The organism is Maribacter sp. (genome assembly GCF_039974175.1).
Lineage (GTDB): Bacteria > Bacteroidota > Bacteroidia > Flavobacteriales > Flavobacteriaceae > Maribacter_C.
The window spans coordinates 403,701-461,371 of the sequence record NZ_JBDWJN010000003.1 but is presented as its reverse complement, the minus strand read 5'-3'; the positions used below and the strand labels follow the sequence as shown (position 1 = coordinate 461,371).

The following is a 57,671-nucleotide window of genomic DNA, read 5'->3' as shown; positions in this document are numbered from 1 at the left end:
TCCGGTTTTGGCTGTCGATAAACCCTTTGGTGAAATAGCAGCTCTGAAACCTAATGCTAAAAACTTAGTGGAAGGCTGCGAATTATTATTACGAAGAAATGGCAACGGTTTTTTGGCCAAAACAGTGGATAAAAACTGTAATAATAGAGCAGATGGTACGGGGAGTATTGATTATCAATTTAGCATTACAGAAAATACGTTTAGATTTCAAGAAATTAAATATAGATCAGGGCAACGTTTGGCTGATGAGAATCAAGTAAGTGCTTACGAATTGGAAAAAGCAAGATGCTTTAGCTGTATGTTAGATTTTCCAAATGACACCAATGGTAGACCAACAGTAACCAAATACTACATTGATATTTTAGACCAAGGCGGCAGCTTTAACTTCACCTATCCAGACGGTCGCAATATGACTTTCGGCATGCGGAACACCTGGTCTTTCGGCATGCACAGAGAAACCTTTGTTATCTATCTCGTTGACGATGTCACTATGAAAACGCTCATCTATTCATGGGGAAATCCTGGAGCTGACCGCATCGGTTTTAACCCAGGTTGGATTCGCGCGCAATGTGATTTGAAGACCCCTAGGAATGTAAAGCTGCAAAAAGAACTAAGGCCGGGTTCGTAATGTAAATTCACAAGAAGATTAATTAAATTAATAGTTAACATAGTTAACTATTTTTTGTATCTTTTCAATCGTAAAAGAAAACAAAACTTTTGTATCAATTAAAAACCATCTTGGAAGTCATTTACAGCGTCGGTGACATGGAAAAGGTAAAAAACTTCTTCTGTGACTACGGAGGGCTATCGGTGGTTGGCGACTATCAGTCTGACAGAACGGTTCTCGATTTTTGGAACTTAGATGCCTCTGCTACGGCAGACGAAAAGCTAATTCGCTTTGAGAATCATGTTGCAGGTTCCCTGCGATTAGTGAAGTATCATGGGGTACAACAATGTCACATTCGTTCTTCACAAAATCCTTGGGATATCGGTGGTATCATGGATATCAATCTGCGTGTTCCTGAAGTGGCTCAGACCTTTGATGAAATACGCGATTTGGGTTGGCATGGCCTCAGCGACCCACTTTTGCAAAAAATGGGTCCGTTCGAATTGTATGACATCTTAATGAAGGGCTATGACGATATCATTATTGCATTTACGCATCGGGTACAACCTCCTTTGGAACTTCCCGAAGGTTATAAAATCCCTTCACATGTATATAATTCCTCGCTTACGGTTAAGAGCTTAGAAGAAACACAAGATTTTTATGTAAACAAATTGGGTTTTTCACTTTTAAACGCATACGAAGTGAAGAAGAATGCTCCGATAGAGAATATGTTTAACATTCCTATGAACATGATTGAAGATGTGACCTGCAAAGCCAATATTTTCTCTTTAGATGGTACGCGTGATGTCATGTTTCAAGCTTGCGAGTTTGAAGGGGTAACCGGCAAAGACTTTTCAAACCTTTCCGTACCCCCGAATAGAGGACTTTTATTGTATCGTTGCGAAGTAGAAAATGTAAAGGTGTATTATGATTCTCTTTTGGAAAAAGGCATTGAAATGCATCAACCCTTACAAGAAATTTTTATTGAACCATATGGCAAAGTAAACTGCTTTGCACTACGAAGCCCCGATGGGGTTTGGTGGGAATTTTTAGAAATAAATACTTAATACTAGAACAATGAAAACAAGAATTACATTACTCTTTAGCTTGGTATGCGCAATTTCTTTGCAAGCCCAAGAAATGAAATTCGAAGGCGAAAAGGCCTTGGAAATCAGGCAAAAAACTACCTGCAATACCCTTGAAGAAGGGAAACCTGTTTACGGGATGTGGGAAGGTAGAATTTACAGCCGTGTACAGGGAGAAAAAGACCGTCACCTATTTAATGTTGTTGGTATCAATGTACGTCAGTGTGATTGTATTGAAGACCCAGTAAGAGGAAAAGGTTTTAGAAGTGTTGGCCGTGAAATCATGATGTATTTGGACCCAGAAACCAATGAAATTATGGACAAGTGGGAAAACCCATGGACAGGCCAGACCGTAGACGTCGTTCATGTTGCCAATGACCCCGTGAGTATGAGAGGATATGTTTATGAAAAGGATGAAGATGGTAAGGTAATTGCCAAAACAAGTTTTCGACAGTATGGCGATGTTGCCGTTACCTCGTATGAAATACCCCTTTTTTACAATAATCCCCTTTCTGGAGATTATCAGAAATACGTTGGGGGTACATATCATGCCATGGAAATCTTCAATACCTACTACAGAGCAGAGGAACTTACAAACTCTAAAATTAGAGATCTTAGCCAATCAAATATCTCATGGCAACGTATGTCACAATGGTTGCCATGGATGGAAATGGGCAGCAGACCAGGATGGATTATTGCCAATGCCACCGGGGAAAGTATTCTAGATAAAGATGGTATTTGGAATAGACTTGAAGTTATTTTGAATGACCGTTATCCGATTTACTTTAATCCTCCAGAAACAGATGACAAAAGACCAAACGAAACATCATGGACGGTGTTCAAAAAGTTTTTAGCAGATAAAGAAGAATCATCCAAAGAAGGAAAAAAATAATTATCGTAGTGGCTATGGCAGCATTAGTAGTTGGGCAGAAGGCTCCTGATTTTAAATTAACGGGTACTGATTTAGAACCCATTACATTAGACAAGTATAAAGGGAGAAATTTAATTTTACACTTCTTCCCCTTAGCATTCACCAGTGTTTGTACAGAGCAATTATGTACGGCAAATGGAGAAGAAAATGACTATGCTTCTTTGAATGCCGAAGTAGTTGGTGTATCAGTTGATTCTCCTTTTGTTTTGGACAAATTTTCGAAGGAGAACAATTTGAATTTCCCACTTGGTTCTGATTTTAATCGAAAGGTGAGTGAAGACTATGGTGTTTTATTCGATGGTGATTTTGCCGGAATGACAGGTTTTTCAATGCGTTCGGCCTTTGTTATCGATAGTGAAGGTGTTATTCGTTATGCGGAAACTACAGATGGAAAATCGTTACCGAGTTTTGAGAACATTAAGAAAACCCTCAATAGTTTAAAAGGATAGTATGTCATGAAAAAAGCGATTAAATTTCTAGTACTGGTACTCTTTTTTGTCATAGCTCTTGGAAACAAACCCGATACCCAAGAAGAGATTAAAACATTTGTTGATTGCGAGGGTTGTCCAGAAATGGTGGTTATCCCATCCGGTTCGGTATATATTGGGTCTTATAAAGAAGAAATAGGAAGAAAAAAGGGAGAACGTGACCGAGTAAAAGCCACCATAGAAAAGCCCTTCGCTATGGCTAAGAACGAAGTGACATTAGCGCAATACCGCACTTTTATGGAAGCGACCAAGTACAAGTCTCACCAGGCTTTCTATAAGGGAGAACCTTTGGTTGGATGTAATTATTTCGACGGAAAAAGTTATGGGTACGTAGCTGAGCATAACTGGAAAAATCCAGGATATCCGCAACGAGATACCGACCCTGTTGTCTGCGTGAGTTGGACAGACGCCGATGCCTATGCCCAATGGTTGAGTAAAAAGACAGGACGCACCTATCGTGTCCCTTCGGCGGTTGAATTTGAATATGCTTCTCGGGCCGGAAGCTCCGCACCTTGGTACTGGGGTACGAATCCTGAGGAAGCTTGTGAATATGCGAATATTGGAGATACCGCATTCGCGGATAAATTTCCAACTAGAGCGTCTTTTCCTTGCACAGATGGATACGTGTTTACCACACGAGTTGGGAGGTTTAAACCAAATAAATTCGGTCTGTATGATATGGTTGGCAATGCTTGGGAATGGACCAGCGATTGTTTTCAAAATGATTTGACCAATGCCCCCATCGATGGTTCTGCCTGGATGAATAATGAGCATAATGCATGTGATGCCAGAACACCAAAAGGCGGAAGCTGGATAAGTGGCGTTGCGTGGAGCAGGGCGGCGGTGCGTTCTCGTGATGGTGCCGACTACAAAAGCTTTATGTTAGGTTTTCGTGTTGCGGCAGAAGTTGAAAAAAACTAGTTTCTGATGAAGTTCATGCTCAATTTTCTCATATTGCTTTTTGCTTCTTCCTATGGTCAAGAGCAACAGCATGAAAGTAATGTGAGTTCGCTTGAGGTAAAGGAAGAAATTTCCGCTGATGTTGATGTACTTTTTAAAAGAAATACATTGTTAGTTGCTGATTTAGAACGTTCGTTAAAAGTGTACAAAGACATATTAGGATTTTCCTTTTCCGGTGAGATTAGTGCTTTGGAAGAGGACTCATACGCTTACGGAATGTTCAAAATTCCAATGGAGGGAAAAATTCGATTTATTGCTTTGAACTCCCCCTCTCAAGAACGCACGATAGCATTAACAGAAGTTACCAATGTGACATGGTCAAAACCGATAAATACCATGCTGTCAAGTTGTATGGTTCTACGCGTAAACGATTTTGAAACTGTGATGCAAAAAATCGAAGGGTTAGGACTAGAAACTAGCGAATTACAAGTGGTAGAAAAGGAAAATTACACGGTTTTAGAGCAAGCTTTTTACGACTTCGACGGTCATTTGGTGGATCTCTATTCAATTAAAACTAAAAAACAATGAAAAATTTAAATCAAAAACTAATGTATGCTTTGGGGCTTTTGGTCCTATTGGCCGCTTGTAAAGAGGAGAAGAAAACAGAAGCTCCTGCAGTGGCGGAAGAAGTAGTAAAAGTAGCTACTACTACAAAAGAACAATTGGCAGAAATCATGGAGTTTTGGCCTGGTAAATTTAACAATGACAACCAGATTGCCAAAGCAAAAGAAGACGGGGAAGCGGTTTGGATGTTTGACGATACGGGCGAAGGTGGTTGGTTACAAGTAGAGTCGCATTATATCAAAGTTGATAACCCAGCAATAGGTGATAACGTTTTGTATGTTGAAGAGTATCGTAACCACGAGCCCGACAGTATTTATCGACAACGTATTTATACCTTAGATATCGATTCTACAGAAACTATTCGCGTTAAAATGTGGCCTTTTAAGGATAAGAAAAAGTACGTTGGCGCATGGCGTAACCCAGCCGTATTGAAAAATATTACTGTAGATGAAATTAATGCTTATCCTGATAAATGTGATTTAATTGTGAAGAAAGATGGCGATGCATATGATATGAATATGAACGGTAAAGATTGCGCTTTTGGTAATAAAGTATTCAATTACCAAGTACGGTTAACCAAAGATGTATTTGCCTATCGTGATAAAATTACCTTGCTAGATACGGGTGAACTGGTAACAACGGCAGCAGATTATGCCTATCACAATCTTGACCGAATAGATTAAAAAGCAATCATGAATAAAACACAATTAAATATTCCAAGTGGAATCGGCCAAGGTGCCTTAACGGGTTACATTCATACCGCAACCCTTTGTACGGTCAATTTAGATCAGTATAAGCACTTTTATGGGGAGGTTATGAAGATGCAAGTAGATGCAGTGCCCTTAACAGATGAAGAAAAGGAAAAGCAGAAAACGTTCTGGAATATTCCTTCTGATATCGATTATGACTTGTACCATTGTTATCGGTCGACCGTACCAAGTTTAATTCAGTTGCGAATTTTACATCTAAAAACGCCAACGCCGCAGATTCACAATAGCTATAGCTCTTATGAACTGGGTTCTTTTTCTTTAGGCTTTCCAACGTCTGATGCCAAGGGAATGGATAAGCGGATGCAAGAATACGGTGTTAAAGCAATGGCACCTATGCAATTGGGTGATATCGTTCGCGCCAATGGTGATGTGGGTCAGTATCTAGAAACCATTTATCAAGGGCCTGATTATCTGCATTGCGTGGGAATTGAGCGTGTAAACTATCCTCAATTAGCACCTTGTGACCCTGATGATGGTTTTGGAGGTCCTGGGTACTCCGCTTTTGTTGCCAAAGATTCTGATGCGGAAGTAACTTTCTTTACCGATGTTTTGGAACATTATATTTTATTTGATTCGGTTTGGGAAGCTGCTGAAGATGGTGCTTTGGGTGTGAATACAGGTACTCCGTTTCGTTTCTGTGGTATTTATGCGAAAGAAGCACAACAAAACCACTACTTGCTCTTAGATTTTAAAGACGGTAATATGATAGATACAGGCGTACAAAGTTGTGTGCCAAATCAAGGTTTGGGAATGTATACTTTTCGTACCAGAGACATCGAAAAAGTAATGGCAAACGCCACAGCCAAGAATATCAAAGTGATTTCCGAAATACAGCAAGTAACCGACTATATTCACGGCGTCGGCAAAGCTTGTCTCTTGGAAACGCCCAACGGACTTTATGTAGAAATTTTTCAAGCGAACTAATGGATAAAATACTAAAACGATTTACCGATATCTTATGCGGCACATTAGATAATGAAGAACAGGTAGATAACGAGCGTGCCGAAGGCAATCAGGTACATCCGTATGCGAAACATGTGACCGATATCTGTGACTCCAAAGTGATTAATCGCCCTGAAGTCCACGAAGGTATTTATGTGCTTGAGGAGAGCTACTACACCTATCCAGGTAAAGAGATGGATATCAAACCACTTATTTTTTATCTGCGCTCTGATGGTAAAAACAAAGTCTTTTTACAATCGATAAAGGCACCTCATTTAGATCCAGCAACAATTACCAATGACAATGACGATTTGGTATTAGACTATAACAAGCTGGAGGTTGGTCCTTTTGGTACTGCTGAATATACACTACAGGTAACCGACCAATTCACAGTAAATCATATTGGTGACATAGGAAACGGAATGACTTTTCAACTTACGGAAACGCTGTCTGACGGGCACTTATCCGTTATGGAAATTGTCCGAAAAGATGGGGTTAAGCTAACACCTTATGACACGCCAATAGATTATGTAAAGATTGAATAACCTTTTTAAAACCGAGCGATTTTGGATACAAAGCAAACAGACGAAACCTTTTTAAAAGTACTTGGAATCGCCATTTTAGGTACTATTCTTTTAATCGTAACCAATGGTATGACCTTTTCGGGTATTACCATTTTTGATGAAGCAATATTAAACGAATTTGGATGGACAAAATCTGAGTTGAAGTTTCGAGATTTGGTGAATTTGGTAGCAGCTTCATTCATAATGCCTTTTGTTGGAGCTATCATTGACAAGTATGGTGTAAAAAAGATGATGATAATTGGTCTGGCCATGATTGCGATCTTATACTACCTATATTCAATGATTCAGACCACCTTTCACATGTATGCCATTCACTTTGCCTTTGCCTTCGCTGTTTCAGGTGCTGGCACTTTGGCTACTATAATAATGGTATCGCAACGGGTAACCAAAAGAAGAGGTACGGCCATAGGTATTGCATTGGCGGGCACTTCTGCAGGTGGTATTATCATTCCCCAAATAGGGAAGCCGTTGTTAGAATCGGTTGGATGGCGCTCTGCTTTTCAATACGAGGCAATTATTCCGATAATTATATTGGTGCTCTTGGCCATTTTTATTAAACCTATCAAGTACAAAAAGGAGGCAAGCTATACGACTGAGAAAGATGAGGAAACGGGCTTGGTAGAATTAAATTTGAAACAAGCATTAAAAACACCAGTTTTCTGGGCGATTTGTTTTGCTGGCATCTGTTGTTTCTACAGTATTATGGGTGTTATCAGTAACCTCTTTTTGCACCTTCGGGAACTCAATTTTTCAGTAGGAGGAGCGGCAAACGCTTTTAGTATTTTCTTTGCAATCATATTAATAGCGAAATTGTCCTCTGGTATAGTAGCAGAATTTATCAACGAGCACAAACTTTTTAAATTACAGGTAGCCATTATGGCTATAGGTACCGTTGGGCTTGCCATGAATACGGAGTCGTTGGTTTGGCCGGCCTTGGTTGCTATAGGTATTGGTTGGGGCGGCCTGTATACACTCCTAAACTATATTATAATCACCACTTTTGGAGTAAAGTCAGCAGGAAAAATCGGTGGAATCATATCTGTTTTTGAAGGTATCGGTTCTGGCGTTGGTGCCTGGTTAACAGGTGTAATTTCAGACCAAACGGGAGATTACAGCACTAGTTTTTGGGTAGTAGTTGTACTGTTGAGTATTGCTTTTGTCATATCTTTCTTTATCAAACCAATAGCTAAAACTACTGAGACAACCCTAGAAGTTTAAAGTCTACTAGCGAGTCTCTGTAGTGGTTTTAAAAGCATAGGTGCTATTTATATAAGCTCATAGAGTAAAATCAAATGCCCATCGAAATCTACAAAGGCCTGTTCGTAGTAAGACTTGCCATCTGTTGTGTCTTTACGAATTTCTAAAGTCTCTAAGCCCAGAGCTTGCAGTTTAGTAATGGTATTTTTTAGGTCTTCCACTTTAATAACGGTGACTGATAGGCGTGGACCGGTGTGCTTAGGGAGGGTAATCCCTTTTATTTCTGTAAGGGCAAAAGTGCGTTCTTGTGTTGGACTGTCTAATGCTACAAAGGTGGCAACCGCCTCTGGGGGGATATTAAAAACAGGGTAGGAATACGAATCGACAGCGGATGTATTGATATAGTTTACCGAAAAGCCTAAAATATCGCGATAGATTTTCAGTGACTTTTTATAGTCTGCGACCACCAAGGTGTTGCGTTTGTATTCAAGCGGCATGAAATGCGACTACTTTTCCATTAGTTGGTAGAGCACAATCAAATGGCCATCAAAATCTACAAAGGCCTGTTCTATAAATGTGGAATACTCATTTTCGTCGGTTTTCACATCCGTAGTTTGAAGTCCTAATGCTCTTATTTTAGCAATTACATCGGCCAAATCATCTACTTTGATAACCGAGGCAGCCATATGTATTCCTTTCTGTTTCGGTAAGGGTACCCCTTTAATTTCCGTGAGGGCGAAGGTGCGTTCTTGTGTTGGGCTATCCAGAGTAGCGAAATTCAAATCTGCCTCTTTAGGAATATTAAATACCGGATAGGAGAATGAATCTTTTTCTGAAGGTTGAATATAATTTATTGTGAATCCTAAAATATCGCGATACACTTGAAGTGAACGGTCTAAATCGGCGACACACAGCGTAATTCTTTTGTATAATAGTGACATAGTTCGAATTTAATGTTTTACCAAGTTGCCTTTTTAGGCGGATTGTATCTACTAATACTATCTATGAGTAGTTTCATTTCTTGACCTGTTTTTGGCAGTTTTTCTTTTTCCAGATCCAAATGATTGATGGGAATTTCTTGAAGGTACTGTTCAAATACTGGATTGGTCATTTTTAAGGCATAGTTGGGAATGGTTCTGTCTTTGCGGAAGGATGCTATAGGTATTTTAGCCTCCACAATACCATCATCTTCTTTGCTGGGATGCTTGGCTAGTATATCCCCATTTGGTCCTACAATGACCGATTCACCCGCATCATAACCCGTACTAGCAGGGAGAGTGAAATTAGCCATAGCCGAATAAAAATCATTGCTCCAAGCTGTAAATACAACATCTTCTTCAGCGAAAAGGGTGGCGGTGCGTAGCATGATTTCCGTTCCACGCATTGCAAAGGCAGCATAGATAAAAGGGTCGAACTGTACAGTACTCACGGCAATGTTTCCAAACTCCGTTTGCAGTACTGGAAACTCTTCTTCTATTCCATACTTTTCGCGGTAGGCGTCGCGTACCCCTTCAATAGTAGTAGTGGTGATTTCGCGATCTTTGTAAATACGTTTGATATTTCGCGATTTCCAAAAGGTCTTGGCAATTTTTCCATCCCGACCCAAGACGGTATTAATACTGAGTATGTGGTCAGGCCATTCTTTATCACGTACGTAGCTTCCGAAAATGACATAGCAATCACAAGCTTTCGCTATTTTTCCAATACGTTCAGTTTCAGGACCGGGAACCTCAATGGTAAAGGGTAGCTTTTCTTGTCGGGTACCAGAAGAATATCCGGTAAGGGGAAATTCATGGAACAGCATGAAATCTGGTTTTTCACCTTCGTTCATGGCTTGCGCTGCCATTTTTTCCATGTAAGACATGTTTTCCTCCAAACCTTCTGTGATGGAAGGAAAACTGGAGAGAGATTTTACACGGGTTTGCATCACTTTGATAACGACCGAATCTTTTTCCAATGGAACTTTGGGATAAGTACCATCAGCTTGTACCAAAACAGTTATTGGTTTTATTGAAGAAGTATCAATTTGTGTTTCGACTGTATTCTCTTTACATGCAGTTGTAAAAAGAAGTAGTTGAGCTATTATGAACAAAAATGTTTTTGTTTTCATGCTAAAGATTAATCAATAAGTTCTATAAATTCAATCCAGACACCATCTGGAGAACGCACCGAAAATACTTTTAGATTTCCGTACGGAGGAACCATAAGGTTTTGAACTTCTGAGTTTAATTTTAATCCACGTTCCACCAACGTGGCTGCATAAGCATCTGCATCTCGAACGGGAAATCGATACATCAAAATTCCTAAGTTTGGAGGCTTAGCAAGACTTGCACAATCCTTCCCTTTAAGCTCATTGGTATGCATATATTCGATCGATCCGAAATTATTAATATCAGGCCTAACGATATCGATGGGAACGGTAATTTCATGATTTACATTTGGAGGAATCCCAATCACGTTATGCCCTGTAGCCCTATCCAAACCAGGGGTTTCAAAAAATAAAGAAAAACCAAGTTTATCAATGAAAAATGCACGGGTCGCTTCCATATCTTGCACAACGACGGAAGAGTTAAATGCGCGACTGGTTTTTTTCATATGGTCGAAGTCCACCAAGGGAGGTTCAAAGCGTTGCATGAAAGCTATTATGACTCCATCGGGGCCGCGCATAAGTACTTCAGAGACATCGTAGATATGAAAGGTGTACCGTTTTGGTTCTGAAATACCATTCCAACCTTCATTTTCCAATTCGCGATAGAAACTATCCATATCTGGCGTCCGCATGTTGATATCGATTATTCCACCAGTATCCCAAATATGGGCAGCTGAACGTATTTGTTGCTGTTCCACATTTTTAAAACTCACCAAGCGTACAAAGCCCTCATGGTCACCGGTATTTTGAACCAGCGCTTCTTCTATTTCCACAGTGGAGTCTAAATGCCACAAATTGTTCAGGGCTGAACTACTTTTTTCTTGACTTACGAGTGACCATCCACAAACTCTTGTAAAAAAATCGATGTACCTAGCCAAATTGGAGACACTGAAAATAATCTCTTGAAATCCTTTAATGTCGGAATCATTTTCTGAGAAGTTGAGGTTGTGTTTGATGCTGGCCATGGCTTTGTTTTTGATTAGCCTAGTAAGTTCATTAGTTCAAAAGCGGCACGCTCCCCTGATTCCATAGCACCTTCCATACCTCTGTTCATAACTGCGGTATGCTCCCCTGCGAAGTGTATGCGCCCAATAGGGTCGGCAAGTCTATTCGAGAAATCGGTAATTTCACCGGGTTTCCAATACGCATATGCACCACCGGCATAGGGGTTGTTCACCCAGGTCCAGTAATACGTGAAGTCTAATGCGCCTTTTAAACTAGGCCTCATCTCTTCAAGAGTTTTGGTAACTAGAGCAATAGCATCTTCCTGCTTCATTTTATCTATTTCCAAAGCAACATTGCTATTTAAGAATGCAACACAACTTGTGACTCTATCTGGGTCTTGCAAATCATTCTTCAGGGCCATAAATCGTCCTGCCAAATTATCGCACCACATACTTGGCGGCAAGCCGTCTTCTTCCCAATATTTCTTCTTGGGAACGTAATGGAGTTGAACCACTGGCGTATAGTCTAAATTTTGAAACCCTTTTTGTTGCATACCCTGGGCACTAGGAGAAATTTGTATCCGACGCAATGCAGATGCCGGGAGGGTTACCAAACAATACGGAGCTCTTAGCGTACTTCCATTGTCTAGGGTTATCGTAGTGGCATCAGCTTCTGAAGCAATACTTTTTACGGGACTACGTAACATAATATCTTGTTTGAAAGCAGCTCCCATGGCTTCAGGCAAACGTTGGTTACCACCAACAATGGCTCCTCCTTTTCCAGTAGATGCGTTCTGTTGACCAATCCATGTTAGTATCTGAAAATACATCAGAATGGAGATGTTCTGCGCATCAACACCGTAACTGGAGTTGGTGCCCATAACCAATTTGATATCATCGTCTGAGAAGCCTTCTTCTTTTAGAACAGAGTATGTAGACTTGTCCCAGTCCTTATATTTTGGGTCGCGCCATGCAGCTAAATCATTTTCAGGTAATGGGTTTATTTTTCCAAAGTGACCCCAGGTAACATAGGCGGGAAGCCCTTTTCTATAACCTTCTGGTAAGGTGTTGAAATCATGGGTAGGCCACTCCTCAGGGAGAATAAAATTATTCTTAATGCGATAAATTAGTTCCCCCTTTCGAGATTCGGTTCTTGGTCGCATGGGTCCCATGGAAACGCCGTATTTCTGCGCCGCGTCAAGTACTCGGGCGTAACCACCTCCAATACCATTACCCCCTAATTCTGGCTGGCCCGGTACATCACTTTCTTTAGCTGTATGCACACGACCTCCAACTCTATCTGTAGCTTCCACAATTTTTACTTTGAAACCTGCTTGTTCAAAAAGTAAGGCGGCATTTAAACCGGCTAGACCTGCCCCGACAATAATGACATCGGCGTCCAATGTTTTTTTAGCACCACTAATACATGAATTTAGTCCGAAATAAAAGGGAGCAGCTGCAAGCGCAAGCCCACTTTTTTTCAGCATCTCACGCCGGTTGATGCTTTGGTGTATTTTTTTTTCGTTTTTCATTCTTCGTCCCAAGTTAAAGGCAATGCAAAGACATCAGGTTGCTTTTCCTCCGTAGCCGCTATAAAATCGGCAGGGAGGTCTTCCTTACTCATAAAAGTGCCACCGCTGGAAGTCCAAATCATATGGCCTGGGGTGCCGGCCATTTTTAACAGCGACAGCCATGAAGTTTGACTGGTCCAATGATATTCTGCTGGAATATGTGTCAACGATCTATCGTATAAATACTTCTTGTCTATATCATAGGTGTCTAAAGTCATTTCGGTACGCCAAGTTTGCGATTTCTTCTCAAACCATTTGGTAAAAGCATGACGTGTGATGTGCATTTTATCGCCCATATCAGTAAATACCAAATCAAGTGGTACACCAATAGCAGTGCTTTCCATTGTGAAGCTTGCGTCTACTTCAGGTCCTTCAGGTGTCATAATGCCACCTCTTATTCCAGCGCGAAAGGGGGGTACTTCTACAACCTCTCCCGTATACGGATTTTTCACCTCACTAAGAAATTCACCCGTTTTTGGGTCTCGGTATAACAACCATCCTTTTGATTTGGTTTCCACATTACCATTGTCAAGTACTCGCATAATTTTCATGCCACAGCCCGAATACCGAAAAACTTCTTTTCCGAAAACATTGAGGCTATCTGGTCTATCGGGACGAATGCCAAAAACCCTTCCTTCCGAGTAAGAAAAAGTCATTCTTCCTGATAAATCTCCTTGCATTTTTTCAAAAATCAAGAGCTTATCCTTGGGGTCATTTAAATCATAAGCAATCTCCTGCTTTATGGTTTCTTCCGAGGATGTTTTTTCTGCCAATTCTGTTGGTGTTGAAGAGTTACAACTTGCTATAAGTAACGTCATAACAACTAGAGACCATGGGTTTTGAAAGTAGTTTTTCATTAGATATTGGTTTTATTCTGTACTATATATTTAGCATATTGCGTGCTTACTCTTCGCATTCACATACTGCGGAGGCCCAGTTCATCTGAAATCCGATTTTTTTGGCATTTGGTTCCGCAAAAGCAAGAGCAGTAGAGGCCTGTGCTTCTTTTTCCTTGAATCGTAAAAAGAAGAAATCAGCATCCTCCAAATCATAAAATGGATATTCCTTATTACGCAATTGCACAAAATAGGTTTTACCATCAACAGGGTTGAGAACGTACGCAGTACCGCCCTGGTCATGTACTTTTAACCCTTTGTAACTTTTGTCTTTTTCACTAGGTAGGTAGTATGCTTTCTCATAGAAAGATACATCGCAAGTATACACCTTTGCCTTTCGCATTTTATGAGGTTCAGCGTTCGGATGACCCTTAAAAAAGGAATCGTCTTTTACCAAAAAAGTACGGTCTATACGCCAGTATTCACTCTCAGAAATTACCATGTCATGCACAGAATAACGAAGCTCATCTCCTTTTCCAAATTGACAAGCTTTCTCGTGCATACTGCCATGGAATTGTTGTCCGTTTCTCTGAAATATGACATTGCAACCATCGAGACCGAAAAGATCATCGAGTGTAATACTGGCCAAACTCTCGTCATGGGTATCAGCATCGAGCAGATATTTTGTAGCGTCTTTTAAAAAATACAGCTTCATTACGATACCCGGTTTTTTCTCGCCTAGACTTTCAAAAGAAACGATTCGTTGTCTGCCTACATTCGTAGGGTCGTCATCCATATACTCTTCGATGTAGAAAACATATTTGCCGATGCTATCCGCCTTGATTCTCTTGTGCGTTGCATGTATACGTCCGTGTTTTTCTTCGGCTTTTCCCCACCAATCACTTCTATTTTCAACCCATAATTGTTCATCGTTATCAAACTCGCCCTCAAACCATTTTGCTAAAAGACCAAGATCGCGAACATTGGGGTCGCCATCGTCTAGCGCAATAGCTGCACTAGTAGTTTGAAAACTAATTGATGCGAAAAGAAGCGTTGCTAAAAGGCGTATGGTTTTCATGGGTGTTTTCTTTAAAGATGGCTTTTGGTTTACGCTATGCATTCAATATAATATCCAATGCGGCGCGCTCACCAGATTCGAAGGCACCTTCCATGCCCCTTTCCATAATAGCGGTATGTTCACCGCAGAAGTGAATGCTACCGTGGTTTTTACGCATGTGATTGGCATATTTTGTCACTTGTCCGGGTTGCCAGTATACCCAATCACCAGCACCATGAATATCACGTTCACAAGATTGAATCATAATGCGCTTCAATTTTCCTTTGGTTGACGGCCTAATTTCAGCCAGTTTGTTTTCCACGTAAGAGAATACCTGGTCATCAGACATTAGACGGAATTTCAGCGACTCAGGTCCGTTAATAAATGCCAAACCTGCATCGGGGTCGCTTGGATTTTTTTTGGTGCGAACTGCAAAGCGCTCTAAGGGTCCATCAGTCCACATATTAGCATCCATACCATCTTGTTCCCAGAAAGGTTCTGTAATAAGGAAATGAGCTTGAACAGATAGTCCATAGTCCATTTCGTTGATAGCATCCTTGGTAACTCCCTGAACTACGGGTTCAAACGTAATATTCCTAAGCACAGTTATAGGGATACTACAAACCACTTGTTTCGCCGTAAACTCGCTACCATCGGCACAGCTTACTTGAACGATACCATCTTCCTCTTTAAAACCAACAACGGTTCTGCCCAGTTGCACTTCATTTTTTAAACTTTCTGCCATGGCTTGAGGAAGTAGTGAGTTTCCTCCCTTTATCATTTTCCAACCAGTACCATCAGGAAAAGTTGTTTTTCCGTCGCTAAAGTGCATAACGTGGTATCGACGCAGTTCATTCATAGCAGAAGTGTTGTGCATACCGCCGGCATGTATGATTACGTTCATAAGCTTAATCGTCTCTTCATTTACTCCTTTTGAACGTAAATATTGGTCATGTGGGATATCGTATTGATGAAACTCAGGTTCTAACCATGCGTTTAAGGGTTTTCCTTGAAGGGGGTTATCGCGGTGCGAAATAGTGGATAAATAGCGATGCGGAAGTAAGGTTCTATCTTCACCTTCTAGCGGATTAAACTTATGTGACTCCCAGTTTTTCGCGGAAATATATTCACCTTTTATATTGTAAATCCAAGGGCGATTTGGACCGCCACCCGCATCAGGAGTGTATAACTCAAGGCCAAGTTGTTCAACGGTATTTCGCATACGTGCATAATTCGCCCCGATAAATTCTCCTGCAGCTTCGGGTTTTCCGGGTACATCGTTTAAGGTATATACACGGCCACCCAATCGATTTCTACCCTCTATTACCTGCACGTCAAAACCTTGTTCTTCGAGAAGCATTGCGGCGTGAAGGCCTGAAAGGCCTGCGCCTACCACTACAATATCATGACTTGATTTAACAGCTTTGTTTTTCGAGTGAATCGCTGTAGCGTTAACATTGACGGTTTTAGATTCTGTCTTAGGCGTGCAACTAGCAGGAATAATGAGTCCCGCGGAAGCTCCAGCAAGACCTTGAATGAATTTACGTCTGTTCGTTTTCATAAGAATACTTTATGAATTAATCTTGTGTTACCTCCTTAAGATATGCAATTAATGCATCTTGTTGTTCTTTCTTTTGAACCCCTACAAAGGCCATTTTGGTCCCTGGTACATACCCAGCAGGATTGGTCAGCCACTCGCGAATGGTTTCCTCACTCCATACAATACCTTTATTTTTCAAAGCATCAGAATATACGAAGTCTTCTTTCATACCCGCTTTTTGACCCAAAAAGCCATTTAAATTCGGGCCCACTTTGTGAGGTTCTCCTTTGACCACATTATGGCATGCCGCACATAAAAGAAAAACGCGTCTACCCAATTTATTTTCTGATTGGGGAATGGTAGCTGCCACCGCGGTAGACGAAGCTGTGGTTTCCGTAGTTTTCTTTGTATTGAACTCGGGCTTGGCTTTTTCTTGATTCTTTTTCTCTCCACCGCCGCAAGAAACGCTTAGTAATGTCATGCAAAGTATGGCTGCTACAAAAGAAAGTGTCTTCATCAAAAATAGTTTAATTCATTAATAGTTAATAAAGTTAACTAATATTTTAATTGCTTTCCAAGAAAAATGCAATAATTATAGAGATATTATGAATTTTGCACCAATTTGGCTTAATCTCTGAAAATTTTTAGGTCGGCCTTCATGTCTTCCGAAACGTACACTTGGCCCTCTTTAATGACCGTAGCAATCAGCTTTGTGTTTTGAATGTCATCAAGAGGATTGGCATTCAGAATCACCAAATCTGCATACATATTTTCTTTGATAGACCCAAGTTCGTGCTGCATGTTGAAATATTTAGCGGGATTATAGGTAGCAGCTTTTAAGACTTCAAGCGGAGGAATACCGGCATCGACCAAAGCTTCAAGTTCTATGTGTAGGCTCAATCCTGGCGTTAGGTAGGCAATGGGCGTATCTGTACCTGCCATTAATGGAATACCTTTTTCGTAGACTTTTTTTACCATTTTAAGATTAAAATCTACTTGTGCCTGAAAGGCTTCTGACATGGGATAGTCTTTTAGGATGATAGAACGGTTTTTCCAATGTTGCGCAATGGAATCTGGCAGCTGTGAGTAGCTTTTTTGATATTCAGGATCAGCAAAGTATTTATTAGATAAAAACGTATTTAGTGCTAATGTTGGAACTTGCCAAACATCCCTATCCTTTAAAACTTGCAATACTTCATCGGCTTTGGTTTCATCATAGTTTTTGAGGGCGTTTTCGCGTTGCGCCCTATGTATCGATGTCCTTAATTCTCCACCGGCCATGTTACTGCCTTCGGCGAGCATTTTTTGACGCTCTGCTAGAAGTTCGTCGCTGTTCGCCACACAGGATAATTCCAAGTTTCGCAAATGTTCCATGCTATTCAATCCGGCATTAGCTGCAGAAATAACATCCATGCTCAATGGCACATGCCCCGTAACTTTCAGTCCGTTTGCCTTGGCCAATTCGTTAACTTTTCTGAATTGCTCGGGAGTCAACATTTCATAGGCCTTAAGTAAATCGACATCTTTGCCTACCAATCTATTTACTTGATTCGTGACATCATCGACTGAACCCAAACCAACAGAAAGCTCAGGATGAGATGCATCACTTCCATCATAAACATTTGGTTCGCCATCAAGCAAAGGCCCGGCCATCATAACCCGTGGGGCGGCTGTCCGACGTGCAATGGCATTGTCTTTCCAATCTTTTACAAAATCAACTTTACCGCCGGTGTCTCGAACGCTAGTGATACCGTTTGACAAAAACATATCAAACATTAATGGCGCCAATTCTTCTATATAGGCAAAGTGCACGTGAGCATCCCATAAACCAGGTATCAAATATTTGCCTGTACCATCAATAATGTTGTTTTCTCCAGATAACAATAAGGTCGCAGTGTCTGCAATTTTATAAATCTTTCCATCCTTAATAACAACCGTTTGATTTTCTTCCAAACCATTGTTAGGGTCTACGGTGCTGATGTTTTGTATGCAAATTGCATCTTCAAAAAACCGCGCTTGAGGTTGGCATGAAGCGAGAAGTAAGATGCAAAGGGAAGTAATAATTTTCGAAGAATTCTTCATTATTTAGAATATTAAAGGTGATTCGTGCAAACAAATCCCTTAAAACTAATTATTTTAAACAGAAGTAAAAGCATTTTGTCAAAAATTAGTTAATTAGTTTAATGATTAACTACATTAACTAGTTTATTTGTACATTGGAAACATGAAAAACAATCGCCTTACCCTAGCTGCTCGTCCTGGAGAATTTATTAAGAAATCGGATTTCAAAATGGAAACCGTAGAACTGCGTCCTTTGAAAGAAGGAGAGTTTTTGATCAAAACACTTTTTTTGTCAGTGGCCCCTGTCATGAAATTTTATATGTTAGACGGTGCTGGTATAGAAAATCCGATGCAAATTGGCGATACCATGCGAGGCAGGGGTGTTGGTGAAGTAGTGGAAAGCAGACATTCTGATTTTCAGATTGGAGATATTGTACAGGGCAAACACGGTTGGCAGGAATATGTGATTTGTGATGGGAGTCCATATTATATGATGTATAAGGTGGGTCAGCGGGGGCTACCCTATTCAACAGCTTTAGGTGTTTTGGGTATGACGGGTTTTACATCATATTTCGGATTGTACAAGGTTGGTGAGATGAGAAAAGGTGATAATGTTCTAGTTTCGGCAGCTAGCGGCGGAGTAGGTTCAAATATTGGTCATTTAACTAATATAAAGGGGGGAAGAGCTGTTGGTCTTGCTAGCACAGATGAAAAGTGCAAGTTGTTGACCGAAAAATTAGGGTATAGTCATGCTATTAACTACACAAAGGAAAATGTTTCTGAGCGTATTGACGATTGCTTTCCCGAAGGAATTGATGTATATTTTGATAATGTAGGTGGCGAAATACTAGACATAGCCTTAACAAAGTTAAAGAGGTATGCTCGTGTAGTATTGTGCGGAAGGATATCACAATATGCTGATAGAGAGAATGCAGTTTATCATTTAAAAAACTGGCATAAAGTAGGTGCCACACGTTCGAAAATGGAAGGTTTCTTTATTTATGATTTTGAAAAGGATTTTCAGAAGGCAGAGACAGATATGGCACAGTGGATAAAAGAAGGGAAACTAACCTATCAAGAAGATATCCTAGAAGGTCTTGATCATATGCCCATTGCACTTAATAGATTATTTGAAAGAAAGAACGTTGGAAAGCAGTTGGTAAAAATTAGTTAACTATGTTAACTAATTTTTCGATACCTTTATCCTCAAATTGAAAAGCCCATTAGACATTTTTATTATATGACAAACTATTTAGTTACCGCAGATAACAAAGAAATAGCACTAAAAAAAGAGGATATAGAGGCTCTTGATAGCATTTCTATTGATGGCGAAAACTATCATATTCTTGAAAAAAATAAGGCTTATGAAGCCCGTTTAGTCCATGCTGACTATTTAAATAAAACCCTGACAGTTGCTATTAACGGGAATACATATCAAGTAAAAATTGAAGATGAATACGACCAGCAGGTAAGAAAAATGGGCTTGTTAGCAGTAACTGCTCAGAAGGTGAATTCCATCAAAGCTCCCATGCCAGGTTTAATTGTTGACATATTAGTCGAGATTGGTCAAGAAATTTCAGAAGGCACTCCTTTAATAGTACTCTCAGCTATGAAGATGGAGAATATCATTACCTCACAAGGGGAAGGAGTTGTGAAATCAATAGAAGTAAAAAAAGATGATGCTGTTGAAAAAGGACAGTTAATTATCGAAATGGAATAGATATAGGAACATGAAAAAAATTCTAATTGCCAACCGAGGTGAGATTGCAATTCGAGTTATGCGAACTGCCCAAAAAATGGGAATCAAAACGGTAGCTGTTTACTCAGAAGTTGACCGACATTCGCCGCACGTGAAATTTGCAGATGAAGCTGTCCTTTTAGGGCCGGCACCTTCTTCAGAGTCTTATTTGGTTATGGATAAGGTAATTGAAGCGGCAAAAAGTACGAGAGCAGAAGGTATTCATCCTGGGTATGGCTTCCTAAGTGAAAATGCCATTTTCGCTCAAAAAGTTGAGGATAGCGGACTTACTTTTATAGGTCCAAAACCACATGCTATTGAAGTTATGGGAAATAAGCTAGCGGCAAAAGACGCTGTAAAAGATTATGACATTCCTATGGTTCCCGGTATCGAAGAAGCCATAACTGATGTGGCATTGGCGGAGAAAATTGCGCAAGAAATTGGGTTTCCGATTCTAATCAAAGCTGCTGCCGGTGGTGGGGGAAAAGGAATGCGAGTTGTAGAAAAGCTCGAAGAATTACCCGAACAAATGGACCGTGCTATTGGCGAGGCAGTTGCAGCTTTTGGTGATGGCTCCGTTTTCATAGAAAAATATGTAGGCTCGCCCAGACATATTGAAATTCAGGTACTTGCCGATACCCATGGCAATATAGTGCATCTCTTTGAACGCGAATGTAGTGTACAACGAAGACACCAAAAGGTTGTGGAAGAAGCACCATCAGCCGTACTGACTCCAGAGATTCGTAAGGCTATGGGTGACGCTGCGGTGCGGGTAGCAAAAGCCTGTGACTACGTTGGTGCAGGAACGGTAGAATTCCTCCTTGACGAAAAAAAGAATTTTTATTTCCTTGAAATGAATACGCGTCTTCAAGTCGAACACCCGGTCTCAGAAATTATTGCGGGTGTTGATTTGGTAGAAGAACAAATAAAAGTAGCTCGGGGCGAAAGGTTAGGGTTTACTCAAGATGATTTGAAAATCAGTGGTCATGCCCTTGAACTTCGCGTATATGCAGAAGACCCCCTGGAGAATTTCATGCCCAGTATCGGAACCTTGTCGACGTACCGAGCACCTGAGGGTAAAGGAATTCGTGTAGATGATGGTTTCGAAGAAGGTATGGAAGTGCCCATCTATTATGACCCAATGATTTCCAAGCTGATTACCTATGGTAAAACGCGTGAAGAAGCTATTCAGTTGATGATAAAAGCTATTGATGATTATAAAGTAGAAGGCGTGGCAACAACACTTCCTTTTGGAAAATTTGTGTGCGAGCATGAAGCATTTACTTCAGGTAATTTTGATACGCATTTTGTGAAAAATTACTATGCCGCAGAACAGCTTGAAGAACAGTATAATGATGAGAAAGAGATTGCTGCCAAGATTGCGCTCAAACTGTACCTAGAAAATCAAAAGACATTAAAAACTCCAACTACCGTTTCCTCGAATTGGCATAAACGAGGGATGTAATTTTTGTGAATCGATTGTAGACCAAGAATGAAATGAGCCACAATAATAACGGTAAAATTAAGGTATCGGGTTTTTGGCGAATTACATCTGACCAATTACCAACAATGAAAATGTACAGATGAAAGATAAAAAACAGATTTTAGCAGATAAGTTAGAGCAAGCCCGTGTAGGAGGTGGTCAAGAACGCATTGATAAGCAACATGCCAAGGGAAAACTGACGGCTCGCGAGCGCGTTCATTTTTTATTAGATGAAGGTTCTTTTGAAGAAATGGGAGCCTTAGTGACCCACCGAACGAAGGACTTTGGTATGGAAAAACAAGTCTTTTACGGTGATGGAGTAGTAACGGGTTATGGCACGGTAAACGGAAGACAGATATGCGTCTTTGCCCAAGATTTTACAGTTTTTGGTGGAGCACTATCGGAAACCCATGCTGAAAAAATCTGTAAGATAATGGACATGGCGATGAAAATAGGCGTGCCTGTTGTTGGATTAAATGATAGTGGTGGTGCACGCATTCAAGAGGGGGTTCGCTCCCTTGGAGGCTACGCAGATATCTTTCATAGAAATGTGATGGCCTCAGGGGTCATTCCTCAAATATCTGCAATCATGGGCCCCTGCGCAGGTGGAGCTGTATATTCTCCTGCAATGACTGATTTTACCTTGATGGTAGAAAATTCAAGTTATATGTTTGTTACAGGTCCGAATGTGGTGAAGACAGTGACCAATGAAGAAGTGACTTCTGAAGAATTGGGGGGTGCTTCTACTCACGCTACAAAGTCAGGGGTAACGCATTTGACGGCCGCGAATGATATTCAATGTATTAATCAAATAAAGCAGATGTTAAGTTACATGCCTCAGAACTGTGAGGATGTACCCGATGATATTCCTTTTGATATTAAAGACGAAATTCGTGAGGAGTTGGAAAGTATTGTTCCCGAAAACCCCAATCAACCCTATGACATGCGTCATGTGATTAACGGCCTAATCGATGCGGATACTTTCTTTGAAATTCATAAAGATTATGCAGATAACATTGTTGTCGGTTTTGCTCGTTTGGGAGGAAAAAGTATTGGAATTGTTGCCAACCAACCGATGAGCTTAGCTGGAGTTTTAGACGTAGAAAGCTCAAAGAAAGCCGCACGTTTTACACGTTTTTGTGACTGTTTCAATGTTCCGTTGTTAGTCTTAGTCGATGTTCCGGGATTCTTACCTGGTACCGACCAAGAATGGAACGGTATCATTACTAATGGCGCTAAATTGTTATATGCATTAAGTGAAGCTACCGTACCAAAAGTTACTGTCATTACAAGAAAAGCGTATGGTGGGGCTTATGACGTTATGAATTCAAAACATATTGGTGCCGACTTAAATTATGCATGGCCTGGGGCAGAAATTGCGGTGATGGGTGCTAAAGGAGCAAGTGAAATTATCTTTAGAAAAGAGATTGGCTCTGCGAAAGACCCCGAAGCGAAGCTAGCTGAAAAGGAGGCCGAATATGCCGAAAAATTTGCAAATCCATATAGTGCGGCTGAAAGAGGATTTATTGATGAGGTAATTCTTCCGAAGAATACCCGAAGAAAATTGATAAAAGCATATACAGCACTTCAAAACAAAGTAGCTACCTTGCCAAAGAAAAAGCATGGAAATATTCCTTTGTAAAATAATTCTAGGGTCATGAGTAAAACCCCTTTATTTGATGAATTCTCTCCTGTTTCTGCCAAAGAATGGAAACAGAAAATACAGGTAGACTTGAAGGGAGCCGATTATAACGAAACCTTAGTTTGGGATTCTCCTGAGGGAATCAAAGTGAAACCCTTTTATCATGCCGACGATGCCGTTGCAACTTTCAACAACTTTACGAGTAAAAAGGGCTGGAGTGTAGGCCAAAAGATATATGCCGGTAATGCAGAGTTGGCCAATAAGAAAGCATTAAAAGCCTTACAAAGAGGGGTGGAGAGTTTGAGTTTTGTAATTCCATCTGAAGAGATAAAAGTAGAAAGCCTATTAAAGAATATTGACCTTAATGCGGTTTCTGTTTATGTAAAACTTGAATTTTTGTCTCATGAATATGTGCAGGCGTTAGTTCAATTTTGTAGTGACTCCCTAGAAAACATATACTTAAATCTAGACCCTATTGGTCAATTGGCCAAATCGGGAAATTGGTTTGAAGGTTGGGAAAAAGACGTCGCAATGCTCAAAAAGATACTTGCCGGTAAAGCACAGAATATAGTAAGTGTCAACCTAGCTTTATACCAGAATGCTGGAGCCAATATGGTTCAGCAACTAGCCTATACGTTAGCACATGCGAATGAATATTTGAATATCTTTCAGACCGAAACGGAACGCCCAAAAACAATAACCTTTAAGGTCTCTGTCGGAACAAATTACTTCTTTGAAATTGCTAAACTCAGAGCTTTACGCCGGTTATGGATTACTCTTGTTGAATTCTATGACTTTGATACTGAATGCCATATTGTTGCCTATCCGACACGAAGAAATAAAACACTATACGACTATAATACGAATATGCTCCGCACGACTTCAGAGTGTATGTCGGCGGTTCTGGGAGGCGCCGACCGCGTAGTCAATTTGCCTTATGATGCCATTTATCACAAGGATAATGAGTTCGGGGAACGTATCGCGCTGAATCAATTACTCTTATTAAAAAATGAAAGCTATTTTGATAAAGTTAATAATGCGGCCGATGGGGCATATTACATTGAAAGCTTAACGGCACAATTGACGGAAAAAGCTTTGGAACTGTTTAAATCGATTGAAAAGGGTGGTGGCTTTCTCAAGCAGTTAAAGGAACATACCATTCAAAGAAAAATTGCTGAAAGTGCTTCAAAAGAACAAGAAAAGTTTTTAGGGGGAGAAGAAGTTTTGATAGGAACAAACCGATATCAAAACGAGGGCGATAAAATGAAAGATACGATTGAGGTGTATCCATTTTTGAAAACCAATCCTCGAAAAACATTGATTCAACCTATTCTTGAAAAACGTTTGGCAGAGGAAGTAGAACAAAAACGATTGGATGATGAGTAGAAAAGATGTACAAAATCTATCTCTTAAAAAATCGTCTTTCGGTTCGAGCCCTTCAACTGAGCTCAGAACAGACTCCGTCCAGAAGCCGAACAACGTAGCTTTCGAGACTGCCGAAAAAATAGATATAAAACCCTCTTTCAGCAAAGAAGATATTGCTTCGGCAGAACACCTGAATTTTGCAGCGGGAATTTCGCCCTACTTGCGAGGGCCGTATTCCACCATGTACGTTCGCAGACCTTGGACGATTAGACAGTATGCTGGTTTCTCGACAGCTGAAGAGAGTAATGCCTTTTATAGAAGAAATTTAAAGGGAGGTCAAAAGGGACTTTCGGTAGCTTTTGATTTACCCACCCACCGTGGGTATGATAGTGACCATGAACGTGTTGTTGGTGATGTTGGAAAAGCGGGCGTTGCTATCGATTCTGTAGAGGATATGAAGATTTTATTCGATGAAATTCCGTTGGATAAGATGTCTGTTTCCATGACAATGAACGGGGCAGTTCTGCCCATAATGGCATTTTACATTGTTGCCGCGGAAGAACAAGGGGTTGGCCAAGCCCTGTTAGCGGGAACTATTCAAAATGATATCCTTAAGGAATTTATGGTGCGGAATACCTACATCTATCCGCCTAAACCCTCTATGCAATTGGTAGCAGATATCTTTGAATATACAAGTCAATTTATGCCCAAGTTCAATAGTATTAGTATCTCCGGATATCATATGCATGAAGCGGGGGCGTCTGCTGACATTGAATTGGCATACACCTTAGCTGACGGATTGGAGTACATCAAAACCGGACTCAAAGCGGGACTACAAATTGATAATTTCGCTCCCCGTTTATCTTTTTTCTGGGGAATTGGGATGAACCATTTTATGGAGATTGCCAAAATGCGAGCTGCCCGAATGTTGTGGGCAAAATTGGTAAAGCAATTCAACCCGAAGAATCAAAAATCCTTGGCATTACGTACGCATTGTCAAACCAGTGGATGGAGTTTAACTGAGCAAGATCCCTTCAACAATGTCGCTCGAACTACAATAGAGGCAACAGCCGCGATTTTAGGAGGAACACAAAGTTTACATACCAATGCCTTGGATGAGGCTATTGCCTTACCAACAGATTTTTCGGCCCGAATCGCTAGAGAAACACAGATCTTTTTACAGGAAGAAACCAAAATTACTAAAACAGTTGACCCTTGGGCTGGCAGTTATTACGTTGAGTATCTTACGGAGCAAATAGCAGAAAAAGCGTGGACATTAATACAAGAAGTGGAAGAATTGGGAGGAATGACCAAAGCGATTGAGGCGGGAATTCCCAAAATGCGTATTGAACAAGCGGCCGCTAGAAAACAAGCGCGAATTGATAGCACGCAAGATGTAATTGTAGGTGTAAATAAATATCGATTAGAAGAAGAAGATGAGCTTCACATTTTGGAAGTCGACAATCAAGAAGTTCGAAGACAGCAGTTAGAGCGTTTGGTTCGTATTAAAAAATCTAGAGATGAAGCAGCTGTTAAAACAGCTTTAGCTGAATTGACAGAAGCTGCTAGATTGAAAATGGAATCCGATGATGAAAACTTGCCTGCGGATAAAAATTTACTAGCTTTAGCTGTAAATGCTGCCAGATTTAGAGCGACCCTTGGGGAAATCAGTTCGGCCCTTGAAGAAATTTTTGGCAGACATAAAGCAATTATCAATTCATTTTCAGGCGTGTATTCAAAAGAAATTAAAGACGATAAAAGTTTTGAAAAGGCCAAGGCCATGACCGACCAATTTGCTGAGCAAGATGGTCGTCGCCCTCGTATTATGATAGCGAAGATGGGACAAGACGGTCATGATAGAGGCGCTAAAGTAGTAGCCACAGGATATGCTGATTTAGGCTTTGATGTTGATATAGGCCCGTTGTTTCAAACTCCCGAAGAAGCCGCTAAACAAGCTGTCGAGAATGATGTGCATATTCTAGGTGTATCTTCCTTAGCTGCAGGTCATAAGACCTTAGTGCCCGCTGTAATTGAAGAATTAAAAAATTACGATCGTGAAGATATTATGGTGATTGTAGGTGGCGTGATTCCCAAACAAGATTATCAGTTTTTATATGATGCTGGTGCGGTTGCAGTTTTCGGCCCTGGAACCAAAATTAGTGATGCGGCCATTCAATTGTTGGAGATTTTGATTGAGGAGTAATTCTTAATGTTAACCCCAACATTATAGTGATTTATTTATATGAGAATATATCATTTACTTGCTAGCCCTTCAATACCTATGTCTGTTGCAGCTACAATTTCATGTATATCGTTATCCACAACTTCTTTTTTGGCATCGGCATAGGTCAAGAATTCCTTATAAACCGTATCTAATTGTAATTTGGTTAGTTCATAACCAACTAGTTTGGCTCGATAAGCCAAAGCCGCTCTACCACTTCTCGCCGTAAGCACAATGGATGACTCATCCACACCAACATCAGCAGGATCGATAATTTCATAGGTTTCCCGGTTTTTGATAACACCATCTTGGTGAATACCAGAACTATGAGCAAATGCATTGGCGCCGACTATAGCTTTATTGGGTTGTACGTTCATTCCCATTTTTTGAGAAACCATTTGGCTAGTACTATATAGCAGTTTACTATTGATATTGGTGTCAAGGCCAAGTGTAGGATGTTGCCTCATTATCATTACCACTTCTTCTAACGAGGTATTTCCTGCGCGTTCTCCAATTCCATTTATGGTGCATTCAATTTGCCGTGCGCCGTTTACAACTCCAGCTATGGAATTAGCTGTGGCAAGTCCGAGATCATTGTGACAATGGCATGAAAGCGTAACCTTGTCAATATCTTTTACATTTTCTTTCAGATATCTTATTTTGGCCCCATATTCCTCAGGTAAACAATAACCGGTAGTGTCAGGAATATTTAGAACAGTAACACCAACCTTGATAAGGGCCTCACAAATTTGAGCAAGAAACTCGTTGTCTGTTCTACCCGCATCTTCGGCAAAAAATTCTACATCCTCAACGAATGATTTCGCATAGGACACGGCAGCAACAGCTTTTTCAATTATGGCCCCTTTGTTCGAATTGAATTTATGTTTAATGTGAGATTCAGAGGTGCCGATACCCGTATGTATTCTTGGCTTTTTCGCAAATTTAAGTGCCTCTGCAGCGACTTCTATATCTTTTTTAACAGCTCGTGTAAGTCCGCAAATAGTAATGTCCTTTTTAATTAATTTGGAAATTTCTGTGACCGATTTAAAATCTCCTGGACTTGAAATGGGGAACCCCGCTTCAATAATATCCACCCCTAATAATTCAAGTCGTTCTGCGATGATTAATTTTTGTTCCGTATCTAATTTACATCCTGGTACTTGCTCGCCATCTCTTAACGTAGTGTCAAAAATTTGAACCTTTTCTTTGCTCATGATACTAAATAATTAACGCTGTCTTAGCTTTAATTTAAATATATAACCTCTTAGGCTAACCTTTTTAAATTTACTAGCTAAATATACTATACTTATTGTAATTAATGACGATTTAAAACACTGAAATACAATAAAATACACCCTATTTTTTACGATGACAAATGGCAATAATATATAAACTTAACATGGAGTTATTACGTTGTTTTGTTCCAAGGAAGTTATGATGATCTTACAAGAAAGAATTATACAGAACTTGCTCAATTGCAATTGGGCAAAGGCAATTGGCATGTGCAAAGAGCGAGAGTTATTTTACAAAACATAACAAACAAATAATATTTGGCTGCTACCGCAGTTAAAAAATCGCCAAATCATTAATAAATCTATGATGCCCGAGGGCTTTAAAGTATGCTTACGGAGAAGGAGGTTCTAAATTTAGTGGCATATTTGAAAGCATTAAACCCACTTGGGGAGGTTGCGTTATCTCGTTAGTTTTTTCAATGCTATTTCATCTCGAACTGTCTTTTGTATTCTGAAGGGGTTTTTTGGGTTAGCGCTTTGAACTGTCGATTGAAATTTGATAAAGTTCCATAACCACTCTCATAACATGCCTGAGAAGCTGTCAACTTTTTCTCTATAAGAAGCTTACAGGCATGACCGATTCGAATTTCACTTACGAATTCTGAGAACGTTTTATTCGCATGAATTCTAAAATAACGACTGAATGAAGTTGGTGTCATATTCGTTAATTCTGCCAGTTCTGTAATTGACATTTTCCGTGTGAAATTTTTCATTACATAGGCATAAACAGTATTCATACGTACCGTGTCGCCTTCCTTTAAAGTGTTCACATATCCAGGACTTGCCAGCGGTTGTATATCGGTTGTTTGTGATAGTTTGTTTATTATTTTTAGTAGTTCTAATACACTATCAAATCCTTTCATAGTTAGTAATTTTGAAAGCATTTTTTTTACAGTTTTTCTTGTATTTCCGGTAAGCTCTAAACCGCGAAGGCTTTTTTTAAATAGCCGTCGAATGCGAATGGTTTCTTCCGTTTGCAATAGGCTTTCACCCAAAAATTTCTCATTGAAATAAACGACGATTCCCTCACAGCCGTTTTTTCTATTTTCAGTATTACTTTCCACATCGCTTCGCCAGAGGTGGGGAATATTGGGCCCAGTAAATGTTATATCCCCTGCTTTGAATGGTTTTACATTATCTCCAATGAATCGCGTTCCGGTTCCTTTCAGAACCATAAACAACTGATATTCAGAATGAAAATGCCAGTTCGGATCAAAAATAGACTCGTTCAAATGTTTTGCAATAAACACATGATTTGAAGGAATTGGTGATTTTTGAACTACAGATTTCATTTGGATCTATTGGTTTATAAAAGTTACTAATTTATCCATTAAAATACTGTACTACGAATTTTAGGATATAATACAGTCAGTAGTAGATAAAAGATAGTACGATTTGATCTGTATTAATTCTTAACATTGGAAACCGTTTATATGAACAAGATTATGAAAAATTTTCAATTGATATTTCTTCGGCTACTATTACCTTTCCTTTTTGTGCTTGGGTGTAATTCTGAAACCAAAAAAAGAGCGCTGCCAGATGATCAGCCAAGACGAATTGAACTGCTTTTTCTCGGACATGAAATGGAGCATCATAATTCTAGCGCTTATTTTCCAATCTTGGCAACGGCCCTCACTAAAGATGGAATCAACATTACCTATACCGAAGATGTAAACGACCTGAATACAGAGAATCTTAATTTGTATGATGGCCTAATTGTGTATGCGAATCATGAAAGCATCAACCCTTCCCAGGAGCAGACGTTGTTAGATTTTGTATCCACAGGGAATGCCTTTATTCCAATACATTCGGCAAGTTTTTGTTTTAAGAATTCCCCTAAATATATTGATTTAGTCGGAGCGCAGTTTAAAGAACACGATACGCTAACTTTTTCGGCAACTATTACGAATACGACACATCCTTTAATGGAAAATGTAACCGAATTTGAAGCTTGGGATGAGACCTATGTACATGATAAAATAGCGGATGATATTACCGTTTTGATGGAGCGTGTTGAAGGAGACCATAGCGAACCTTGGACTTGGGTAAAAGAATATGGAAAAGGGAAAGTTTTCTACACTGCCTCGGGTCATGATGAACGTGTTTGGAATCATACAGGTTTTCAAAATTTAATTAGAGAAGGAATTCTATGGGCTGTTGATGCGAATACAAAGAACAATTGGGAAGCTTTTGCGGCAACGATTCCTACATTGAAATATGAAGACCGCACAGGAATTCCGAATTACGAAAAAAGAGACCCGGCACCTAAATATCAGTTGCCGCTTTCACCTGAAGAATCAGAAAAGTTAATACAAGTGCCAGCAGGTTTTGATTTACAGCTGTTTGCCTCTGAACCCGAAATTGTCAACCCTATTGCCATGAATTGGGACGAGAAAGGTCGCCTTTGGGTGATTGAAACTGTAGACTACCCCAATACGGTTCGTGATGAACTTGGCATTGGTGATGACCGTGTGAAAATTTTGGAAGATACCGATGGTGACGGGAGGGCCGATAAGGTCACTGTCTTTGCAGAAAAATTAAATATCCCTACTAGTTTTGCCTTTTATGATGGGGGTATTATAGTTTCACAAGCGCCTCAATTTCTATTTTTAAAAGATACCGATGGAGATGATAAGGCAGATATTCGTGAAACTATAATTGATGGATGGGGTGTTTCAGATACACATGCAGGGCCTTCCAACCTTCAGTATGGTATTGATAATAGTATTTATGGAGTTGTTGGCTATTCTGGATTTGAAGGAAGTATCTACGATGAGGTATTCGATTTTAGTCAGAATATGTATCGCTTCAATCCCAAGAAAAAATACTTCGAGGTATTGACGAATACGAGTAATAATACCTGGGGTTTGGGGATTACTGAAGACAATTCACTCTTTGCCTCAACGGCAAATAATACACATAGTGTCTTTTTGGGTATTCCGAACTATGCGATGGAGGGCATAGAGGGCATTACTGCACAAGGGAGCTTAAAAATAGATGGGCATTATGACATGATGCCAATAACCAAAAATTACAGACAAGTGGATGTTTTTGGAGGTTTTACTGCGGCGGCAGGGCATCATTTTTATACGGCCCGTAACTATCCGAAGCAGTATTGGAATAAGGTAGCTTTCGTGTGTGAGCCAACTGGTGGATTGGTTCATATTGCTAAAATTGAAAAAAACGGTGCCGGATATATTGAAAAGGACGGTGGAAACCTTTTTGCCAGTTCAGATGAATGGGTGTCGCCGGTGGAGGCGAAGGTCGGCCCAGATGGTAATGTTTGGATAGCCGATTGGTACAATTTTATCGTACAGCACAATCCCACTCCAACCGAGAGTTTTGGAGGTTTTAAGGGTGAAAACGGACAAGGAAATGCCTATGTAAATCCTCTTCGCGATAAGTCTAGAGGACGCATTTGGAGAGTGGTTCCTAAAATTGGCAAGTTGCAAAATTCGTTGGGGTTGGATAAAGAAAATCCCGAAGAATTAGTGCGTACATTGGCTCATCAAAATATGTTTTGGAGGCTTACGGCCCAGCGTTTATTGATAGAACGTGGAGATACTGATGTTTTACCTGCCCTATATAAATTGGTAACTGATATGAAAGTTGATGCCTTAGGATTAAATGCTGGAGCTTTACATGCTTTATGGACCATTGATGGGTTAGGCGCCCTAGGTCTTGACACCCAAGGAATTGAAATAGTGACTGGTGCCTTGCTACATCCTGCAGCTGCTGTTCGAAAAGCAGCTATTCAAATACTTCCTAAAAATAGGGCGACAGATAATTATCTTAATAAAGTAAAGATTTTAAATGACAAAGACGCGTCTGTCAGATTGGTGACATTCCTCTATTATACCAAAAGACCGGCCTCTGAGGCAATAGGTGCTAGATTATATACGGTAAGCAAGCAAGAGTCCATTACTTCTGATAACTGGCTTTCAAAAGGGCTATATGCGGCTGCCAACAAACATGGGGCTGGTTTTATGAAACAGTATGCTGAAGAAAACCCAAACATAAAAGTAGATACTGCACCTCAGACAAAAAGACACGACATAGACTTGGATGATTCCAATTGGAAAACTATGGAATTGCCTCAATATATTGAGGACGCTGGACTTGATATTGACGGTGTTATTTGGTTTAGACGAAATTTCACTTTGAATACGGACGCCTCTACCTATGTTTCATTGGGTCCGATAGATGATTCCGATATTGTGTATATCAATGGCATACAAGTGGGTCTTACCGAAAACGAATACGCAAAGAATCGATATTATGATATTCCTGTTGCAATTCTTAATAAGGGTAAAAATACAATCGCCGTTCGTGTTGAAGACACCGGTAGTGGTGGGGGTATTTATGGAACCCCTAACCAAATGTACATTCGTTCTGGGAATACGACAGTATCCTTGTCAGGCAGCTGGAGATACGAGGTAGAAACCGATTTTGCAGAAAGCGCCAACAATGCCTTTGGGGGTACTTCTATTGCTGCAGTTTTCGCTAAGAATTACAAAAAAGTTGATAAGGCAACGGAGCCAGATATAACTACTAACGATCAAGGCAGAGTTATTACGATGAAGACCATTCAAAATGAAATGAAGTATGATTTAAGCGAGTTTGTTGTCAAAGCTGGTGAGACTGTTACCCTTGTTTTTGAAAACAATGATTTTATGCAACATAATCTTCTGATTTTAGCTGAAGGCAGTATGGAAAAAGTTGGAGCAGCCGCAGATAAATTGGCACAGGATCCGAACGCAGCTGATAGCGATTATATTCCGATAATGCCAGAAGTGTTGCATGCGACCAAACTAGTAAATCCAAATGCAAAGGTGACTATACGATTTACCGCTCCTGAGCAAGCTGGAGAATATCCGTATATCTGTACTTTTCCTGGACATTGGCGCATCATGCAAGGAGTAATGAAGGTAGTAAAATAAATAGTTTATGGCAGTAAATGTGCAATACGGCGTAAGTACATGGCTTTGGCATTCACCTTTTAGTACTGCCTCAATTTCGCTTTTTCCTAAAATAAAGGCCATGGGATTTGACGTAGTGGAAATTCCTGTTGAAGACCCTGATTTGATTGATGTCAAAACCGTAAAACAAGCTCTAAAAGATAACGGATTAAAACCAACGGTTTGCGGTGTTTTTGGCCCTACAAAAGATTTTACTTCTGATGATGTTTCATTACATAATAACTGTTTTCAATATATCGAAAAATGCTTTGAAATAGGGTCATTTCTGGAGGTTGATTTTTTGGCAGGACCTATGTATTCGACTGTTGGTAAAGCACGAATGGTTTCCGAAAGACAGCGCAAATTCGAGTGGGAATTAGCGGTCACCAATTTGCACAAAGCTTGCGTAATGGCGTCAAAACACGGTCAACAAATTGCCCTGGAGCCATTGAATCGGTTTGAATCTGATTTAGTGAATACTGCAGGCGATGTGATGCGTCTTATATCGGATATTAATCATGAAAACGCCAAGGTAGTATTAGATGGCTTTCACATGACCATCGAAGAACAGAACATTCGTGAAGCGATTAATACCGCGGGCGATAAACTAATTCATATTCAGGTTTCCGAAAACCACAGGGGCATTCCAGGAACCGGACTTACCCCTTGGAAGGATTTCAAACTTGGATTGCAAGACATCAATTATAAAGGGGCAATGGTCATAGAAAGTTTTACCCCAGAAATAAAGGAGCTGGCTGGTGCAGTTTGTATCTGGAAAAACCTAGCCAATAATCAAGATGATTTCGCATCGGAAGGAGTTGAATTTTTAAAGAAAACATTCAATACATAAAGTAATGGAAACGAGTGAAAAAAGAATTAAAATAGCCATTGTAGGCCTAGGATTCGGAGCAGAGTTTATACCTATTTATCAGAAGCATCTCAATGCTGAAATGTATGCCATATGTCAGCGGAATAAATCTAAAATGGACGAACTTGGAGATGCCCTTGGTATTGCAAATAGATATACAGACTATAATGAATTGCTAAAAGACCCCAACATCGATGCAGTGCATATCAATACCCCGATACCGAATCATGCCGAACAATCTATTGCTGCATTGAAGGCCGGAAAACATGTGGCCTGTACCGTACCTATGGCCACTACCATAGAGGAATGTCGTCAAATAGTGGAGTTGGTAAAGGAAACTGGCTTAACGTATATGATGATGGAAACGGTAGTCTATGCGCGGGAGTTTTTGTATATGAAAGAGCTGTATGAAAATGGAGAATTGGGAAAAATCCAATTTCTAAAAGCCAGCCATCAACAAGATATGGATGGTTGGCCAGAATATTGGCCCGGACTACCTCCAATGCATTATGCCACACACTGTGTAGGGCCGATATTGGCACTTACAAAAGATGAAGCGGAATATGTTTCCTGTTTTGGTTCGGGAAAGATTCGAGAAGAATTAATATCGGAATATGGTTCTCCCTATGCAGTGGAAACGGCTCATATTAAATTCCGTAATTCTGATTTAAGCGCGCAAGTCTATCGCTCTCTTTTTGATGTTGCCCGTCAATACCGAGAGAGTTTTGAAGTATATGGATCTAAGAAATCGGTTGAATGGCCTTTGATAGAAGGCCAACCATTAGTGGTACATACGGCCAAAAAACCCGAGCCAGAAATTCCAGAAGAAGTCGAAAGTCCTGATTTTGCAAAATTGTTGCCCAAAGAAATTCAAGCCTTCACAACCCATGGGGTTTATGATACCGATGACAATACACACCTTTCATTTACGCAAGGTGCCGGTCATGGCGGTTCACATCCGCACTTGGTTCATGCATTTTTGATGTCACTGATTAACGACCAGCAGCCGTATCCAGATGTAGTACAATCTGCCAATATTACTTGTGTCGGTATTTTGGCACACGATTCGGCCATGAAGGGGGGCGAAATTATCAGATTACCTGAGTTTAGCTTAAAAGAAATGTAGACCCTAAAAACAAATGTAGAACCACTTCCATAGCGAATGACTTTTTTAGTCATTGGATGCAAAAAAGGAACAGTTTTTAATTTTCTATATTGTTCTTATCTTAGGTAATAACCTTAATCGTATGAATTTGGTACTTCGGGTAACGTTCGCTTTTTTATTCTTTTTTTTATTTTCGAGTGCTCAAGAAACTCAAAAACGGCCGAACATTTTGGTAATTATGTTCGATGATGCAGGCTTAGACATGAGCGCCTATGGAAGCACCTATGTAAATACTCCCGGTTTTGATGCCATTGCCAAAGACGGGATTCTGTTTCATAGAGCCTATACACCCAATGCCAAATGTGCCCCCTCAAGGGCTGCTGTAATTACCGGAAGAAATTCATGGCAGTTAGATGCTGCGGCAAATCATGTGATCTACTTTCCATCGAAGTTCAAGACCTATCAAGAAGTACTTTTGGAAAATGGCTATACCACTGGCCATACGGGCAAAGGCTATGGGCCTGCCTTGACTTTTGCCGCTGATGGCAGTCAAAGACAAGTGATGGGTGAAGCCTTTAATGAGAAAAAACTAAAACCAGCTACCAATGCCATCGGACCCAATGATTACAGTGCTAATTTTGAGGATTTCTTAAATAAAGCTCCTGCCGATCAACCTTGGAGTTTTTGGTTGGGGACTATAGAACCTCATAGAGGCTATGAATATGGTAGTGGCGCCCGCTTAGCTGGCAAGTCGACAGCTATGATACAAAATTTCCCTCCATACTGGCCCGATAACGAAACCACGCGAAATGACCTGCTTGATTACGCATACGAAATAGAGGATACCGATAAGCACATCCAAAAAGTTTTGCAAACACTTGAAGAACGCAATCTGTTAGAGAATACCTTGATCGTGGTTACTTCTGACCACGGGATGCCATTTCCAAGGGTTAAAGGCAATCAATACGAAAATGCAAATCACGTGCCCATGGCCATGTTATGGAAGGGAAAATCGAAGGTAAAAGTTGTTGATGATTACGTGAGTTTTATTGATTTGGCACCTACGTTTTTAGAAGTCGCTGGAGTAGATTGGCGATCTTCAGGAATGCATCCGGCAACAGGAAAAAGTCTTATGCATATAATAACATCCGAAAAGTCGGGGCAAATAGAGCCTGATCGCAATTATGTTTTAGTGGGCAAAGAGCGTCACGATACTGGTAGACCAAATGATGTAGGGTACCCCATTCGTGGAATATACAAAGACAGTATGTTGTATTTGAAAAACTATGAAATAGACCGATGGCCTTCAGGCAATCCTGAAACGGGCTATTTGAATACCGATGGCAGCCCGACCAAGACCGAAATTCTGAATTTACGTAGAGAAGGCACCAACCTTCAGTATTGGAGATTAAACTTTGGCAAACGCGTTTCCGAAGAATTATACAATATTAAGAACGATCCTTTTTGTGTGCATAACCTCGCTGATGATATTTCGCTTGAGGTATTGAAAGCGCAATTAAAATCGGAAATGGAGGGTAAACTGCTACAGCAGAATGACCTACGTATGCAAGGCTTCGGGCATCTGTACGAAGCGCATCCGTTTACCAGGAATACTGATTTTTATGGCCGATTCATGGCAGGTGAAAAAACATCCTCTGGCTGGGTAAACGACAGTGATTTTGAACCCAATTTTGTGGATGGAAACGGCAATACGCTTGAAAAAGTAGAAGTTGGTGCCAAATTTATAGTCAAAGACTAGCAATAAAATAATCGAATGAAAGCTTATCGAAATATCATATGGAGCCTTATAAGTTTGGTTGTTTTGGCATATGGTTGTCAAGGAAATACGCATCAAGGGTTTTGGGACTATGAGATTGACTTTGGCGACGATCGCTCACAAGGTACCATGAAACTTAAAAACACCAATGATGCTACGGAGCTTTCTCTGGTGTCATTAGATGATGGTACATTCACCCTTGAAAATGTTTCGGTGTACAACGATAATTTGTCGGGAAATTTCACCCTATTTGGAAATGACGCTTTTTTAGAAGGTACTTTTGAGCAAGATACATTTATAGGAAGCATAAAGATCGAAGATGATGTGTACGCGTTTTCGGCAAAAAAACAGTCTTCTAAAATCGTTTCAATCGATCGCTCTCAAATAAAGTACATACTTTCAGAAGATGATTTGAAAGAAATTGAAAGCGATATCGACCATGCCGCCCTCATTGCTGAGGCCGACCATGAAGGGTATAAACGTGGCGAACGTATTTATAGTGCAAATTGTATTAACTGCCATGGCAATGAAGAGGTGGAAGGGTCTATTCCACTCTCCACAAAATTCTGGGAACAAGAGTTGAAATCGGGAGGCGATGCGTATTCCATGTACCAAACAATTAGTCGAGGTTATGGTACAATGCCTCCACAACCCGCCTTGACCCCACAAGAAAAGTATGATGTCATTTCCTATATCCGTCAAAAGTATATTAAAGACAACGAGAAGGTACACTTTATCAAAAGTACACCTGGCTATCTAGCAGGCTTACCCAAAGGTACCTCCCGGGGTCCTGACATGCATCCGTACCAACCCTGGGAAGATATGAACTATGGCAACTTTTTCATTAATACCTATGAATTGGTTGATGAAAAAACGGGCATTGAACGCTATCATTCTCCCCGCCCCGTACCTTATGCTGATGAGGATTATCTTAAAAAAAACTTTGCGTATAAAGGAATTGCTGCTCGTTTGGATAAGGGTGAAGGGGGTATTTCGAAAGGAAAAGCTTGGATGATATTTGACCATGATCTTATGCGTGTTGCAGGCGGATGGACGGGCAAGGGTTTTATCGACTGGAATGGAATTCTCTTAAACGATAAACATGAAACCTATCCGCGTACCATAGGAAAACTTCATTTTGAAACTCCTGTTGGTCCGGGATGGGCCAATCCAAAAACGGGTTCTTTCGAAGACCCAAGATTTAGAGCTAGAGATGGGCGCGCTTTCGGACCCCTTCCAAAGCAATGGGCAAACTACAAGGGGCTCTATACTTATGATGACGAAGTTATCATTTCCTATTCTGTAGGAAAGGCAGATATCTTAGAAAAACTGGGTATGGAGCGTCACGGTCAAGTTGTGGTTTTCACCAGAAGCATGAATATTTCCCCATCGACGTCCGTATTGAAAATGAGGGTTGCCCCAGAAACAGTAGGAGTTGAAATGTTAGGAGAAGGGGCGAGTTTGTCTATAGAAGCTGGTTATGTGATATTGAATGTACAACGATCAAAAGCAGCAAAGGTCAAATTGTTTATTGCTGATACGAGTGAGCGTGATTTTGCCAAATTATCAACAGTAAAAGCCGTACCTGAAGACCTGCATAAGTATACGTTGGGCAATGGTTCACCACGTTATCCAGAAGTTTTAAAAAGTGCCATTACAACAGGTTCTGACAAAGGCGCATTCGCAGTAGACCAATTGACTCCCCCGTTCGAAAATCCATGGTCTTGCCGAATGAAGTTGAGTGGTATTGATTTTATGTCGGACGCGAATGCCGCGGTGGCCTGTACTACTGACGGAGACGTTTGGCTAATCTCAGGACTCACCAATAATTCGAGCGAACTTTCCTGGCAACGTATAGGTTCTGGTCTTTTTCAACCTCTTGGTATTAAGGTATTAAATGATAAAATCTATGTCATTTGTCGCGATCAATTGGTGTTATTGCGCGATTTGAATGGGGACAATGAAACTGATTTCTACGAGAGTTTTAACCATGACCATCAGGTGACAGATCATTTTCATGAGTTTGCTATGGGCCTGCAGGCCGACCGCGAAGGCAACCTATATTATGCCAAGAGCGGCCGCCATGCTCGAGAAGCGTTGGTGCCCCAACACGGCACTTTGTTGAAAGTAAGCAATGACGGTTCTAAAACAGATATAATCGCAAAAGGATTTAGGGCTGCCAACGGCGTTTGTATTAATCCTGATGGGAGTTTTTTAGTAACCGATCAACAAGGCTTTTGGAATCCTATGAACCGAATCAACTGGGTAGATGGCAAGGGCAAATTTTATGGTAATATGTGGGGTTACAACCCTCCAAAAGATAGCACAAGAGTCGCTATGGAACCACCTATGGTTTGGTTAGATATGCAATTTGATCGCTCGCCTTCTGAATTGCTGTGGGTAGACAGCAAAAAATGGGCCCCGTTAAATGGAAGCCTTTTAAGTTTTTCCTATGGCTTCGGAAAGATTCAACTCGTTTTGAATGAAAAGGTAAACGGGCAAATGCAAGGAGGCGTGATTGATTTACCTGGAATTAAATTTTTGACTGGAGTCATGCGTGGAAGATTTAACCCTGATGACGGACAATTATACGCCTGTGGAATGTCGGCTTGGGGAACAAATCAGATGCTTCGAGGGGGGGGCTTGTATCGCATTCGATATACAGGGAAACCCTTGACCACTCCGGTCGATCTTACCATAACGGCTTCTGGTATCACGATGCGTTTTGATACCAAATTAAAGGCACAAAAAGCAATGGACGTTAATAACTATGCCGTACAAACCTGGAATTTAAAGCGAAGCAGTGCTTACGGTTCCGATCGCTACAATCAACAATATTTACCCATTAGTCGAATAGAAATGCGCAATGACAGTAAATCAGTACACTTGTTTTTGAATGATATTGAGCCCGTAGATGTGATGACGATTTCCTATGATATTTCCGATGTTAATGAAATACCATTACAAGGAACAGTTCAAAACACCATTCATCATTTGGGTGTTGATAAATCTTTTTAATATCTAATTTTCAATAGTTTCTAAATCGGAAATTTTTAACTGCTTTTCGATCCAATACGCTTCGGTTTTAAATCCATAGGCAGAGGGTTTGTATGTGCCAATCAACCCAACGTTAGCGTTTTCGGGTACGGGTAATTCCATTGCCCAAAAAACGCCATTGACCAAAAGGCGGCGAACACTTTCATTTAGCATATCTGAAGCAGCGCCAATTGTTGAAGTAAAGGCCTTACCTTTTGTACCCCCTGGAATTTGGTAACTCTTTGTCCAGGCAATGGGCATGAGCACATCATTGACCTTTAGTCCGGTATTATTCTCTGTAGCGAGTTCTGTGTCTGTGGGTTTCATGCCGAAGAACAAATCATTTTCATCAAATTCTCCTGCTCTGTTAATAACCTGCCCAAGAATGATAGGCTCGCTATCACCGGGCAAAGGTAGCCGTACCCCATAAACATCAGTGGCTCCCCAAATGCTACCACTCGTTATTCCGTTTGCTATGGAATGTGATATGGCCGTTTCGGCCATTACACCACGTGTGCTTTGGTGTTTGTGATGCCCGTGGTGCGAATCCCATTTTTCACCCAGAACCAAACGACCAAAGCCGTCGGTCCATTCCGTTTTATCTCCCGAATAGCCGTTGCTGTAATGCGCAAAATTGGTTGTATCATCTTCTTTGAAGTTGAAAGCATGTGTAGCTGTTCGAATAGCTATTAGAGGTTTTCCTGCTTTCAGGTAGTTTTCAAAATGTTGCATCTGCTTATCGGGCAATGCTCTGAAACGGGTAAAAAGTACCATCATATCTGCCACGTCTAAGGCTTCGAGCCCTGGAATGTTCTTTACATAGTTCGCGTCCACGATTCCAGGTGTATCCGGATTTTGAGCAAATAGTACCGTACACTTGAATCCGTGATGCTTTGATAATATTTTCGCCAGCTGGGGCAACGCTTCCTCTGAGCGATATTCCTCATCTCCAGAGACCAATACAATGTGTTTTGAGTTGAGACTATTCCCTTCAAATACAAGCCATTGTTTAGGAGTATCGACTACCGGCTCTTGAGCTACATCTTCCTTTTTTTGCTCCTTACATGCAAATAATGCAGCAATAGCAACTAGGTATATTATTTTTTTCATAAAGTGTTTTTTTAAATTCAAGTGCCCATTCCTTCCTTGATAAACTTCAGGCCCTTTTCATATATTTCTTTGGAAGGTGAATAGTCGCGCCAAACGTTAATAGCGTTTGCGAATTCAGGAATTATGGTGCTGAAAGCCTCTATGGTCAACCAACCGTCATAACCTATTTCTCTTAGGGTAGGGAATACGTCATTCCATTGCACCTGACCGCTACCGGGAGTGCCACGATCGTTTTCGCTGATATGTACATGTTTGAGACAGGGCGCTATGGTTCTTAATGCAGCGGCCTGACTCTTTTCCTCAATATTACTGTGGTGTGTATCATACATCGCACCCAAGTTCGGATGGTCAACAGCTTCCACCAGCGTTTTTAAATCGGCCATGGTATTATAAAGGTAACATTCAAAACGATTTAAAGCTTCGGGACAAAGCATGACATTGGCTTCAGCCGCATATTCCGCAGCTTTACGAAGTATTTCAGCACTTCGTTTTCGTTCATCTTGTGTAGGGGGCTGCCGAGTGAAATAAGCGAAACTAGAATGTATCGGCCCACAAATATTGTCGGCGTCTAAGGCCTGGGCATTATCAATAGCCCATTTCAAACGGTCAAGACCAGTTTGTCGAACTCCAGGGTCTTCACTTGAAATATTTTCTTCAGGAGCCAGGCCGGTCACTGTCGTAACGCCTAGGCCAAGATCTGAAAAATGTTTACCAAGTTTAGTGTAATGGGCAACATCACCATCACCCATATAGAGCTCAATACCGTCATAGCCCGTTTTTTTGAGTTGGTCAACTATCGGGTAGTGTTCCTCAGTGACATGATTCGTCCAAAGGAGCATGTTCATTCCTATTTTCATTTATGCTGAGTTTAGTGCAGTACGTATTGCCTTTTAAACAAACAACCCCCTCCTGTAACAGGCAGGGGGTTGTTCTTAAATATATTTATAATCAATGAGTAGCCGTAGCCACCGTATCATCAGTTTTTCTATTTTTCATCCAGAAATAGAGTACAATGAATAACACGATCAGTATAGCTGGAAACAAGGTCATGGTACCCAAGGTCGCCTGACCCGAAACCAATTCAAGCTCATCACCAGTTAGTCCTTCTGCTGCTGCTGCTGCCTTATCAGAATCAATCCATCCCCCGATGATAGGTTGAAAGATAGAGGTGGAAAACATACCTACAGCTCCTATGATAGACATACCCAAGGCTCCACTTTTTGGAATTTTATCGGCTATAAACCCAATCATATTTGGCCAAAAATAGGCAACGCCTAAGGCAAAGAAAATTGCAGCTACATAAGCCATGCCTCCTGTTTGGGTACTGAAAAGGTACACGCCAATAGTTGCTAATACGGCCGATCCGAGAAGAACGCCGGTTTGATCGAATTTTTTCACCATATCTCCTCCAAAATATCGCGCTACTGCCATGATACCTGTAACTAGAGCCAATATCAACATAGGTTGTGCCCCACTTTTAGATAAAATCAAACCAACCCATTGTTGTGGGCCAAACTCGGAAATTGCCGTCAAAGCCATACACGCCATCATAAAGATAAACAAGGGCGATCCCATTGCTTTTAAGTTACCTGATAAGGTTGCAGCTTCGTTGACCTTGGCTTTTGGCCATTTTTGCCCAAAGAATAAATAGGCGTAAATTAAGGTGGGTATCATAATCACCCATATTTGTGATTCCCAACTCAAACCTGCATCGGTCATGAATTTAGAAACCAAGCTACCTATTACGATTCCTCCAGGAAACCACATGTGAAAGCGGTTCATCATTTTACTCATTCTATTTCCCTGGTAAGCATCTGCAATCATAGGATTACAAGCGGCCTCAGTACACCCGTTACCTAAACCAATTAACAAAGTCGATATCATCAGACCAACATAACTGCCCGCGTAAATGGTCATAATAATTCCAATAGCATGGGCAAGAAATGCAAATTGCATAATGGCTTTTCCACCTACTTTGTGATAGATTAATCCGCCAATTACCATAGATATAGGAAATCCTAAAAACCACATTTGATTTATGAACCCCAATTGTGTTGCCGACAAACTCAACTCTTCCCCAAGCTGGGGTAAGATTCCAGCTCTTATACTAAAAGACAATGCTGTTGTGATTAATGCAAAACAGCTACCATAAAAGAGTCTGTTCGCATTCGAAGAAGTGTTTGTTTCCATAATTTGAAAAATGTTTGTTTGTATTGATTAGATTTTGTGGTTGTAGTGTTATTTGAGTCTATAAGTTTACTTACTTTTTTACTATTTTCATAATTAATTTGCGCAAGTCTTGTTGGTTTGTCACAAAATAACCATCTGTTTTACAAAACCAACAGTTTTTATCGGTCATAATAATCGAATTTTAATTAAATTAGTTCCCTTTGTGCACGTACACAGAAGCTGTTGGAACACCTAAAAATTTATGTAAATGCAAAAGAATAACTATCCTAAACTACATAACGCCTCATGGCCTGGAGTTGTGGGAAAAGGGCCTGATTCTGAACCGCCCATCGATTTGGATACTATGTTAGATTTAACATCGAAAGCCGACCTAGACGGTCAAAAGTTCGATGGTGTTGATTTGTTTTTAGCAGATCCTCATGTGAGTATTGATTCCTCGGATGATGATTTAAAACGCTTGGCTGATAAGGTAAGTTCCTATAATTTGGAAATTGGAAGCTTTGTAGCACCGGTTTGGGCAGGTACCGGCGGGGGTTCTGCCATGGGTTCTGCCGAGGAACGGAAGAATTTTGTTACTCAAGTACGTAAGGCCTGTGCCATAGGGAAAAAGCTTAGAGATATGGGTATCAGACCCAATGGAGTGGTACGAATAGATTCGTCGGTCGATCCAGAAAGTTGGGCAAAAGACGAAGTTGGAAATACAGCATTAATAGCGCAAACCTTTCGGGAAGCTTGTGATGTGGCCGCGGATTATGGGGAGTCTTTAGCTGCTGAAGGCGAAATATGCTGGGGAGGCATGCACGGCTGGAAAACCATGCTCAACACCCTTGAGGCAGTTGGTAGACCAAATATTGGATTTCAAGCAGATATGGCACACACCCTTCTTTACCTTTTGGGATATAACAAGGAAGACGAACGTATATTGCCGCAAAATTTTGATTGGAACGATAGAGCGACCTTGACGGAAGGCCTCCAAAGCTTGACGGCTGCTTTGCGACCTTGGACCATTGATTTCCATGTGGCCCAGAATGATGGAACGGTCTTCGGCTCGGGCGACCATGATAAAACCGGAAGGCACTGTCAGGCTACAGACCCCAATGGGAAATTAGATATCGCTGTAGATGCCGGTCATTGGCTACGAGATGAAAACGGAATACTCACCAAAAAGTTCAAGCACATCTGTTGGGATGGTTGTATGTTTCCTAACCAAGTGATGATGCAAGCCAAGACCTGGAATGATGTTTTAGGTGCTATGCTAAAAGTCAGGGAACTGCATGGGTGGTATGAAGCCTAATAATTTTTTTGAATAACCGAATATATGAGTAGTAAAAAAGAATTTAGAGTAGGCCTGGTTGGCTACGGGTTTATGGGCCGTACACATTCCAACGCCTACAAAAGAGTAGGAGATTTTTTTCCCGAATTACACTATAAACCTATCTTAAAAGCGGTCTGTGCAAGAAACGAGGAACGACTTAGGGCTTTTGCCGAGCAATGGGGCTATGAATCTATTGAAACCGATTGGAGAACCTTGATTGCCCGAGATGATATCGATGCCATTGATATTTGCACGCCCAATAATATGCACGCGGAGATTGCTATTGCGGCTGCTGAAGCAGGAAAGATGGTGCTTTGCGAAAAGCCATTGGCGCGAACTGTCGCAGAGGCCCAGCCTATGGTCGACGCCATTGAAAAAGCCGGTGTCGCGAATACAGTATACTTCAACTACAGACGAATTCCGGCGGTGACATTGGCGAAACAACTTATAGATTCAGGTAAATTGGGTAAGATTTTTCATTTTCGCTCCAACTTTTTACAAGATTGGACTATAAGCCCCGAACTTCCTCAAGGAGGTGAAGGTCTTTGGCGCTTAGATAATGATGCAGCGGGTTCTGGAGTAACGGGAGACTTATTAGCACATTGTATCGATACGGCCATGTGGTTGAACGGAGGTATCAAAGATGTTTCCGCGATGACAGAAACCTTTATTAAAGAAAGAGTGCATACTGGCACCGGCGAAAAACAAAAAGTCGGTATCGATGATGCCTGTATCTTTCATTGCCATTTTGACAATGGTTCCTTAGGGCTTTTCGAGTCTACACGCTACGCAAGAGGACATAAAGCCTTATTTACCTTTGAAATTAATGGCGAACACGCGTCAATCAAATGGAATCTTCATGATTTGACACGATTAGAATATTTTGACCATCGTGACGAATCTATCGAAAGAGGATGGCGTTCCATTCACGTGACTGATGGCGACCAACCTTATATGGATAAATGGTGGGTGCCTGGTTTGTCTATAGGATATGAACACAGTTTTGTGCATCAAGTAGCAGATTTCTTGAAGAATCTGGGGGAAGGCAAACCCTGCTCACCAACGTTTAAGGAAGCACAAGAGACGCAAAAAGTCTGTGAAGCGGTATTAGCATCGGCGAAATCGAAATCTTGGATGGATACAGGAGTGCAATGGACCTAATCAGTTTGCGGTAACAGCTCCTAGTTTTGCTTTGAAACTTTAAATCCAGAAACCAACAACAAACACCATCAACAAAATATGAGTGATACAATAAAAGGCTTTTGTCTTCAGGGCAAGGAAAAAATCTATCCTAATTCTGGAGTGTCGGTAACTAGCAATACCGCCGTTATATCCATGGAAATTCCTGAATTGCAAGAAGGCGAAATCTTGGCAAAGACCCTATATACGGGTATTTGTGGTTCTGACAATAGTGCTTCCATCGGTAAGGCCAATTTTGATTGGGTACAACGACCTCGTGTCATTGGCCATGAATTTAGCGCTGAGGTTTTGGAATTGGGCCCGGGAGATCATGGTGATGTCAAAGTTGGTGACGTGTTTACACCCCTTGCAATGTTAGGTTGTCAAGATGAAGACTGTTCGGCCTGTAGTGTAGCCAAATGGAATCTTTGCCCGCAAAAACAAATTATTGGATTTCATAGAAATGGGGGTTTTGGTCAACGTGTTGTGCTCGAGTCTGATCGGGTTGTTCCTTTAATGGAGGGTTTAACCCCTGCACAAGGAGCTTTGGTAGAACCTTTATCGATTATCACTAACGCCTTGTATAACAAATGCGAAATTAAACCAGGGCAGGATGTTGTTGTTACAGGCTGCGGAATCATTGGTTTGATGTCTGCTGAAGTTGCGCGTGCTTCGGGCGCACGAGTAGCGGTAACAGGAATTGCCCACGATCGTGATATCCGATTGAAGAAGGCAAAGGAAAGAGGTTTTATAACCTTGGAAGTCTCTCCAGAAAATACCTTGGCTTCGCAACTACAAAAGGGAGTTTCAGATGCGAATGGAGTACCCTTCGCAAGCAATGGAAAAGTAGATTTGCTAATTGAATGTTCAGGTGTGCCAGCCGTTTTGACAGAGGCGATTGACGTAGTTCGCCCTGAAGGAGATATTTGTGTGATTGCAACATATGGTCAAGAAGTACCTATAAATGCAACGCATTTAACCCGAACCTCATTAAATATGAGGGGTTCGATGGGGTCTTGTCGCGATGATTATATGGCTGCGATGAAATTAATGGCGACGGGCGTTTTTCCAGCTGAACACTATACGAATCTTTACGATTTCGAAGACGTCACCCAAGCTTTTGAAGATTCTATCAAAGCTCAAAATATGAAGGCGGTAGTAAAAATGAATTAAAACTAAACCCAATAACAAAGAACACTTACAAACCTGAGTGACGCGTGGAGTTTGGCAATCAAATTAATCAGCATAGTGATAATTGGATCCAAGTTTTAGAGTCAATAATCAAACGACTGAAATATGCATAAAATTTTCATTACCGGCGGCACAGGTTGCATAGGTTCGGTTAGCATTTATAAATTATTACAATCCGCGGAAGTGGAAAAGATCGTTATTGCAACGCGATCTAACAACGCGACCCCTTTGAAGTTGTGGTTAGGAGAAGATTTGGATCCGAGGCTTGAATTTGTGACTTTAGATGTTTCCAACTATACCGAAATCGAAAGGGTATTGCTCCAGGTAAACCCAACTCATATTATTCATTTGGGGGCTTATCAAAGCCCTGATTGTTCAAGAGATCATATCGGCGGCATGGAAATCAACACTGGAGGTACCATGGCCCTTTTCGACGCTGCCGAGAAACTGCAAAACTTAAAACGCTTTGTTTTTGCCAGTTCAGGAGCGGTTTATGGCATGCGGTCAATGTATTCGCAGGATTGTATTTCTGAAGATGTTCCTTTGGCTCCGCCCAATCATTATGGCATTTGGAAATTGGCTGGCGAACATCTGGCACGTTTTTTCTACGACAATACCAAGGTACCCACGGTTTGTTTGCGCATCAACACAACCTACGGCAAGGGAAGAGACAAAGGCAAAACGTCTGCACCCACGAATGCATTAAAAGCAATTGCAATGGGTTCTGTGTCAAAGGAACTGATGCCATTCAAAATGCCCTATCAAGGAAGGGAGAATTACCATTTTGTGGAAGACGTAGGTGCTCAGTTTGCGGCAGTTGCCTTACAGCCTTTCGAAGGTTTTGGCGCCTTCAATATACAGGGTGAAACGATTCCAATACAATCATTTTTAGAACTAGCGATTTACCAAGCAAAGGAATTGGGAATGGGTGACTTTGCATCTTTAGCTATTGTAGACAATGCGCCACCAAATCTTTTTATCTGCGATTTGGACCATACCAAAATTGCTAGTACCTTTTCAAACCTTCCTCTTACTGATATTTCAGAAGGGATTCGAAAATCGTTAATCGAGTTCAAGACAATGGCCGAAAAAGGAAGCTTGTCCTATTCAACACCAGCCTCATGAAGACTTTAGGAATAGCATTTATCGGAGCGGGCGATATCGCGAATTTACATGCCGAGGCCATCAGTGCATTGCCCGGAGCAGAATTAATTGGGCTTTGGAATCGTACGCCTAAAAAAGGAGTAACAAAGGCACAACAATATGGGTGTTCTACATATGAATCAGTAGACGAATTATTGAGTGACCCAAAGGTAGATGCCGTCTTTGTATTGACCAATATGGAAACGCATTGTCAATATACAGTTCAAGCAGCCGAGGCGGGAAAGCACATTTTAGTTGAAAAACCAGCAGCCTCAAGTATCGCTGAGTTGGAAAAAATGAATGCTGCGGTTAAAAAAGCTGGCGTAAAGTGTATGCCTGTTCATAATTACATTTACGAACCGGGAATCGAGCGCGCCAAGGCTATGATTCAGGAGGGCAGGCTCGGTGATGTCGTACAATTTTATATGATGTATAATATTCATCATGCCGATGAGATTCGAGCGCGATATCCGGGTGTAATACGTCAAATATTGACGCATCATAGTTATACCATGTTATATCTTGCCGGAGAGCCTAAAACGATTTCCTGTTTGATGAATACCGTCGATGATACCATTGCTCCTCAAGAAAATATAGCCATGGCCAACATTCAGATGAAAAATGGGACTTTGGCTCATCTATGTGCTAGTTTTGCGAACGATGACCACGCTGGAGACCCATGGACCTGTATAATCAAAGTTATTGGAACTAAAGGTAGTACGCGTTATAGTTACCGCGATTTTGTGATTAATGATCGCAATGGGGCACATTCGCAAACCTATCAAAATTATCCAGAATCGATCAAGAATACAGCAACCCATTTTATTAATCGGGTAGTTCGCAATGGCGAAGAACCACTTTCAAGTTTAGGTGACGCCATTATTTGCCAACAAATAATAGAGGCTTGTGAAACTTCGGTAAAGAAAGGAGTTCATGTACATTTATAAAACTATTTATTCAATGAATACCATGATTAAAAATATCCTTTTTCGCAAGACTACAGTACCATTTTTACTGTTGTTGCTCCTTATTGTAAATGGCTGTGAGACGGAACACAAGAATCTTATATCACTTAAAAAGGATGCGCATATCGTTCTAATAGGCAATAATCTTGGTTCGCGAATGATGAATTTCGGCCACTTTGAAACCGAGCTGCAACTGCGGTATCCAGATAGTTTACTATTTATTCGAAATATGTGCGATCCGGGTAATACTCCAGGCTTCAGACCGCATCCTTCGCGCTACTCTCCTTGGGCGTTTCCTGGTGCGGAAGAATTTGAACATGAATCAGGTGTTAAAATACATTATGAGGAAGATGATGGCTTCGGTCACTCTCCAACCATCGGTCATTTTCCAACTCCAGATGAATGGATTACCAGTTTAGAAGCTGATATTATCATTGCTTTTTTCGGATATGATGAATCGTTTGAAGGCCCCGAAGGATTGGATAATTATAAAGCTGAATTGCGAGCATTTATAAAGCACACTTTAAGTCAGAAGTACAATGGGTCAGCCGCACCTCAATTGGCCTTAGTTTCTCCAATTGCATTCGAAGACTTGTCTGAAAAAATGGATGTCCCCAATGGCGTCAGAGAAAATAAAAACCTAGCGCTTTACACCAGCGCGATGAAGGAAGTTGCTTTGGAGGAAGGAATTGTGATCGTGGATGCTTTTGAAGAGACAAAAAATTGGTATGCAGCAGAAGAAAAAAACCTGACTGCCGACGGATTTCAATTCAATGATTTAGGCTATCAAAAATTTGGAAGTTTCTTAGCAGATGAAGTCTTTGGAAAAATAAAAGTGAAATCCGAGGCTAATCGAGCATTAGTGCACGAATCGGTAATGGAAAAAAATTGGTTTTGGCACAATGATTTCAAAATACCGAATGGCGTGCATGCCTATGGGAGGCGCTATGATCCTTTCGGGCCCGAAAACTACCCGGCAGAAATAGAGAAAATTCGAGAAATGACTGCTGTTCGAGACCGTTCTATCTGGGCAGCAACGAAGGGAGAGAAAATCGATCTGGGAAAAGGAGATATGGAGACTAGAGTGCTTCCAGAAGTGGCAACAAATTATAAACCAAGCGATAAAAATGGCACTCCAGAATATCTTTACGGAGAACGAGCTTTGGAAACCATCAAAGTGGCATCAGGGTACAAAATTGAGCTTTTTGCCTCCGAAAAAGAGTTCGAAGATCTTGCTAATCCTGTGCAATTGTCGTTTGATAACAAGGGTAGACTCTGGGTAGCAGTGATGCCAAGTTATCCTCATTATAGGCCTGGTGATAGCAAACCCAACGACAAATTGATAATACTCGAAGATACCGATAACGATGGTAAAGCCGATAAGCAAACCACCTTTGCCGATGGCTTACACCTTACTATTGGTTTTGAATTCGCTCCTGAGGGAGTTTACCTGTCACAAGGGCCTAACTTAGTACTGCTAAAAGACACTGACGGTGATGACAAAGCAGATGTTACCGAGATTGTATTAAGCGGTTTTGACGATCACGATACACATCATGCAATAAGTGCTTTTGCCGCAGATCCTTCTGGAGCCATATTTATGGGAGAAGGTGTTTTTCTTCATACCAATGTAGAAACCGCATATGGACCCGTTAGGGCAACCAATGGCGGGTTTTACAGATATAGCCCTCAACGTCATCATTTAGAACGTACGGCGCAGCTTCCAATTCCGAATCCGTGGGGAATTGCGTTTGATGATTGGGGACAAAATTTCTTTGCACATACTTCGGGTCCTGATATGACATGGATGTTACCTGGAACCATAAAATCGCGCTATGGAGTTGGATCTCCTAATCCAGAGAACCTCATTGAAAATAAACATCGGGTACGGCCAACTTCCGGACTCGAATTTATTTCAAGTAGGCATTTTCCTGATGAGGCTCAAGGAGATCTTTTAATCAACAATACCATTGGTTTCTTAGGAACCAAACAACATACCATGGTTGACGATACGGCCTCAGCGGGATACCTAAGTAAACATGCTGAAGATCTCGTTCTTGGCAGCGATAAGAACTTCCGACCCGTTGATATGGAATTTGCCCCCGACGGTTCTTTATATTTGATTGACTGGCACAATGTATTGATTGGTCATATGCAGCACAATGCACGTGATCCGCTTCGTGATCATGTTCACGGTAGGGTATATCGAATAACGTATCCATCGAGACCCTTAGTTAAACCCGCCAAGATTGTTGATGCCACTATTGCAGAACTGCTCGATAATCTTAAACTTCATGAATATAGAACACGCTATCGCACCAAAAGAGAGCTTCGGGCTAGGAACGCATCTGAAGTACTTGCCCAATTGAAAATTTGGGTGGATAAGTTGGATAAGAATGACCCCAAATTTGAACATCATTTGCTTGAAGCGCTTTGGGTAACTTGGGGTTTAAACCAAATCGACGCGCCTTTGTTAAATCGATTGCTCGAAGCCGACGATTTTAGAGCGCGTTCGGCCGCGGTAAGAGTATTGCGTTATGGCGGGCACCAAATAAAAAATCAGGCCGATCTGTTAATGCTAGCAGCAAAAGATGATCATCCACGGGTAAGATTGGAGGCTTTGGTGGCAGCGTCATGGTTGGATAAGGAAGTTGGGGAGCCAATAATTGTGGAAGCTAGCCAGAAAGGCCTTGATAAATGGATGCAAAAACCTCATGATGCGGCACTTGCCCATTTCAATAATTCAAGAATAGATAAGATACAAGAGAAAGTAAAAACGAAGCTTATTGGCTCCAATAGAGATTTGTTCATAAAAGGAAAAGAAATATATGAGCGCGATGGGTATTGTGCTACCTGTCACCAACCTGACGGAAACGGATTGGAAGCCTCAGGGTTTCCGCCGCTTGCGGGTTCAAAATGGGTAACAGGAAGTGAAGAGCGACTTATCAAACTAACCCTCAAAGGTATGATGGGCCCTATTGAGGTAAAAGGTAAAAAATACCCAGGGCAAGTTCCGATGACCCCGTTTGGTGGATTGTTAAAAGATGATGAAATGGCTGCAGTATTGACGTACGTAAGAAATATGTCTGGGAATCAAGCCTTACCGATTAGTACGGCAACAGTAAAAGAAATTCGTGAAAAGATAAAGGACAAAGAAGGATTCTATTCATCAGAAGAATTGTTGAAAGAACATCCTATGAACTAAATTAAACTTGTACTTTTTTACTGAATACGTTCAATTCAGCAAATGCTGCCAGTGCCAAACCAAGAAACAAAACTAGTTCCATTTCGAGCATGCCTATTTTTGAAGGCGCTATGCCTAGTTTGGCGAAAATAAAAATGAGCAATGCGGCCAAGGTCATTAATGGCATTAGCACGGAAAGTTTCTTCGCGCTAAGAATACCTACCAAAATCATAGGGGCCATCATGGCGGTTCCGGTAAAACTAGTTCTAGCCAGCAAAACCAAATGTTCCGTACTTACAATAGAAAAAATCAAAGCGAGCAGGCCGAAAATAAAAATAAATATACGCGTAATTGATACGGCCTTTTTGTCGTCGAGATGCAGCAATGAACGCAGCTCGGAGCCTAAGGCAAAGATCTGAGAGTCTGAAGTAGATATTGCTGCTGCGATCAGACCAACCAATCCAAGGGCAGCCACGCCAGAAGCTTGATCATATAATAGCACTCGCCCTATGAAGTCCTGGGTAGACACGTCTGGATATAAAACTGCACCATACATACCCATAAAAAGCGTCGGAAGGATAATCAAAATGGCGACTACACCCAAACCTATTGCCATTTTTCGTAGGGCTGAACTACTTTTCATAATGACCACCCGAGTCGAAATCTGAGGTTGGGTAAATGGCAAACAAATAATCGCAATGGCCGAAATAATAAAAAACTGAGCAGTAAAAAGACCTTTAGGCCCTGGGGTAGATAACAATTGCGAATTTACCGATTCTACCTTTTGAAACATCGATTCGATACTTCCAAAATGATCGATGCAGTTCCAACCGACGATCCATATCATAATAAACAGTAGAATTCCCTGAAGCGTATCATTGTACATAATAGCCCGTAAGCCACCTGTTTCACTATAAATGATCATGATAGCGACAATGATTGAACTCCATGCCCAAACTGGAATGGTATCGGGAAATGCGGCGTTCAAAAAGATTGATATTCCACTGATTTGAACGGCGATATAAGGAATTAAAAAGACGACGGCTCCGCCAAAAGCCACATATCCTGCCCATTTGCTTCCGTATGTAGTTGCCATTAGACCCGACATTCCTTTGAAGTCAAGTTTTCTTGCCTTTCTTCTCAACATTTCGCCAACTCGTATAAGTCCGTAAACCATCATTGCGTCAGAAACCGCTAGAAAAATCCATGCGCCAACCCCATGAGTTCTAAAAAAATCAGGCATTCCCACTACGGTGAAAGCACTAAACAAAGTAGCTGCAGTAGTAAACAAACCAATTACAAAACCGATATTACCACCGCCTAGTAAATAATTCGAAGTTGTTTTTTCCTTTACCCGAGTTCTCCGTACTAGGAATATCAAGATGGCTAAATATACTACTCCGGCAATAATGAATTTAGTCAACATGGTTCTCTTCTTTATTAACTCTAGAAACTAAGTACGCCAGCACTACGAAAAGAACACTCACCAGAAACCCCATCCACATCGAATATGGAATTCCCAAAACATACGGACTAGCCATTCCTTTCGGAATTACTACAGGACTAAAGGTTAGAATTACCAATAGTATGGCAAGAACATCTAAAATTCTTAGTGAAACCTTGTTTTTTTTCATTCTTTTTTACCTTAAAATCGTGGGAGCGATAGGCCGCCATCAACTGTTATTACTTGACCAGTCGCATAGGGTATTCTATTTTCGACAAGTGCCGCAACCACTTTACCAATATCTTCTGGTATGCCTAGTCTAGGCGCTATAGTTAGCCCTTCGGCAACTTGTTTTTGGTATTTTTCGAGAACTCCCGCAGTCATGTCAGTTTCAATTACACCGGGGCGTATTTCATATACAGGGATGTTATATACCCCCATTCTTACGGCAAATAGCTTGGTCATCATACCCATGCCAGATTTTGAAATGCAATATTCACCCCTTTGTATAGAGGCTAGCGTAGCACTTACCGAAGATATGTTAATGATACAGGCCTGAAAATCGGTATTTGATGATTTGTTGTTTGCCATATGGGTGGCAATTTTTTGGGTAAAGAAGAAAGGCCCTCGGAGGTTGGTATTCATTACGCGATCATAACTTTCTTCAGTAACTTCCAAGAGATCTTGTCGCACCCTGGGGGCCACTCCAGCATTATTTACAAGCACATGAATTTTTTTGAACCTTGCTAAAGCAATTTCGATGATTTTGTTACGCTCAGAAGCTGATGCTATATCACCTTGACAGTAGATTACCTCCGCCCCTAAATTTTGAAGTTCCTGAAGCGTTTCGCTCACTTGCTCTTCGTTTCTTATACCGTTTATGGCAAGATTACATCCTGCTTTGGCCAATTCTTTGGCGATGCCCAAACCGATTCCGCGAGACCCTCCAGTTATCAAAACATTTTTGCTCATAGTCGTGCGTCTTTTTTATAGGCTTTCAGTGCTGTGGCTTCAGGCATTTTCTTGTAATAGGCATCCAATGGAAAACAACCTGAGATCATTCCAATTCGGGGCGCTGTGGTACAGTCTGAAAATGTTCGGCAAATGCTTCCGCGAATCAACTGCTTTCCTTTTAATATATCATCGGGCATATTGGGGTAACTTAACACCATTCTACCCAAGCCAACAAAGTCAGCCATGGTATTGTCAACAACGGCCTCAGCAACGTGCGGAAGCCACTCTTGAAGATAGGAATAAGCGGAGCCCACTATGGCAAGATTCGGAAACTTTTTTTTGATTTCGGCCGTAATTCGAATCTGTCTCGCTACACCTACTATGGGGTCTTCTGGAGGGAGATAGCCATCAGAAGGAGGAAAAATAGCCGGGCGTTGAATATGGGGCACATAGTAGGGGCTTCCAGCGGTGATACATACCAATTCTATACCTAATTCCTCAAAATAACTTAGCAGTTCGAAGACTTCGGCAAGATCTATTCCCGTACCCTTTGCATCTCCTCCAAAAGCTTCGTTATAAGAATGATCCAAGTCTTCAGGAATTCCAATATTACTAGTATCTTTCTTGAATGGAATAAAGTCAAAAGCACTCAGTCGTACGGCCACAGGAATGTTGCTAGTTGATCGAATACCTTCGACAATAGCACTTAAAAAACGCATTCTATTTTTAAGAGAACCGCCATACTTACCTCCTCTTATTTTGGCACTTAAAAATTCATGCCCCAAATAACCGTGGCAATGTTTGACATCTACAAATTGAAATCCTGCTTCTTTCGCTAGTCTTGCTGCTTTTACGAAATCATCAACCAATTGGTCGATTTCCGTATCGGTCATCAACGTATGATCTTCTGGGAGATTGAATTTTTTGTCAAGAATTGAGTGGCGATATAGGGTTTTTGGTTTTCGAACGCGGTCACTATCGGGAATTGCGAATCTTCCTGAATGGGTCAACTGCAATCCTATTGATAGATCGGCAGTAGATCCGAATTTCTTTTTATGATCGGAGACCAAATCACTATACAAATCTTTAAAAGCCTGAAGGTTTTGGTCATTTATCATAAGTTGATTCGGGTTGGCCCTTCCTTCTGGACAAACTGCAACCGCCTCACAACCCCATAGCAGCTTGGCTCCGCTAATGGCAAAGTTATGCCACCTTCTTTTGGTGTGTTCAGTAGGGAGACCATCGGTGGTACCATCCCAACCCTCCATAGGAAGAATACAAAATCTATTTCCGATCGTTTGACCTGATTTTAGTTCAAAAGATTTCCCCAAAATAGATTTCCCCGGTTTGCTTAACTGTTCTTTAAATGGCAAATCGGTTTCTATAGCTGACAGATGTTCTGTAAAATCTGTGGCGGATTTTAATTGAGCAACGCGTGTGATTTTTTGTTTGGCCATTATTCAGATACTATGCCTTGGAAAAAAGTATAATACGATTCCCCTTTGATAACTTCATTTAAATAGTGGGCCAATTCTCTAGCGTGATAATCACCCCACATGCAAGCTTCTCCGTTTGGAATCTTACTATTTTCGGAGATATGGTCCCAACCGTTAGGGCGATGATAAATACTGTGTAAAATCAAACCTTGATGCTTCAGATCTGAACTTAAATAAGGTTCTTTGAATAAGGTGTTCGCTACCGTAAGTCCAGCAGACCAATACGTATCAGCCTCGGCCGATGCTTCTTTTTTGAGATAATTCCCCAAACGCAACAAGGCTTGCGCTCCAATTGCTGCTGCAGAACTATCAATGGGTTCGAAGTCGTTGAATGGATCTGAATTTTCTGTTTTCCAATTCGGTAAATGAACTAGATCTGGTGCACCAGTATCCCAATAGGGAATTCCATCAAGAGCGGTATGTTTTATATAAAAATCACAGGTAGCTTTGGCCGCCTTAAGAAAGATGTCTTCTAAGTGTGCCTTCCCACCCAGTTCTTCAAAGGTAGCTAAACGGTCTTGACTTTGTAAAAATTCAAGCTGCTCGGCAAAGCCTAGCATTGCCCAACTTAAACCACGGGTCCAAGTCGAGAATCCGCTATAGCCTTGTTGGGTTGAAGGAGAACGGAAATTTCCATCGTTGGTGTTAAAAATAGCCTCGTGAGCGGTCCGACCCCAAATATCATAGCTATCGCGACCTTCTCCATAATACACCGAAAATTTTGCTGTAGCCAAAGCATGCTGATAAGCGCGTTTCAATAAATTTATTTTGATATCGTTCTCGCCTGAAGAATGATGACCCAGTAAGTGACCAGCAACCAAAATTCTAATGGTTCGAATGGTGTCTACAAATAAAGAATGAGGTCCGTTAAAGGAATAAATAAACCCCCCTTCAGGAATGGAAGTCCAACGTTGAGCTTGAACAGAGGCGGAAAGTTGCAATGCTAACACACAATAGTTTTCGAGCCATGAATCTTGAGGAATTTTTCCTTCCCTCATTAACCGAAGAAGATTTCCGTAGGTACTTAGATTATTGAATCCGTGATCATGTACGCCAAAATGGCTCACATGAGAGGTCATTTTATTTTTGATATTGTCAATGGCCAAGTCAAGAAAATACGAATCACCGGTTGCATTGAATTGAAACAATTCGGAGCCAAATTGAAAACCCTGCGTCCAATCGGTCCAACTTCTTGGTTTATAGCTACCATTGACGGTGACTACTGGCGAACCTTTAGATTCTTTTAAAGAGGAGGTCATGCTTTTGAGCTTTTCTCCTGATAAAGACCATAAATGGTTGATGTTGTCGCTTAGATGCTCTGGTTTAAGCTGAGGGTTTATGTTCATATTTGATTGGTTGCCTGCATTAAATCGATACACGTATAAGGGAAAAAACAATCTTTCTAAATATAGGAAAAATATGAAGCAATTTCCTTCCTATTTTGCAATCTGGCTGTAAACAAAATCTATTGATACCCTTCAAATCTCAAGCATATTCAGGCTGAAAAATCAAATATCTTTTCCATAGGCAACCATTTTTCTCCAGGTTTGGCAATGGGCAATGCCTGTTGATAATCCCACATCAGAACTTCCCATTCTTGTACCCTTGCGTTTTCGGCATCCATTTTGGCTTTCTTTTCAAAAGAAAAGTCGTCTGTAGTCTCGATAATCATGAATAGCCGATTTGAAATGCGATAGATTTCCATATTCGTAATTCCTGAAGCGCGCAA

48 protein-coding genes (2 of these 48 cut by a window edge) are annotated in these 57,671 nt (G+C 41.0%); 27 read left to right on the top strand and 21 right to left on the bottom strand.

Annotation, left to right across the window (positions count from 1 at the left end; translation table 11 throughout):
- The 10 genes from ABJN95_RS03085 to ABJN95_RS03040 form a co-directional block, all read left to right on the top strand.
- A protein-coding gene (locus tag ABJN95_RS03085) for a CpcT/CpeT family chromophore lyase (RefSeq protein ID WP_348368528.1) crosses the window boundary here: on the top strand, positions 1 to 628 show its 3' portion. The gene continues 467 nt to the left of window position 1, outside the view; the window shows 628 of its 1,095 coding nt (coding positions 468–1,095); the start codon falls outside the window, past its left edge; its stop codon occupies positions 626 to 628.
- Positions 629 to 717: 89 nt separating this feature from the next.
- A complete protein-coding gene (locus ABJN95_RS03080; protein WP_348368527.1) occupies positions 718 to 1,674 on the top strand; it encodes a VOC family protein in 957 nt (318 codons plus the stop codon).
- Positions 1,675 to 1,684: 10 nt separating this feature from the next.
- Positions 1,685 to 2,584: a DUF1838 family protein gene (locus ABJN95_RS03075; RefSeq protein ID WP_348368526.1), complete on the top strand. Its 900-nt coding sequence runs from the start codon at positions 1,685 to 1,687 to the stop codon at positions 2,582 to 2,584.
- A 14-nt stretch (positions 2,585 to 2,598) separates the two neighbouring features.
- Complete coding sequence (locus ABJN95_RS03070) at positions 2,599 to 3,072, top strand: redoxin domain-containing protein (RefSeq protein WP_348368525.1); 474 nt, start codon at positions 2,599 to 2,601, stop codon at positions 3,070 to 3,072.
- A 6-nt stretch (positions 3,073 to 3,078) separates the two neighbouring features.
- Entirely contained in the window at positions 3,079 to 4,032 is a 954-nt protein-coding gene (locus ABJN95_RS03065; protein WP_348368524.1) for an SUMF1/EgtB/PvdO family nonheme iron enzyme, read from the top strand.
- A gap of 6 nt (positions 4,033 to 4,038) precedes the next feature.
- Positions 4,039 to 4,599: a VOC family protein gene (locus tag ABJN95_RS03060; protein WP_348368523.1), complete on the top strand. Its 561-nt coding sequence runs from the start codon at positions 4,039 to 4,041 to the stop codon at positions 4,597 to 4,599.
- Entirely contained in the window at positions 4,596 to 5,318 is a 723-nt protein-coding gene (locus ABJN95_RS03055; protein WP_348368522.1) for a chromophore lyase CpcT/CpeT, read from the top strand. Before ABJN95_RS03060 ends, ABJN95_RS03055 begins: the two co-directional genes overlap by 4 nt.
- Positions 5,319 to 5,327: 9 nt before the next feature.
- On the top strand, positions 5,328 to 6,329 hold the full coding sequence (locus ABJN95_RS03050) for a hypothetical protein (protein WP_348368521.1): 1,002 nt from the start codon (positions 5,328 to 5,330) through the stop codon (positions 6,327 to 6,329).
- Positions 6,329 to 6,892 (top strand): hypothetical protein, encoded by a 564-nt coding sequence (locus tag ABJN95_RS03045; protein ID WP_348368520.1) that lies wholly within the window; start codon positions 6,329 to 6,331, stop codon positions 6,890 to 6,892. The genes ABJN95_RS03050 and ABJN95_RS03045 overlap by 1 nt, the downstream gene beginning before the upstream one ends.
- 21 nt (positions 6,893 to 6,913) lie before the next feature.
- Positions 6,914 to 8,149, top strand: coding sequence for an MFS transporter (locus ABJN95_RS03040; RefSeq protein ID WP_348368519.1), 1,236 nt, complete (start codon positions 6,914 to 6,916; stop codon positions 8,147 to 8,149).
- 47 nt (positions 8,150 to 8,196) lie between these two features.
- Here ABJN95_RS03040 and ABJN95_RS03035 read toward each other — a convergent pair whose 3' ends face one another.
- The 10 genes from ABJN95_RS03035 to ABJN95_RS02990 all read right to left on the bottom strand — a co-directional run bounded on the left by ABJN95_RS03035 (position 8,197) and on the right by ABJN95_RS02990 (position 18,307).
- Complete coding sequence (locus ABJN95_RS03035; protein WP_348368518.1) at positions 8,197 to 8,625, bottom strand: VOC family protein; 429 nt, start codon at positions 8,623 to 8,625, stop codon at positions 8,197 to 8,199.
- Between the two features lie 9 nt (positions 8,626 to 8,634).
- Positions 8,635 to 9,069, bottom strand: a complete 435-nt coding sequence (locus tag ABJN95_RS03030) for a VOC family protein (protein ID WP_348368517.1) — start codon at positions 9,067 to 9,069, stop codon at positions 8,635 to 8,637.
- A 17-nt stretch (positions 9,070 to 9,086) separates the two neighbouring features.
- Entirely contained in the window at positions 9,087 to 10,238 is a 1,152-nt protein-coding gene (locus tag ABJN95_RS03025; protein WP_348368516.1) for a nitrilase-related carbon-nitrogen hydrolase, read from the bottom strand.
- Between the two features lie 8 nt (positions 10,239 to 10,246).
- Positions 10,247 to 11,242, bottom strand: a complete 996-nt coding sequence (locus ABJN95_RS03020) for a VOC family protein (protein ID WP_348368515.1) — start codon at positions 11,240 to 11,242, stop codon at positions 10,247 to 10,249.
- 14 nt (positions 11,243 to 11,256) lie between these two features.
- The gene (locus ABJN95_RS03015; protein WP_348368514.1) at positions 11,257 to 12,753 is read right to left on the bottom strand and encodes an NAD(P)/FAD-dependent oxidoreductase; all 1,497 of its coding nucleotides are present in this window, start codon (positions 12,751 to 12,753) and stop codon (positions 11,257 to 11,259) included.
- Entirely contained in the window at positions 12,750 to 13,649 is a 900-nt protein-coding gene (locus ABJN95_RS03010) for a DUF1838 family protein (RefSeq protein ID WP_348368513.1), read from the bottom strand. The genes ABJN95_RS03015 and ABJN95_RS03010 overlap by 4 nt, the downstream gene beginning before the upstream one ends.
- 46 nt (positions 13,650 to 13,695) lie before the next feature.
- On the bottom strand, positions 13,696 to 14,706 hold the full coding sequence (locus ABJN95_RS03005) for a chromophore lyase CpcT/CpeT (RefSeq protein WP_348368512.1): 1,011 nt from the start codon (positions 14,704 to 14,706) through the stop codon (positions 13,696 to 13,698).
- A gap of 34 nt (positions 14,707 to 14,740) precedes the next feature.
- Positions 14,741 to 16,246, bottom strand: a complete 1,506-nt coding sequence (locus tag ABJN95_RS03000; RefSeq protein WP_348368511.1) for an FAD-dependent oxidoreductase — start codon at positions 16,244 to 16,246, stop codon at positions 14,741 to 14,743.
- 16 nt (positions 16,247 to 16,262) lie between these two features.
- Positions 16,263 to 16,742, bottom strand: a complete 480-nt coding sequence (locus ABJN95_RS02995) for a cytochrome c family protein (RefSeq protein ID WP_348368510.1) — start codon at positions 16,740 to 16,742, stop codon at positions 16,263 to 16,265.
- A gap of 110 nt (positions 16,743 to 16,852) precedes the next feature.
- Complete coding sequence (locus tag ABJN95_RS02990; RefSeq protein ID WP_348368509.1) at positions 16,853 to 18,307, bottom strand: amidohydrolase family protein; 1,455 nt, start codon at positions 18,305 to 18,307, stop codon at positions 16,853 to 16,855.
- 142 nt (positions 18,308 to 18,449) lie between these two features.
- Between ABJN95_RS02990 and ABJN95_RS02985 the strand changes: the two genes are divergently transcribed.
- The 6 genes from ABJN95_RS02985 (at position 18,450) to scpA (ending at position 26,717) form a co-directional block, all read left to right on the top strand.
- The gene (locus ABJN95_RS02985; protein ID WP_348368508.1) at positions 18,450 to 19,460 is read left to right on the top strand and encodes an NADP-dependent oxidoreductase; all 1,011 of its coding nucleotides are present in this window, start codon (positions 18,450 to 18,452) and stop codon (positions 19,458 to 19,460) included.
- A gap of 66 nt (positions 19,461 to 19,526) precedes the next feature.
- Positions 19,527 to 20,006 carry a biotin/lipoyl-containing protein gene (locus ABJN95_RS02980; RefSeq protein WP_348368507.1) on the top strand — a complete coding sequence of 160 codons (480 nt, stop codon included), beginning with the start codon at positions 19,527 to 19,529 and terminating at the stop codon, positions 20,004 to 20,006.
- 10 nt (positions 20,007 to 20,016) lie between these two features.
- Positions 20,017 to 21,489, top strand: a complete 1,473-nt coding sequence (accC, locus tag ABJN95_RS02975; protein WP_348368506.1) for an acetyl-CoA carboxylase biotin carboxylase subunit — start codon at positions 20,017 to 20,019, stop codon at positions 21,487 to 21,489.
- A gap of 118 nt (positions 21,490 to 21,607) precedes the next feature.
- The gene (locus ABJN95_RS02970) at positions 21,608 to 23,149 is read left to right on the top strand and encodes an acyl-CoA carboxylase subunit beta (RefSeq protein WP_348368505.1); all 1,542 of its coding nucleotides are present in this window, start codon (positions 21,608 to 21,610) and stop codon (positions 23,147 to 23,149) included.
- A gap of 15 nt (positions 23,150 to 23,164) precedes the next feature.
- Positions 23,165 to 24,535, top strand: coding sequence for a methylmalonyl-CoA mutase subunit beta (locus ABJN95_RS02965; RefSeq protein ID WP_348368504.1), 1,371 nt, complete (start codon positions 23,165 to 23,167; stop codon positions 24,533 to 24,535).
- Complete coding sequence (gene scpA, locus ABJN95_RS02960; protein WP_348368887.1) at positions 24,528 to 26,717, top strand: methylmalonyl-CoA mutase; 2,190 nt, start codon at positions 24,528 to 24,530, stop codon at positions 26,715 to 26,717. The genes ABJN95_RS02965 and scpA overlap by 8 nt, the downstream gene beginning before the upstream one ends.
- A 50-nt stretch (positions 26,718 to 26,767) precedes the next feature.
- Here the strand turns inward: scpA and ABJN95_RS02955 are convergent, their stop codons facing one another.
- On the bottom strand, positions 26,768 to 27,949 hold the full coding sequence (locus ABJN95_RS02955) for a 2-isopropylmalate synthase (RefSeq protein WP_348368503.1): 1,182 nt from the start codon (positions 27,947 to 27,949) through the stop codon (positions 26,768 to 26,770).
- A gap of 500 nt (positions 27,950 to 28,449) precedes the next feature.
- A complete protein-coding gene (locus ABJN95_RS02950) occupies positions 28,450 to 29,319 on the bottom strand; it encodes an AraC family transcriptional regulator (protein WP_348368502.1) in 870 nt (289 codons plus the stop codon).
- Positions 29,320 to 29,472: 153 nt separating this feature from the next.
- On the opposite strand from ABJN95_RS02950, the gene ABJN95_RS02945 reads away from it, so the two are divergent.
- From ABJN95_RS02945 to ABJN95_RS02925, 5 genes are all read left to right on the top strand, one after another.
- Positions 29,473 to 32,967, top strand: a complete 3,495-nt coding sequence (locus ABJN95_RS02945; RefSeq protein WP_348368500.1) for a PVC-type heme-binding CxxCH protein — start codon at positions 29,473 to 29,475, stop codon at positions 32,965 to 32,967.
- Positions 32,968 to 32,974: 7 nt separating this feature from the next.
- Complete coding sequence (locus tag ABJN95_RS02940; RefSeq protein ID WP_348368499.1) at positions 32,975 to 33,835, top strand: sugar phosphate isomerase/epimerase; 861 nt, start codon at positions 32,975 to 32,977, stop codon at positions 33,833 to 33,835.
- A gap of 4 nt (positions 33,836 to 33,839) precedes the next feature.
- A complete protein-coding gene (locus tag ABJN95_RS02935; protein ID WP_348368498.1) occupies positions 33,840 to 34,979 on the top strand; it encodes a Gfo/Idh/MocA family oxidoreductase in 1,140 nt (379 codons plus the stop codon).
- Between the two features lie 121 nt (positions 34,980 to 35,100).
- Positions 35,101 to 36,717, top strand: coding sequence for a sulfatase (locus ABJN95_RS02930; protein WP_348368497.1), 1,617 nt, complete (start codon positions 35,101 to 35,103; stop codon positions 36,715 to 36,717).
- A 15-nt stretch (positions 36,718 to 36,732) separates the two neighbouring features.
- Positions 36,733 to 39,753: a DUF6797 domain-containing protein gene (locus tag ABJN95_RS02925; protein ID WP_348368496.1), complete on the top strand. Its 3,021-nt coding sequence runs from the start codon at positions 36,733 to 36,735 to the stop codon at positions 39,751 to 39,753.
- Positions 39,754 to 39,756: 3 nt separating this feature from the next.
- Here ABJN95_RS02925 and ABJN95_RS02920 read toward each other — a convergent pair whose 3' ends face one another.
- The 3 genes from ABJN95_RS02920 to ABJN95_RS02910 form a co-directional block, all read right to left on the bottom strand.
- A complete protein-coding gene (locus ABJN95_RS02920; RefSeq protein ID WP_348368495.1) occupies positions 39,757 to 40,881 on the bottom strand; it encodes a ThuA domain-containing protein in 1,125 nt (374 codons plus the stop codon).
- Positions 40,882 to 40,898: 17 nt separating this feature from the next.
- Positions 40,899 to 41,738 carry a sugar phosphate isomerase/epimerase family protein gene (locus ABJN95_RS02915; RefSeq protein ID WP_348368494.1) on the bottom strand — a complete coding sequence of 280 codons (840 nt, stop codon included), beginning with the start codon at positions 41,736 to 41,738 and terminating at the stop codon, positions 40,899 to 40,901.
- 91 nt (positions 41,739 to 41,829) lie between these two features.
- Positions 41,830 to 43,071 carry an MFS transporter gene (locus ABJN95_RS02910; RefSeq protein WP_348368493.1) on the bottom strand — a complete coding sequence of 414 codons (1,242 nt, stop codon included), beginning with the start codon at positions 43,069 to 43,071 and terminating at the stop codon, positions 41,830 to 41,832.
- Positions 43,072 to 43,318: 247 nt separating this feature from the next.
- On the opposite strand from ABJN95_RS02910, the gene ABJN95_RS02905 reads away from it, so the two are divergent.
- From ABJN95_RS02905 to ABJN95_RS02880, 6 genes are all read left to right on the top strand, one after another.
- Positions 43,319 to 44,365: a TIM barrel protein gene (locus ABJN95_RS02905; RefSeq protein ID WP_348368492.1), complete on the top strand. Its 1,047-nt coding sequence runs from the start codon at positions 43,319 to 43,321 to the stop codon at positions 44,363 to 44,365.
- Between the two features lie 24 nt (positions 44,366 to 44,389).
- On the top strand, positions 44,390 to 45,547 hold the full coding sequence (locus ABJN95_RS02900; RefSeq protein WP_348368491.1) for a Gfo/Idh/MocA family oxidoreductase: 1,158 nt from the start codon (positions 44,390 to 44,392) through the stop codon (positions 45,545 to 45,547).
- Between the two features lie 78 nt (positions 45,548 to 45,625).
- Positions 45,626 to 46,738, top strand: a complete 1,113-nt coding sequence (locus ABJN95_RS02895) for an alcohol dehydrogenase catalytic domain-containing protein (RefSeq protein ID WP_348368490.1) — start codon at positions 45,626 to 45,628, stop codon at positions 46,736 to 46,738.
- Positions 46,739 to 46,861: 123 nt separating this feature from the next.
- Complete coding sequence (locus ABJN95_RS02890; RefSeq protein ID WP_348368489.1) at positions 46,862 to 47,881, top strand: NAD(P)-dependent oxidoreductase; 1,020 nt, start codon at positions 46,862 to 46,864, stop codon at positions 47,879 to 47,881.
- The gene (locus ABJN95_RS02885) at positions 47,878 to 48,846 is read left to right on the top strand and encodes a Gfo/Idh/MocA family oxidoreductase (protein WP_348368488.1); all 969 of its coding nucleotides are present in this window, start codon (positions 47,878 to 47,880) and stop codon (positions 48,844 to 48,846) included. The genes ABJN95_RS02890 and ABJN95_RS02885 overlap by 4 nt, the downstream gene beginning before the upstream one ends.
- Positions 48,847 to 48,859: 13 nt before the next feature.
- Positions 48,860 to 52,069 carry a PVC-type heme-binding CxxCH protein gene (locus ABJN95_RS02880; protein WP_348368487.1) on the top strand — a complete coding sequence of 1,070 codons (3,210 nt, stop codon included), beginning with the start codon at positions 48,860 to 48,862 and terminating at the stop codon, positions 52,067 to 52,069.
- Between the two features lies 1 nt (position 52,070).
- Here the strand turns inward: ABJN95_RS02880 and ABJN95_RS02875 are convergent, their stop codons facing one another.
- The 6 genes from ABJN95_RS02875 to ABJN95_RS02850 form a co-directional block, all read right to left on the bottom strand.
- Positions 52,071 to 53,474 (bottom strand): sodium:solute symporter family protein, encoded by a 1,404-nt coding sequence (locus ABJN95_RS02875; protein WP_348368486.1) that lies wholly within the window; start codon positions 53,472 to 53,474, stop codon positions 52,071 to 52,073.
- Positions 53,464 to 53,682, bottom strand: a complete 219-nt coding sequence (locus tag ABJN95_RS02870) for a hypothetical protein (RefSeq protein ID WP_348368485.1) — start codon at positions 53,680 to 53,682, stop codon at positions 53,464 to 53,466. The genes ABJN95_RS02875 and ABJN95_RS02870 overlap by 11 nt, the downstream gene beginning before the upstream one ends.
- An 11-nt stretch (positions 53,683 to 53,693) precedes the next feature.
- A complete protein-coding gene (locus tag ABJN95_RS02865) occupies positions 53,694 to 54,464 on the bottom strand; it encodes a 3-ketoacyl-ACP reductase (protein ID WP_348368484.1) in 771 nt (256 codons plus the stop codon).
- The gene (locus ABJN95_RS02860; protein WP_348368483.1) at positions 54,461 to 55,903 is read right to left on the bottom strand and encodes a hypothetical protein; all 1,443 of its coding nucleotides are present in this window, start codon (positions 55,901 to 55,903) and stop codon (positions 54,461 to 54,463) included. The genes ABJN95_RS02865 and ABJN95_RS02860 overlap by 4 nt, the downstream gene beginning before the upstream one ends.
- Positions 55,903 to 57,288, bottom strand: coding sequence for a hypothetical protein (locus tag ABJN95_RS02855; RefSeq protein ID WP_348368482.1), 1,386 nt, complete (start codon positions 57,286 to 57,288; stop codon positions 55,903 to 55,905). The genes ABJN95_RS02860 and ABJN95_RS02855 overlap by 1 nt, the downstream gene beginning before the upstream one ends.
- Positions 57,289 to 57,437: 149 nt before the next feature.
- On the bottom strand, positions 57,438 to 57,671 hold the 3' portion of the coding sequence (locus tag ABJN95_RS02850) for an L-rhamnose mutarotase (protein ID WP_348368481.1). The gene runs 102 nt beyond the window's last position; 234 of the gene's 336 nt are visible here — the last part of the coding sequence; the start codon falls outside the window, past its right edge; the stop codon is at positions 57,438 to 57,440.

Bases quoted from the DNA above. Each gene is read 5' to 3' on its own strand.
- scpA (WP_348368887.1), top strand. From the start codon at position 24,528: ATGAGTAGAAAAGATGTACAAAATCTATCTCTTAAAAAATCGTCTTTC.
- ABJN95_RS03045 (WP_348368520.1), top strand. From the start codon at position 6,329: ATGGATAAAATACTAAAACGATTTACCGATATCTTATGCGGCACATTA.
- ABJN95_RS02950 (WP_348368502.1), bottom strand. From the start codon at position 29,319: ATGAAATCTGTAGTTCAAAAATCACCAATTCCTTCAAATCATGTGTTT.
- ABJN95_RS03065 (WP_348368524.1), top strand. From the start codon at position 3,079: ATGAAAAAAGCGATTAAATTTCTAGTACTGGTACTCTTTTTTGTCATA.
- ABJN95_RS02970 (WP_348368505.1), top strand. From the start codon at position 21,608: ATGAAAGATAAAAAACAGATTTTAGCAGATAAGTTAGAGCAAGCCCGT.
- ABJN95_RS03025 (WP_348368516.1), bottom strand. From the start codon at position 10,238: ATGAAAACAAAAACATTTTTGTTCATAATAGCTCAACTACTTCTTTTT.
- ABJN95_RS02875 (WP_348368486.1), bottom strand. From the start codon at position 53,474: ATGTTGACTAAATTCATTATTGCCGGAGTAGTATATTTAGCCATCTTG.
- ABJN95_RS03015 (WP_348368514.1), bottom strand. From the start codon at position 12,753: ATGAAAAACGAAAAAAAAATACACCAAAGCATCAACCGGCGTGAGATG.
- ABJN95_RS02925 (WP_348368496.1), top strand. From the start codon at position 36,733: ATGAAAGCTTATCGAAATATCATATGGAGCCTTATAAGTTTGGTTGTT.
- ABJN95_RS02955 (WP_348368503.1), bottom strand. From the start codon at position 27,949: ATGAGCAAAGAAAAGGTTCAAATTTTTGACACTACGTTAAGAGATGGC.
- ABJN95_RS03000 (WP_348368511.1), bottom strand. From the start codon at position 16,246: ATGAAAACGAACAGACGTAAATTCATTCAAGGTCTTGCTGGAGCTTCC.
- ABJN95_RS02965 (WP_348368504.1), top strand. From the start codon at position 23,165: ATGAGTAAAACCCCTTTATTTGATGAATTCTCTCCTGTTTCTGCCAAA.
- ABJN95_RS02985 (WP_348368508.1), top strand. From the start codon at position 18,450: ATGAAAAACAATCGCCTTACCCTAGCTGCTCGTCCTGGAGAATTTATT.
- ABJN95_RS03050 (WP_348368521.1), top strand. From the start codon at position 5,328: ATGAATAAAACACAATTAAATATTCCAAGTGGAATCGGCCAAGGTGCC.
- ABJN95_RS02935 (WP_348368498.1), top strand. From the start codon at position 33,840: ATGGAAACGAGTGAAAAAAGAATTAAAATAGCCATTGTAGGCCTAGGA.
- ABJN95_RS03005 (WP_348368512.1), bottom strand. From the start codon at position 14,706: ATGAAAACCATACGCCTTTTAGCAACGCTTCTTTTCGCATCAATTAGT.
- ABJN95_RS03035 (WP_348368518.1), bottom strand. From the start codon at position 8,625: ATGCCGCTTGAATACAAACGCAACACCTTGGTGGTCGCAGACTATAAA.
- ABJN95_RS03060 (WP_348368523.1), top strand. From the start codon at position 4,039: ATGAAGTTCATGCTCAATTTTCTCATATTGCTTTTTGCTTCTTCCTAT.
- ABJN95_RS02945 (WP_348368500.1), top strand. From the start codon at position 29,473: ATGAAAAATTTTCAATTGATATTTCTTCGGCTACTATTACCTTTCCTT.
- ABJN95_RS02865 (WP_348368484.1), bottom strand. From the start codon at position 54,464: ATGAGCAAAAATGTTTTGATAACTGGAGGGTCTCGCGGAATCGGTTTG.
- ABJN95_RS02920 (WP_348368495.1), bottom strand. From the start codon at position 40,881: ATGAAAAAAATAATATACCTAGTTGCTATTGCTGCATTATTTGCATGT.
- accC (WP_348368506.1), top strand. From the start codon at position 20,017: ATGAAAAAAATTCTAATTGCCAACCGAGGTGAGATTGCAATTCGAGTT.
- ABJN95_RS03010 (WP_348368513.1), bottom strand. From the start codon at position 13,649: ATGAAAAACTACTTTCAAAACCCATGGTCTCTAGTTGTTATGACGTTA.
- ABJN95_RS02940 (WP_348368499.1), top strand. From the start codon at position 32,975: ATGGCAGTAAATGTGCAATACGGCGTAAGTACATGGCTTTGGCATTCA.
- ABJN95_RS02895 (WP_348368490.1), top strand. From the start codon at position 45,626: ATGAGTGATACAATAAAAGGCTTTTGTCTTCAGGGCAAGGAAAAAATC.
- ABJN95_RS02900 (WP_348368491.1), top strand. From the start codon at position 44,390: ATGAGTAGTAAAAAAGAATTTAGAGTAGGCCTGGTTGGCTACGGGTTT.
- ABJN95_RS03030 (WP_348368517.1), bottom strand. From the start codon at position 9,069: ATGTCACTATTATACAAAAGAATTACGCTGTGTGTCGCCGATTTAGAC.
- ABJN95_RS02885 (WP_348368488.1), top strand. From the start codon at position 47,878: ATGAAGACTTTAGGAATAGCATTTATCGGAGCGGGCGATATCGCGAAT.
- ABJN95_RS03055 (WP_348368522.1), top strand. From the start codon at position 4,596: ATGAAAAATTTAAATCAAAAACTAATGTATGCTTTGGGGCTTTTGGTC.
- ABJN95_RS02855 (WP_348368482.1), bottom strand. From the start codon at position 57,288: ATGAACATAAACCCTCAGCTTAAACCAGAGCATCTAAGCGACAACATC.
- ABJN95_RS02870 (WP_348368485.1), bottom strand. From the start codon at position 53,682: ATGAAAAAAAACAAGGTTTCACTAAGAATTTTAGATGTTCTTGCCATA.
- ABJN95_RS02910 (WP_348368493.1), bottom strand. From the start codon at position 43,071: ATGGAAACAAACACTTCTTCGAATGCGAACAGACTCTTTTATGGTAGC.
- ABJN95_RS02980 (WP_348368507.1), top strand. From the start codon at position 19,527: ATGACAAACTATTTAGTTACCGCAGATAACAAAGAAATAGCACTAAAA.
- ABJN95_RS03075 (WP_348368526.1), top strand. From the start codon at position 1,685: ATGAAAACAAGAATTACATTACTCTTTAGCTTGGTATGCGCAATTTCT.
- ABJN95_RS02890 (WP_348368489.1), top strand. From the start codon at position 46,862: ATGCATAAAATTTTCATTACCGGCGGCACAGGTTGCATAGGTTCGGTT.
- ABJN95_RS02930 (WP_348368497.1), top strand. From the start codon at position 35,101: ATGAATTTGGTACTTCGGGTAACGTTCGCTTTTTTATTCTTTTTTTTA.
- ABJN95_RS02915 (WP_348368494.1), bottom strand. From the start codon at position 41,738: ATGAAAATAGGAATGAACATGCTCCTTTGGACGAATCATGTCACTGAG.
- ABJN95_RS02990 (WP_348368509.1), bottom strand. From the start codon at position 18,307: ATGAAGAATTCTTCGAAAATTATTACTTCCCTTTGCATCTTACTTCTC.
- ABJN95_RS03070 (WP_348368525.1), top strand. From the start codon at position 2,599: ATGGCAGCATTAGTAGTTGGGCAGAAGGCTCCTGATTTTAAATTAACG.
- ABJN95_RS03020 (WP_348368515.1), bottom strand. From the start codon at position 11,242: ATGGCCAGCATCAAACACAACCTCAACTTCTCAGAAAATGATTCCGAC.
- ABJN95_RS02995 (WP_348368510.1), bottom strand. From the start codon at position 16,742: ATGAAGACACTTTCTTTTGTAGCAGCCATACTTTGCATGACATTACTA.
- ABJN95_RS02880 (WP_348368487.1), top strand. From the start codon at position 48,860: ATGAATACCATGATTAAAAATATCCTTTTTCGCAAGACTACAGTACCA.
- ABJN95_RS02860 (WP_348368483.1), bottom strand. From the start codon at position 55,903: ATGGCCAAACAAAAAATCACACGCGTTGCTCAATTAAAATCCGCCACA.
- ABJN95_RS02905 (WP_348368492.1), top strand. From the start codon at position 43,319: ATGCAAAAGAATAACTATCCTAAACTACATAACGCCTCATGGCCTGGA.